This is a genomic window from Bacillus sp. FSL W8-0102 (assembly GCF_038007225.1).
GTDB lineage: Bacteria > Bacillota > Bacilli > Bacillales > DSM-4216 > Bacillus_O > Bacillus_O smithii.
The window spans coordinates 402,615-460,285 of sequence record NZ_JBBOWT010000001.1; the positions used below are offsets into that span (position 1 = coordinate 402,615).

60 protein-coding genes and 1 riboswitch (2 of these 61 cut by a window edge) are annotated in these 57,671 nt (G+C 41.8%); of the genes, 52 read left to right on the forward strand and 8 right to left on the reverse strand.

All coding sequences use genetic code 11. The features are described 5' to 3' along the window. Positions 1-206 carry the 5' portion of a hypothetical protein gene (locus tag N1I87_RS01970; protein WP_341100423.1) on the reverse strand. Its footprint begins 85 nt before the window's first position, so 206 of the gene's 291 nt are visible here — the first part of the coding sequence; the start codon lies at positions 204-206; its stop codon lies beyond the left edge, outside the window. A gap of 280 nt (positions 207-486) precedes the next feature. On the opposite strand from N1I87_RS01970, the gene flaG reads away from it, so the two are divergent. From flaG to N1I87_RS02100, 26 genes are all read left to right on the forward strand, one after another. Beyond that, on the forward strand, positions 487-840 hold the full coding sequence (gene flaG, locus N1I87_RS01975; RefSeq protein ID WP_004439705.1) for a flagellar protein FlaG: 354 nt from the start codon (positions 487-489) through the stop codon (positions 838-840). A gap of 13 nt (positions 841-853) precedes the next feature. Beyond that, positions 854-2,638, forward strand: a complete 1,785-nt coding sequence (gene fliD, locus N1I87_RS01980) for a flagellar filament capping protein FliD (protein ID WP_341100425.1) — start codon at positions 854-856, stop codon at positions 2,636-2,638. A gap of 118 nt (positions 2,639-2,756) precedes the next feature. After that, a complete protein-coding gene (gene fliS, locus N1I87_RS01985; RefSeq protein ID WP_004439709.1) occupies positions 2,757-3,158 on the forward strand; it encodes a flagellar export chaperone FliS in 402 nt (133 codons plus the stop codon). Continuing rightward, positions 3,158-3,508, forward strand: a complete 351-nt coding sequence (locus tag N1I87_RS01990) for a hypothetical protein (protein WP_341100427.1) — start codon at positions 3,158-3,160, stop codon at positions 3,506-3,508. Before fliS ends, N1I87_RS01990 begins: the two co-directional genes overlap by 1 nt. Before the next feature lie 9 nt (positions 3,509-3,517). Then, positions 3,518-3,814, forward strand: a complete 297-nt coding sequence (locus tag N1I87_RS01995; protein WP_341100429.1) for a hypothetical protein — start codon at positions 3,518-3,520, stop codon at positions 3,812-3,814. 52 nt (positions 3,815-3,866) lie between these two features. Next, positions 3,867-4,265: an IS200/IS605 family transposase gene (tnpA, locus tag N1I87_RS02000; protein ID WP_003352529.1), complete on the forward strand. Its 399-nt coding sequence runs from the start codon at positions 3,867-3,869 to the stop codon at positions 4,263-4,265. 11 nt (positions 4,266-4,276) lie between these two features. Further along, positions 4,277-5,389: an RNA-guided endonuclease InsQ/TnpB family protein gene (locus N1I87_RS02005; RefSeq protein WP_003353586.1), complete on the forward strand. Its 1,113-nt coding sequence runs from the start codon at positions 4,277-4,279 to the stop codon at positions 5,387-5,389. Between the two features lie 467 nt (positions 5,390-5,856). Continuing rightward, positions 5,857-6,408 carry a ribosome hibernation-promoting factor, HPF/YfiA family gene (gene hpf / locus N1I87_RS02010; RefSeq protein ID WP_040341426.1) on the forward strand — a complete coding sequence of 184 codons (552 nt, stop codon included), beginning with the start codon at positions 5,857-5,859 and terminating at the stop codon, positions 6,406-6,408. Between the two features lie 364 nt (positions 6,409-6,772). Next, entirely contained in the window at positions 6,773-9,286 is a 2,514-nt protein-coding gene (secA, locus tag N1I87_RS02015) for a preprotein translocase subunit SecA (protein WP_341100431.1), read from the forward strand. 137 nt (positions 9,287-9,423) lie between these two features. After that, positions 9,424-10,525, forward strand: a protein-coding gene (gene prfB / locus N1I87_RS02020; RefSeq protein WP_327823883.1) for a peptide chain release factor 2 whose coding sequence is annotated in 2 segments (ribosomal slippage) — positions 9,424-9,495 and positions 9,497-10,525 — 1,101 coding nt in all. Because the reading frame shifts where the segments join, the coding sequence is not laid out codon by codon here. 549 nt (positions 10,526-11,074) lie between these two features. After that, positions 11,075-11,842: a helix-turn-helix transcriptional regulator gene (locus N1I87_RS02025; protein ID WP_341100432.1), complete on the forward strand. Its 768-nt coding sequence runs from the start codon at positions 11,075-11,077 to the stop codon at positions 11,840-11,842. Beyond that, entirely contained in the window at positions 11,839-12,930 is a 1,092-nt protein-coding gene (locus N1I87_RS02030) for an XdhC family protein (RefSeq protein WP_341100435.1), read from the forward strand. The genes N1I87_RS02025 and N1I87_RS02030 overlap by 4 nt, the downstream gene beginning before the upstream one ends. A 51-nt stretch (positions 12,931-12,981) precedes the next feature. Beyond that, positions 12,982-13,557 (forward strand): nucleotidyltransferase family protein, encoded by a 576-nt coding sequence (locus N1I87_RS02035; RefSeq protein ID WP_341103259.1) that lies wholly within the window; start codon positions 12,982-12,984, stop codon positions 13,555-13,557. A gap of 1 nt (position 13,558) precedes the next feature. Next, on the forward strand, positions 13,559-14,374 hold the full coding sequence (locus N1I87_RS02040) for an enoyl-CoA hydratase/isomerase family protein (protein WP_341100437.1): 816 nt from the start codon (positions 13,559-13,561) through the stop codon (positions 14,372-14,374). Between the two features lie 470 nt (positions 14,375-14,844). Continuing rightward, a complete protein-coding gene (gene cccB, locus N1I87_RS02045) occupies positions 14,845-15,159 on the forward strand; it encodes a cytochrome c551 (RefSeq protein WP_048622574.1) in 315 nt (104 codons plus the stop codon). Between the two features lie 326 nt (positions 15,160-15,485). Continuing rightward, the gene (ftsE, locus tag N1I87_RS02050) at positions 15,486-16,172 is read left to right on the forward strand and encodes a cell division ATP-binding protein FtsE (RefSeq protein WP_003352363.1); all 687 of its coding nucleotides are present in this window, start codon (positions 15,486-15,488) and stop codon (positions 16,170-16,172) included. Further along, positions 16,162-17,046 (forward strand): permease-like cell division protein FtsX, encoded by an 885-nt coding sequence (ftsX, locus tag N1I87_RS02055; RefSeq protein ID WP_040340803.1) that lies wholly within the window; start codon positions 16,162-16,164, stop codon positions 17,044-17,046. The genes ftsE and ftsX overlap by 11 nt, the downstream gene beginning before the upstream one ends. 57 nt (positions 17,047-17,103) lie before the next feature. Then, complete coding sequence (locus tag N1I87_RS02060) at positions 17,104-18,372, forward strand: murein hydrolase activator EnvC family protein (protein WP_341100438.1); 1,269 nt, start codon at positions 17,104-17,106, stop codon at positions 18,370-18,372. Between the two features lie 130 nt (positions 18,373-18,502). Continuing rightward, positions 18,503-18,601 carry a YjcZ family sporulation protein gene (locus N1I87_RS02065; RefSeq protein ID WP_147542737.1) on the forward strand — a complete coding sequence of 33 codons (99 nt, stop codon included), beginning with the start codon at positions 18,503-18,505 and terminating at the stop codon, positions 18,599-18,601. A 628-nt stretch (positions 18,602-19,229) separates the two neighbouring features. Further along, on the forward strand, positions 19,230-19,709 hold the full coding sequence (locus N1I87_RS02070) for a GNAT family N-acetyltransferase (protein WP_341100440.1): 480 nt from the start codon (positions 19,230-19,232) through the stop codon (positions 19,707-19,709). Positions 19,710-19,811: 102 nt separating this feature from the next. Further along, positions 19,812-20,690, forward strand: coding sequence for an IS982 family transposase (locus tag N1I87_RS02075; protein WP_011230510.1), 879 nt, complete (start codon positions 19,812-19,814; stop codon positions 20,688-20,690). A gap of 233 nt (positions 20,691-20,923) precedes the next feature. Further along, a riboswitch (SAM riboswitch) is annotated at positions 20,924-21,040 on the forward strand. A gap of 131 nt (positions 21,041-21,171) precedes the next feature. Next, a complete protein-coding gene (locus N1I87_RS02080; protein WP_341100441.1) occupies positions 21,172-22,413 on the forward strand; it encodes a homoserine dehydrogenase in 1,242 nt (413 codons plus the stop codon). Between the two features lie 134 nt (positions 22,414-22,547). Continuing rightward, positions 22,548-24,014, forward strand: coding sequence for a S41 family peptidase (locus tag N1I87_RS02085; protein ID WP_341103262.1), 1,467 nt, complete (start codon positions 22,548-22,550; stop codon positions 24,012-24,014). A 255-nt stretch (positions 24,015-24,269) separates the two neighbouring features. Beyond that, positions 24,270-25,457 carry a PDZ domain-containing protein gene (locus N1I87_RS02090; RefSeq protein WP_341100443.1) on the forward strand — a complete coding sequence of 396 codons (1,188 nt, stop codon included), beginning with the start codon at positions 24,270-24,272 and terminating at the stop codon, positions 25,455-25,457. A gap of 239 nt (positions 25,458-25,696) precedes the next feature. Continuing rightward, complete coding sequence (locus tag N1I87_RS02095) at positions 25,697-26,347, forward strand: HD domain-containing protein (RefSeq protein WP_341100445.1); 651 nt, start codon at positions 25,697-25,699, stop codon at positions 26,345-26,347. 90 nt (positions 26,348-26,437) lie between these two features. Further along, entirely contained in the window at positions 26,438-26,671 is a 234-nt protein-coding gene (locus tag N1I87_RS02100) for a CsbA family protein (RefSeq protein ID WP_040340801.1), read from the forward strand. A gap of 228 nt (positions 26,672-26,899) precedes the next feature. On the opposite strand, the gene N1I87_RS02105 is transcribed toward N1I87_RS02100, so the two are convergent. Beyond that, the gene (locus N1I87_RS02105; RefSeq protein WP_341100447.1) at positions 26,900-27,151 is read right to left on the reverse strand and encodes a hypothetical protein; all 252 of its coding nucleotides are present in this window, start codon (positions 27,149-27,151) and stop codon (positions 26,900-26,902) included. Between the two features lie 157 nt (positions 27,152-27,308). On the opposite strand from N1I87_RS02105, the gene N1I87_RS02110 reads away from it, so the two are divergent. From N1I87_RS02110 to N1I87_RS02150, 9 genes are all read left to right on the forward strand, one after another. Next, entirely contained in the window at positions 27,309-28,943 is a 1,635-nt protein-coding gene (locus N1I87_RS02110) for a spore germination protein (RefSeq protein WP_341103264.1), read from the forward strand. After that, positions 28,933-30,162 (forward strand): Ger(x)C family spore germination protein, encoded by a 1,230-nt coding sequence (locus N1I87_RS02115; RefSeq protein ID WP_341100449.1) that lies wholly within the window; start codon positions 28,933-28,935, stop codon positions 30,160-30,162. Before N1I87_RS02110 ends, N1I87_RS02115 begins: the two co-directional genes overlap by 11 nt. Before the next feature lie 7 nt (positions 30,163-30,169). After that, positions 30,170-31,270 (forward strand): GerAB/ArcD/ProY family transporter, encoded by a 1,101-nt coding sequence (locus N1I87_RS02120; protein WP_341100450.1) that lies wholly within the window; start codon positions 30,170-30,172, stop codon positions 31,268-31,270. Positions 31,271-31,389: 119 nt separating this feature from the next. Next, entirely contained in the window at positions 31,390-32,559 is a 1,170-nt protein-coding gene (locus N1I87_RS02125; RefSeq protein ID WP_341100451.1) for an IS256 family transposase, read from the forward strand. A 500-nt stretch (positions 32,560-33,059) separates the two neighbouring features. Beyond that, positions 33,060-35,036: an excinuclease ABC subunit UvrB gene (gene uvrB, locus N1I87_RS02130; RefSeq protein WP_341100453.1), complete on the forward strand. Its 1,977-nt coding sequence runs from the start codon at positions 33,060-33,062 to the stop codon at positions 35,034-35,036. A 5-nt stretch (positions 35,037-35,041) separates the two neighbouring features. After that, positions 35,042-37,915: an excinuclease ABC subunit UvrA gene (uvrA, locus tag N1I87_RS02135; RefSeq protein WP_341100454.1), complete on the forward strand. Its 2,874-nt coding sequence runs from the start codon at positions 35,042-35,044 to the stop codon at positions 37,913-37,915. 128 nt (positions 37,916-38,043) lie between these two features. Then, positions 38,044-38,796 (forward strand): glucosamine-6-phosphate deaminase, encoded by a 753-nt coding sequence (nagB, locus tag N1I87_RS02140; RefSeq protein ID WP_341100455.1) that lies wholly within the window; start codon positions 38,044-38,046, stop codon positions 38,794-38,796. An 88-nt stretch (positions 38,797-38,884) separates the two neighbouring features. Beyond that, positions 38,885-39,535, forward strand: coding sequence for an IS607 family transposase (locus N1I87_RS02145; protein ID WP_270584269.1), 651 nt, complete (start codon positions 38,885-38,887; stop codon positions 39,533-39,535). Next, positions 39,498-40,211: an RNA-guided endonuclease InsQ/TnpB family protein gene (locus N1I87_RS02150; RefSeq protein WP_341100456.1), complete on the forward strand. Its 714-nt coding sequence runs from the start codon at positions 39,498-39,500 to the stop codon at positions 40,209-40,211. Before N1I87_RS02145 ends, N1I87_RS02150 begins: the two co-directional genes overlap by 38 nt. 55 nt (positions 40,212-40,266) lie before the next feature. Here the strand turns inward: N1I87_RS02150 and N1I87_RS02155 are convergent, their stop codons facing one another. Continuing rightward, entirely contained in the window at positions 40,267-41,448 is a 1,182-nt protein-coding gene (locus N1I87_RS02155; RefSeq protein ID WP_040037972.1) for an IS701 family transposase, read from the reverse strand. A gap of 64 nt (positions 41,449-41,512) precedes the next feature. Here N1I87_RS02155 and N1I87_RS02160 point away from each other — a divergent pair, with 64 nt between their 5' ends. Next, the gene (locus N1I87_RS02160) at positions 41,513-42,046 is read left to right on the forward strand and encodes an RNA-guided endonuclease InsQ/TnpB family protein (RefSeq protein WP_341100457.1); all 534 of its coding nucleotides are present in this window, start codon (positions 41,513-41,515) and stop codon (positions 42,044-42,046) included. Between the two features lie 425 nt (positions 42,047-42,471). Here the strand turns inward: N1I87_RS02160 and N1I87_RS02165 are convergent, their stop codons facing one another. Continuing rightward, on the reverse strand, positions 42,472-43,434 hold the full coding sequence (locus N1I87_RS02165) for a LacI family DNA-binding transcriptional regulator (RefSeq protein ID WP_341100459.1): 963 nt from the start codon (positions 43,432-43,434) through the stop codon (positions 42,472-42,474). A gap of 88 nt (positions 43,435-43,522) precedes the next feature. On the opposite strand from N1I87_RS02165, the gene N1I87_RS02170 reads away from it, so the two are divergent. The 3 genes from N1I87_RS02170 (at position 43,523) to N1I87_RS02180 (ending at position 44,452) form a co-directional block, all read left to right on the forward strand. Next, on the forward strand, positions 43,523-43,684 hold the full coding sequence (locus tag N1I87_RS02170; protein WP_270583611.1) for a hypothetical protein: 162 nt from the start codon (positions 43,523-43,525) through the stop codon (positions 43,682-43,684). A gap of 223 nt (positions 43,685-43,907) precedes the next feature. Further along, entirely contained in the window at positions 43,908-44,108 is a 201-nt protein-coding gene (locus N1I87_RS02175) for a PspC domain-containing protein (protein ID WP_003353560.1), read from the forward strand. Next, positions 44,105-44,452: a phage holin family protein gene (locus tag N1I87_RS02180; RefSeq protein WP_003353559.1), complete on the forward strand. Its 348-nt coding sequence runs from the start codon at positions 44,105-44,107 to the stop codon at positions 44,450-44,452. Before N1I87_RS02175 ends, N1I87_RS02180 begins: the two co-directional genes overlap by 4 nt. A gap of 95 nt (positions 44,453-44,547) precedes the next feature. Here N1I87_RS02180 and nagA read toward each other — a convergent pair whose 3' ends face one another. The 3 genes from nagA to N1I87_RS02195 all read right to left on the reverse strand — a co-directional run bounded on the left by nagA (position 44,548) and on the right by N1I87_RS02195 (position 47,232). Further along, a complete protein-coding gene (nagA, locus tag N1I87_RS02185; RefSeq protein WP_341100460.1) occupies positions 44,548-45,723 on the reverse strand; it encodes an N-acetylglucosamine-6-phosphate deacetylase in 1,176 nt (391 codons plus the stop codon). 260 nt (positions 45,724-45,983) lie between these two features. After that, positions 45,984-46,571, reverse strand: a complete 588-nt coding sequence (locus N1I87_RS02190) for an undecaprenyl-diphosphatase (protein ID WP_341100461.1) — start codon at positions 46,569-46,571, stop codon at positions 45,984-45,986. Between the two features lie 16 nt (positions 46,572-46,587). Beyond that, positions 46,588-47,232, reverse strand: a complete 645-nt coding sequence (locus tag N1I87_RS02195; protein WP_341100462.1) for a DedA family protein — start codon at positions 47,230-47,232, stop codon at positions 46,588-46,590. A 500-nt stretch (positions 47,233-47,732) separates the two neighbouring features. On the opposite strand from N1I87_RS02195, the gene N1I87_RS02200 reads away from it, so the two are divergent. The 7 genes from N1I87_RS02200 (at position 47,733) to N1I87_RS02230 (ending at position 52,481) form a co-directional block, all read left to right on the forward strand. After that, positions 47,733-48,071: a hypothetical protein gene (locus tag N1I87_RS02200; protein WP_341100464.1), complete on the forward strand. Its 339-nt coding sequence runs from the start codon at positions 47,733-47,735 to the stop codon at positions 48,069-48,071. Then, positions 48,061-48,345: a hypothetical protein gene (locus N1I87_RS02205; RefSeq protein ID WP_341100466.1), complete on the forward strand. Its 285-nt coding sequence runs from the start codon at positions 48,061-48,063 to the stop codon at positions 48,343-48,345. Before N1I87_RS02200 ends, N1I87_RS02205 begins: the two co-directional genes overlap by 11 nt. Before the next feature lie 98 nt (positions 48,346-48,443). Continuing rightward, positions 48,444-49,400 carry an HPr(Ser) kinase/phosphatase gene (hprK, locus tag N1I87_RS02210; RefSeq protein ID WP_048622593.1) on the forward strand — a complete coding sequence of 319 codons (957 nt, stop codon included), beginning with the start codon at positions 48,444-48,446 and terminating at the stop codon, positions 49,398-49,400. 30 nt (positions 49,401-49,430) lie between these two features. After that, positions 49,431-50,240 (forward strand): prolipoprotein diacylglyceryl transferase, encoded by an 810-nt coding sequence (lgt, locus tag N1I87_RS02215; RefSeq protein WP_341100468.1) that lies wholly within the window; start codon positions 49,431-49,433, stop codon positions 50,238-50,240. Positions 50,241-50,386: 146 nt separating this feature from the next. After that, a complete protein-coding gene (locus tag N1I87_RS02220) occupies positions 50,387-51,319 on the forward strand; it encodes a nucleoside recognition domain-containing protein (RefSeq protein ID WP_003353551.1) in 933 nt (310 codons plus the stop codon). Further along, positions 51,319-51,972, forward strand: coding sequence for a pyrophosphatase PpaX (ppaX, locus tag N1I87_RS02225; RefSeq protein WP_341097450.1), 654 nt, complete (start codon positions 51,319-51,321; stop codon positions 51,970-51,972). Before N1I87_RS02220 ends, ppaX begins: the two co-directional genes overlap by 1 nt. Then, entirely contained in the window at positions 51,969-52,481 is a 513-nt protein-coding gene (locus N1I87_RS02230) for an acyltransferase (RefSeq protein ID WP_003353549.1), read from the forward strand. The genes ppaX and N1I87_RS02230 overlap by 4 nt, the downstream gene beginning before the upstream one ends. Before the next feature lie 177 nt (positions 52,482-52,658). On the opposite strand, the gene N1I87_RS02235 is transcribed toward N1I87_RS02230, so the two are convergent. Beyond that, on the reverse strand, positions 52,659-52,874 hold the full coding sequence (locus N1I87_RS02235) for a hypothetical protein (protein ID WP_341100470.1): 216 nt from the start codon (positions 52,872-52,874) through the stop codon (positions 52,659-52,661). A gap of 342 nt (positions 52,875-53,216) precedes the next feature. On the opposite strand from N1I87_RS02235, the gene N1I87_RS02240 reads away from it, so the two are divergent. The 6 genes in view from N1I87_RS02240 to hisA are tightly spaced (at most 11 nt apart) and all read left to right on the forward strand, a layout consistent with a single transcriptional unit that may run on beyond the window. Next, the gene (locus tag N1I87_RS02240; protein ID WP_341100471.1) at positions 53,217-54,401 is read left to right on the forward strand and encodes an ATP phosphoribosyltransferase regulatory subunit; all 1,185 of its coding nucleotides are present in this window, start codon (positions 53,217-53,219) and stop codon (positions 54,399-54,401) included. After that, complete coding sequence (gene hisG / locus N1I87_RS02245) at positions 54,398-55,039, forward strand: ATP phosphoribosyltransferase (RefSeq protein ID WP_003353547.1); 642 nt, start codon at positions 54,398-54,400, stop codon at positions 55,037-55,039. The genes N1I87_RS02240 and hisG overlap by 4 nt, the downstream gene beginning before the upstream one ends. A gap of 5 nt (positions 55,040-55,044) precedes the next feature. Further along, positions 55,045-56,328: a histidinol dehydrogenase gene (gene hisD, locus N1I87_RS02250; RefSeq protein WP_341100473.1), complete on the forward strand. Its 1,284-nt coding sequence runs from the start codon at positions 55,045-55,047 to the stop codon at positions 56,326-56,328. An 11-nt stretch (positions 56,329-56,339) separates the two neighbouring features. Further along, a complete protein-coding gene (hisB, locus tag N1I87_RS02255) occupies positions 56,340-56,933 on the forward strand; it encodes an imidazoleglycerol-phosphate dehydratase HisB (RefSeq protein ID WP_156179207.1) in 594 nt (197 codons plus the stop codon). 3 nt (positions 56,934-56,936) lie between these two features. Further along, the gene (gene hisH, locus N1I87_RS02260; protein WP_040341081.1) at positions 56,937-57,572 is read left to right on the forward strand and encodes an imidazole glycerol phosphate synthase subunit HisH; all 636 of its coding nucleotides are present in this window, start codon (positions 56,937-56,939) and stop codon (positions 57,570-57,572) included. Next, on the forward strand, positions 57,569-57,671 hold the 5' end (the start) of the coding sequence (gene hisA, locus N1I87_RS02265; RefSeq protein WP_327797445.1) for a 1-(5-phosphoribosyl)-5-[(5-phosphoribosylamino)methylideneamino]imidazole-4-carboxamide isomerase. Its footprint extends 629 nt past the window's final position; the window shows 103 of its 732 coding nt (coding positions 1-103); its start codon is at positions 57,569-57,571; its stop codon lies off the right edge, out of view. Before hisH ends, hisA begins: the two co-directional genes overlap by 4 nt.

Genomic DNA, 57,671 nt, shown 5'->3' on the forward strand with positions numbered 1-57,671 from the left:
AAAGGAGAAAGTAAAGCTGCTGAAGTCAAACCTCCTAAAAATCCACCGAAAAATGGTCTTCCGAACCCAAACCCAAACGGTCTACCAAATCCAAACCCAAAAGGTCTTCCAAACCCGAATGGCCTCCCAAATCCGAAAGGTCTTCCGAACCCAAACCCAAATGGTCTTCCAATTATTCTTTCGTCACTTGTCACATCAGGGTGCATTTTCATTCCTCCTCATTTTACTTAGCTTAACAGCTCACTTTAAAATATGCGTTTGTTCTAATATTGTTTTAGGCAAACAACTTATTTTAGGTAAGAGTTTAATGAACAGAACATCATTTTCTCATTTTGGGAGTCTTAAATTAAAAAATATCAGACATGGTGATTCGTCCAAAATTATTTACCTTAAGCATGAATTATAAGAGAGAAAGATAAAAAAAAGCCAGCCGCTGACGATAAAAAGAATAGGATGTGGAGTTATCAGAGGGGAGTGGTTCGGAAAATGGTTGAGAAAGTAGCCAATTCGGAATTGATTTATCAGGCAGTGACGTTGCAGCAAGACGTACTGAAACGGACAGCTGAAGATCAAACAACGATGACTCAACAGCCAGCTTTCCCTCAACTAAGTCACTCAAAAGAGCAAGTTCATGAGATTGTCGAGAGCATGAATCATTTTTTAAAATCATCCAACACGCATTTGAAATTTGTGTTTCATGATCAATTGAAAGAATATTATGTGAAGATTGTGAACGATGAAACGAACGAAGTGGTGAAAGAAATCCCGCCAAAGAAATTGTTGGATATTTATGCAGCAATGGCCAATTATTTAGGTATATTAGTAGATAAGAAAATTTAGGGGAGTGAAAAATATGGTAACGAGAATCACAGGACTCGCCAGCGGCATGGACATTGATTCCATGGTGAAACAGTTGATGACAGCGGCAAAAGTGCCGTTAGATAAGTTAAAGCAGCAAAAACAAATTCTCGAATGGCAGAGAGATGATTACCGTGATATGAATTCTGCCCTTCTTGATTTCAGAAGTCTCCTCACACAAATGAAGCTGACGACGAATTATCGTGCCCGTCAAGTAGCATCATCGGACGATTCAAAAGTGACAGCGACCGCCTCCAGTGCTGCAGGACTCACTTCTTACAGCATTTCCAACGTGACACAATTGGCCAGTGCGGAAACGATTGCGGCGAAAAATAGTATTACAAATGATGCAGCTAATTTTGATCCGACTAAAAGTCTGCAAGATCAGCGGTTAAATCTAACTTGGAAAACGGGCGGAGTGGCGACAAAATCGATTACTGTAACAGCAGATGGGACCAATTTTGAACTAGGAGAAAGTAATTTTGATTTAAACAAAAGAGAGGATTGGAACGTTGTTGTCAATGGGCAGACATTTACCGTTGTAACAAACTCTAGTCATACTCTGAATTCGAATGAAGTTTATATCGATTCCAATGGGAATATGATTTTTGGAACAACAATAGCAAAAGACAGCACCATTAAAATTGATTATATTACAACGGACAGTACGCAACAATATAGCGTTTTTTCTATTGATTCTTGGACATCCAAAGGGGAAGTAAAGAAAAACTTCCTCGTTCAAGGGAGCGATTCACTGAATACTGTCATCAGTAAAGTGAATTCTTCCGGCGTCGGTGTCAACATGTTCTATGATTCTTTTTCGAGGAAAATGTCCGTTGTTCGAACTGAAACGGGAGATTTTAACAGCGCCGGATTGGATCTTCAAATCACCGGAGATTTTGCCAAAGCGATTAGTTTAGAAACAAATAAAAAAGACAGTGACGGTAATAGTTATGTAAACGTTCAAGAAGGAAAAAACGCGAAGTTCACTTTAAACGGCTTAGAAACAGAGCGCACGTCCAATACATTTACTGTCAATGGAGTCAACTTTACTCTTAAACAAACATTTGATAGTCCGGTCACCGTGTCCGTAACTAATGACAGTGATACCGTGTATCAGAATATAAAAAACTTTATAGATAAATATAATGACTTGATCGACAAGATTAGCAAGAAAACGTCGGAAGAACGTTATCGCGATTACCCGCCTTTGACGGATGACCAGCGCGAGCAATTAACGGACAAGCAGCAGGAACAATGGGAAGAAAAGGCAAAAAGCGGTCTTTTGCGCAATGATCCGATTTTAACGGGCCTTTTAAGCAAGATGCGCACCAATTTTTACAGTACGGTCCAAAATGATTCCGTTTCCGCAAACTATAACCAAATCGCCAAAATCGGCATTACCACTTCGAGCAACTTTTTAGACGGCGGAAAATTAATCATCGACGACGCGAAGTTAAAACAAGCGATCCAAGATGATCCGACATCGGTTGAAAATCTTTTCCGCGGGGATGGAGGCATTATTCAGCAGCTGTATGATACGGTCAATAATGCAATGAGTCAATTAAAGGATAAAGCCGGAAATTCGTATTCGACGAATCAGCAGTTTTCGATTGGCCGTCAATTGGATGATATTGATAAACGTGTAACAGATATGCAAAACAGCTTGGATGACTTAGAAAATCGCTATTATAATCAATTCACTGCAATGGAACAAGCGATTCAACAAGCTAATCAGCAATCTTTATATTTAACACAAATGCTTTCCGGCGGTAATTAATTAAGAAAAATGGCGAAAATATTTCCACGTTGATAAACAGGTTTTCCGGTCCCTTAACGGTCATTTCAGAACGGACTATGGATGGAAACTAACAGCTTACTAAAGGAGAGATACGGACATGGCAATCAATAATCCATACCAAGCATACGAAAAAAACGCTGTTTCTACTGCATCGCCTGGCGAGTTGACGTTAATGCTTTATAATGGCTGTCTGAAATTTTTGCTTCAGGCAAAGAAAGCTATCGAAGACAAAAATTTTGAGAAGAAAAATACTTATATTCAAAAAGCGCAAAATATCATTCGTGAATTGATGGTCACTTTAAATATGGATGTAGAGCTGTCCAAAAATTTAATGGCTGTATATGACTATATGAATCGCCGTCTCATTCAAGCAAATGTGAAAAATGATCTCGAGATTTTAGATGAGGTGATGGAATTCATTACGGAACTGCGTGATACGTGGAAGCAGGCGATTCAAGAACAACGGAAACAGCAGTATGGGACAGGCGGTCGAGTGTAATGGGAGACATGCGGACCTGTTTTCACATTACGCAGCAATTGTTTCACCACGTTCAAGCAAAGCCGGCAGTGGCAGATCGAGATGAATGGATTAAGAGATTGCTTGATTTGCTCGATGAGCGGGAGCAGGTCTTAAAAAGCCTTAAGCCGCCATTTACTGTAGAGGAAGAGAACCTTGGCCAAACCATCATGAAATGGAATGATGTGATTCAACAAGCATTAAAGGGAGTTCAAGCAGAGATCAAACAAAGCATTCGTGGGGTTCACAACAAGAAGCAAAACATGAGAAAGTACTTGAATCCGTATGCATCTTTGCCGATGGATGGCGTGTTTTATGATAGAAGAAAATAGGTGGAAAGATTGCCAAAAGTGAATTTGACAGAAAATCAATTTCAGTTGCTGCGAGACTATCTTCAGCTTTTGGAAACGATTGATGAGGGGTTGGTTTGGATTGTTTCCCATTTTCTTCAAGGACAAAACTCCAACTCCGTTCAAAAAATACTGAAAGACGTGATTCATGCTTTTCATGAAATTCATTTTGCCAATTTAACCGTTTCTGAGTTTTTAACGGATTTCCGAAAGAAGTCTCCCATCCTCAAGGAATGTGCAGGGCGTAGCCCAATGAGTAGGTGGGAGATGAATTTCGGTTGGCTTTAGCCAAAGGTTTTGATATAATCAGTCTTATATATAAAAAAGGATTGATATATCAATGAAATTGGATAGTAATAATCATTCAGTGTTCCTATTACATTATCATCTTGTATTAGTTGTAAAGTATCGCAGAGAAGTGTTCACCGATAAAATATCTGATTTTGCAAAAGATATGTTCATTGAGATCGGAAAAAAATACAACATTACTTTGACAGAGTGGAATCATGATAAGGATCATATCCACATCCTATTCAAAGCACATCCTAATTCTGAATTATCGAAGTTCATCAATACTTATAAGAGTGCAAGTTCTCGACTGATAAAGAAAAACTTTCCTCATATCCGAAAAAGACTATGGAAAGAGATGTTTTGGTCAAGAAGCTTTTGCCTGCTTACAACAGGCGGTGCACCAATAGAAGTCATAAAAAAATACATTGAAAATCAAGGTCAGAAGTGAGGTGATTTGATATGGCCAAACAAAACAAAGCCTTCAAATTTCGTTTGTATCCGAATAAAGAACAGAAAATCCAATTAGCCAAAACATTTGGTTGTGTTCGCTTTGTCTACAATAAGATGCTGGAAGAACGTAAGGAAACGTATGAGAAATTCAAAAACGATAAAGAAACGCTTAAACAACAAGCATTCCCGACACCAGCGAAATACAAAGATGAATTTCCATTCCTAAAAGAAGTGGATTCTTTAGCTTTAGCAAACGCACAGATCAATTTGCAAAATGCTTATAAGAACTTTTTTGAAGGTCGTGCGGAGTTTCCTAAATTCAAAAGCAAGAAAAATAAACAATCTTACACAACCAATATGGTCAACGGCAATATTAAGCTAGAAAATGGTCATATCAAACTACCAAAAATCAAAAAGCCAATGAAAATGAACCGACATAGAGAAATACCTGCTGATTATAAAATCAAATCTTGTACTATTTCTAAAACAAAGACAGGTAAATATTATATTTCGATTTTGACAGAATACGAGAAAGATATTCAGTCAGTAAAGATTCAAAAAGTAGTTGGCTTAGATTTTGCTATGGACGGTCTATATGTCGAGAGTGAACAGGGTGAGAAAGCCAATTACCCACGGTACTATCGACAAGCATTAGACAAACTGGCAAAAGCACAACGAATTCTTTCTCGCAGAAAAAAAGGTTCTGCACGTTGGGAAAAACAACGTTTGAAAGTAGCAAAGTTACAAGAGAAAATTGCCAATCAACGCAAGAATTTTCTTCACCATAAATCAAAAGAATTAGCATCAACCTATGACGCAGTTATCATTGAGGACTTAGACATGAAAGGAATGTCTCAAGCCCTCAATTTTGGAAAAAGTGTTCATGATAATGGCTGGGGTATGTTCACTACTTTCTTAGAATACAAGCTAAAAGAACAAGGGAAACAACTTGTAAAAATCGATAAGTGGTTCCCTTCTACTAAGAAATGTTCTTGTTGTGGCAAGGAAAAAGAAATGCCATTATCTAAACGTGTATATGAATGTTCTTGCGGTTTTGTATTAGATCGTGATCACAATTCAGCAATCAATATCAAAAATGAAGGATTACGCATATTAGCATAAAGAATAATAACTTTCGGAACGAGAGGGTAAGCTCGGTCAATTTCTTATCGTTAGATAGGATTACCCGAGAAGCCCCCACTTCAAGCGACCCGCAAGGGTGGTAAGTGGAGGGTAGTTCACAAAATGAGAACGTTTTGTCCGAACAAGAACGGATTTTGGAATATGTATTGTACCCTGCTTTTGTCCGTTGGCTTCGTGAAATTCAAAACACGTTCAAACCGTATATAGTCCATTAAAAGAAGCTTGCCTGCTGGTAGGCTTCTTCTTTCATGATCGAAAGTGAAGTTCTACTCCTTGTCGAAAAGAAAGAGAACTGCATAATCTGTAGAAGGAATTAGAACAATAAATGTGAATTATTCGACAAAAAATAGACACAGTTTTTTTCGAAGATTAGGCAGGAATGAAAGGGGAGAAAACGAAATATATACATATAGCTTTTAGCTTCTTGCATAAAAGGAGGAGTTTGCATGATGAACTACAACATTCGAGGCGAAAATATTGAAGTAACGCCGGCAATCCGTGAATATGCCGAAAAAAAAATCGGAAGATTAGAACGCTATTTTAATGAAACTCCTGATGCAAACGTCCATGTAAATTTGAAAGTTTATCCAGATAAAATGGCGAAGGTGGAGGTTACCATTCCTCTTCCAAATCTTGTGCTCAGGGCAGAAGAACGCAATCAAGATATGTATGCAGCAATCGATTTAATTGTCGACAAGCTTGAACGTCAGATTCGTAAACATAAGACGAAAGTTAATCGAAAACTGAGAGAACAAGGCAGTACAAAAGAGCTTTTCACTGTCAATGAAAGCGGACAGTCAAATGCTGAAGAAGAAAACGACATTACTATTGTCCGGACAAAACAATTTAGCTTAAAGCCGATGGACAGTGAGGAAGCGATTTTACAAATGAATCTGCTTGGTCATAACTTCTTTATTTATACAGATGCTGAAACAAATGCAACCAATATTGTATACCGTCGAAAAGACGGCAAATACGGTTTAATTGAAACGAATTAACAATTGATCATAAGAGGCTGATGATAGGGCCGGGCTGCTCCGATTTGTTAAAGTTAAAGTACATCGTCGATGGACATTGTGCTTTCGGAGGAAGTCCGGCTCTTTGTTTTTGGAAAAAACATCGGCAATGTTCTCATCATTCACACAAAGAAGGTTTATTTCCACCATATCGGACGCCGTTTACAAAAGTTGTCTCTGTATAGCGACAGTGGTATTATAAAATAGTGAAAAAGTGCAATGATCTGTGTTTATAAGTGGTCTATTACATGCTAAACAATTTTGTTCAATTTCTTCTTTTCCAAGTGTTGACCACATATTTTAGTCAGAAGAGAGTTTTGAAAGCTAATAAAGGAGAGTACAATGAATGGGATTACTAAATAAACTGTTTGATGCCAACAAGCGAGAGGTCAAACGTCTGAAAAAGATGGCTGACCAAATTGACGCACTTAGTTCTGAAATGGAAAAGCTCTCTGACGATCAACTTCGTGCCAAAACAGAAGAATTTAAACAGCGTCATCAAAACGGAGAATCGTTAGATGACTTATTAATAGAGGCTTTTGCCGTTGTACGGGAAGGAGCGCGCCGAGTTCTCGGCTTATATCCTTACAAAGTGCAGCTCATGGGTGGCATTGCCCTTCACGAAGGCAATATAGCGGAAATGAAAACAGGGGAAGGAAAAACGTTGACCGCCACTATGCCGGTTTATTTAAATGCTCTCGCCGGAAAAGGCGTTCACGTTGTGACGGTAAACGAATATTTGGCTTCCCGCGACGCCAAGGAAATGGGCAAGCTTTATGAATTTCTTGGACTGACCGTAGGGCTTAACTTAAACAGCATGTCAAAAGAGGAAAAAAAAGAAGCCTACCAAGCAGATATCACGTACGGAACGAACAACGAATTTGGATTTGATTATTTGCGAGATAACATGGTTTTGTATAAAGAAGATAAAGTTCAGCGCCCTCTTTACTACGCTGTCATCGACGAAGTAGACTCGATTTTGATCGATGAAGCCCGCACTCCGTTAATCATTTCTGGACAAGCGGAAAAATCCACTCAGCTTTATATCCAAGCTAATGCGTTTGTCAAAACTTTAAAACGCGATGAAGATTATACGTACGATGAAAAAACAAAAGCCGTGCTACTGACAGAAGAAGGCATCAACAAAGCGGAAAAATACTTTGGAATCGATAACTTGTTTGATTTAAAACACGTCACGCTAAACCACCATATCAGCCAAGCTTTGAAAGCTCATGTAAGCATGCATCGTGACGTCGATTACGTTGTTCAAGACGGCGAAATCGTCATTGTCGACCAATTTACAGGGCGTTTGATGAAAGGACGCCGCTACAGCGATGGGCTCCATCAAGCCATCGAGGCAAAAGAAGGATTAAAAATTCAAAACGAAAGCATGACGTTGGCTACGATCACATTCCAAAACTATTTCCGGATGTACGCGAAATTGGCAGGGATGACAGGAACAGCAAAAACGGAGGAAGAAGAATTCCGAAATATATACAATATGAGAGTCATTGTCATTCCTACGAATAAGCCTGTCATCCGTGAAGATCGCCCTGATTTGATTTACGCAACGATGGAAGGAAAATTTCGCGCAGTAGTGGAAGATATTTATCAGCGCCATATGACAGGGCAGCCTGTGCTTGTAGGGACAGTGGCCATTGAAACATCTGAATTGTTGTCGAAGATGCTGACAAAGAAAGGTGTCCGCCACAACGTATTGAACGCCAAAAACCATCAGCGTGAAGCGGAAATCATTGCCCATGCAGGTGAAAAAGGGGCTGTCACCATCGCAACGAACATGGCCGGACGCGGAACCGATATTAAGCTGGGCGAAGGGGTAAGCGAATTAGGCGGACTTGCCGTGATCGGGACAGAACGGCATGAGTCTCGCCGGATCGACAATCAGCTCCGCGGACGTTCAGGTCGTCAAGGCGATCCGGGGGTTACCCAGTTTTATTTATCGATGGAAGATGAGTTAATGAGGCGTTTCGGCTCAGATAATCTGAAAAATATGATGTCGCGTCTTGGTATGGACGATTCCCAGCCGATTCAAAGCAAAATGGTCACGAGAGCGGTCGAATCTGCGCAAAAACGTGTGGAAGGCAATAACTTCGATGCCAGAAAGCGGTTGTTGGAGTACGATGATGTCCTGCGTCAACAACGGGAAATCATTTATAAACAGCGCGATGAAGTATTGGAATCGGACAATTTACGTTCTATTATTGAGAATATGATTCGCTCCGTTCTTGAAAGAGTCGTTCAATCCCATGCTTCTACTGCAGAAGACGAGGAACAATGGAATTTGCAAGGAATCGTCGATTATGTCAATGCCAATCTTCTTCCGGAAGGAGACGTCACAGTAGAAGACTTGCTCGGAAAAGAGCCAGACGAGATGGTGGATCTGATTTTTTCGAAAGTGCAAAAACGCTATGATGAAAAAGAAGAAAGCCTGTCGAAAGAACAGATGCGCGAATTTGAAAAAGTCATTCTTCTGCGCGCAGTCGACTCCAAATGGATGGACCATATTGATGCTATGGAACAGCTCAGGGAAGGCATCCATTTGCGTGCTTACGGGCAAATTGATCCGCTTCGCGAGTATCAAAATGAAGGTTATCAGATGTTTGAGCTTATGATTGAAGCGATTGAGGAAGAAACGGCAAAATATATTATGAAAGCGGAAATCCACAGCAATTTGGAACGCCAAGAAGTGGCGAAAGGACAAGCGGTCAATCCGAAAGAAGACGGTGAAAAAGTAAAGCGGCAGCCATTCCGCAAAAAAGTCAATATCGGCCGCAACGACCCGTGTCCATGCGGAAGCGGCAAAAAATATAAAAACTGCCATGGTAAGACGGCAGGATAAAGGTTTGGCCGGCAGTGATTCTTTTGCCCCCTTTTCTTTTCTGATGAGATAAGAGAAGGGGTTCTCTCTTGCCCGGTAAATCAAGGCGAAGGTAAAATACAAAATAGCTACGAGATTAAACGATGAGGTGAGAAGGAATGGAACTTTTTGAAATTCGAAATGAATTGGATAAAACAGCTAAGAGATTAGCGGATTTTAGGGGGTCTCTTTGACTTAGAAAATAAAGAAGCGCGCATTGCGGAATTGGATGACATTATGATGCAGCCTGATTTTTGGAACGACCAGCAAAAAGCCCAGGCCATCATCAATGAAGCCAATGGATTAAAAGATCTTGTGAACGAGTATAAAGATCTTTTAGAGACGCAAGAAAATCTGGATTTAACCTATGAGCTTGTAAAAGAAGAAAACGATACGGAATTGAAAGCAGAATTAGAATCAGAGCTGGAAGACTTCACAAAACGGCTGAATCGTTATGAATTGGAGCTGTTGTTAAGCGAACCGTACGATAAAAATAATGCGATACTGGAACTGCATCCCGGTGCTGGAGGAACAGAGTCGCAAGACTGGGGTTCCATGCTTCTTCGCATGTATACAAGATGGGCGGAAAAGAAGGGATATAAAGTCGAGACTCTCGATTATCTGCCTGGAGATGAAGCGGGCATTAAAAGTGTCACCTTGTTAATTAAGGGGCATAATGCTTACGGCTACTTAAAGGCTGAAAAAGGAGTCCACCGCCTTGTACGCATTTCTCCATTTGATTCATCCGGACGGCGCCACACTTCTTTTGTTTCTTGCGATGTGATGCCGGAATTTAATGAGGAAGTTGAAATTGAAATTCGCAATGAAGATTTGAAAATCGACACTTATCGCTCAAGCGGTGCAGGCGGACAGCACGTCAACACAACCGATTCCGCGGTCAGAATTACCCACTTGCCGACTGGTATTGTTGTGACGTGCCAATCAGAACGTTCGCAAATTCAAAACCGCGAACGGGCGATGAACATGTTGAAAGCGAAATTATACCAAAAAAAATTGGAAGAGCAGGAAAAAGAATTGGCAGAAATCCGCGGCGAACAAAAGGAAATTGGCTGGGGAAGCCAAATACGTTCCTACGTATTTCATCCGTACTCCATGGTGAAAGACCATCGTACCAATACAGAAACCGGAAATGTACAAGCGGTAATGGACGGAGAAATTGATATGTTTATCGATGCCTATCTCCGTTCACGGCTGAAATAATGTTTTTCGTCAGGGATCCTTTATACTCAGACTTCAGCGGATGTCTGAGCTGACGGAGTAGATGAAAGGAAACAGAACACAGTTGGGGCTGACTCTAAACGAACGAATCGCGTTGGTTTAGAGTCAGCTTTTTTTGACTTTAAAAGAGAATGGTTTCTTAGTAAAATGGAAATATCCATACAAAATCTGCTAAACAAGCGCTCTCATTTTGATGGAAGTCGTCCCCTCCGCTAGAATTTGGAAATCTTCATTGATGAACAGCCCCGCTCACGAGCTAAACACGGAACGATTGAGTCGTTCGATGAACGTTTTTCCGTTATTTTAAAAGAAGGCCGCTGCAGTTCTTTCTTCGAATTTTTTGGAGTTTCTTAAATGGGATTGTATTTTGAAAGTGTTTATATGATTTTTATTGAAAGAATGGCAGGTTCCTAATTTTCCCGTATTATTATTCAGAAAATTCCAAAGTATAAAAATCCAAAAGCAAGAAAGTGAAATTTTAAAACCATTGAACGATCATTTTAATTATTATTTGAACAGGGAGGGTAATAATTGGCTGAAGTCTTAATTGTCGATAACGACAAACATTCGAGAAAAGAAATTAGAAAGTACATCGAGAAAAGTAAATTTCGTTTTCTGACCATTTTCGAGGCCAATACAGCTCAAAGAGGGTTAGTTCTTTTAAAACAAAGCCGTCCGAGCACGTTAATTTTAGATATTTCGCTGCCCGATATGGATGGATTAAAATTTGGAAGATCGGCATTACAATTATATTCAGATTTGCCCGTTATTATCGTGTCGCATTTAAAAATGTTTGAACTTGTACAAGAGGCTATTAATTCCGGATTTTCAGCCTATTTATTGAAACCGCTTTCCAAAAATGATTTGTATCAAGCGTTAGAACGGGTTTTGCCTCTGGGACTTAACCAAGAGCTTCATCAAACGATCAAAGGGAACAGTCATTTTTCTTCAGACTTAAAAAACCCGATTGAAAGCGCGATTCAATTTATTCAGATGAATTATGGCTATTCTCTTACACTAAAACAAGTAGCAGATCAAGTATATTTGAGCCCATCCTATTTCAGCCGATTGTTTAAAGAAGAAGTTGGCATGACATTTGTAGAGTATTTGTCATTTGTTAGAGTGCAGAAAGCCAAAAGTTTGCTCAGAATTTCCTGTTTACCGATTGAGGTGATAGCGAATAATACAGGGTTTTCGAATCCCAGCTATTTTGCTACCACTTTCAAAAAATTAGTGGGGAAAACGCCAAGTGAATATCGGGATCAATTTTATTTTCAAGAACAGGGGGTGAATCCATGATTGCGATCCAAAAAGAATTAGAACGCTGCAAAAAGAAAGGGCTCTCGGGTGTCATAGGAACCATTATTTCAACGGAGGGTTCGACTTATCAAAAGGCTGGCACCAAATGTTTCATTTCAGAAGATCGGCATTTAACGGGGATTTTAAGTGGGGGATGTGTTGAATCCGACATTATGGAACACGCCTTCAAAGTTCTTGAGAATGAGAAGCCGACTGTCCTTCATTATAATTTTTACGGAGATGAAGATATTGTCTGGGGGCTTGGCGTTGGATGCAATGGAAAAATCAATATTTTATTAGAGCCCTATCTTCCTGCAAAGCAGCCTGAAAAGGCAGCCTTGATCGAACGATATTTTTCAGATTCCTTAAAGAAACCGTTGCATGCCATTACCGTCGTAGAAGCGAATGATGAATCACTGCAAGGAAAAAGGTGGATAATCGATCCTGTTGACACCAAGAGAGGTTCAACGATTTCTGTTCAAGATATTGCAGATGATTATAAGAAAAGGAAAAAAAATTTAAAAAATGAATTGGTTCACCTAGTCGGCGAACAAGATTTATACGTGTACTATGAATCGGTAAGTCCACCTCCTCATCTAATCGTTTTCGGTGCAGGTCCTGATGCAATACCGCTCGTCAAGATGGCGAAAAATTTGAAATGGATGGTGACCGTACTCGATTATCGCCCATCCTATTGCAGCAAAGATCATTTTCCGGATGCGGATGATCTTTGCTTATATCCTTCCGGAAGCGTACCAAAAGTTTCTCTTCACCAAAACTCCTATGTCGTTATCATGACACATAACTTTTTGCACGATAAGGAAATTTTAGAAGAGATTTTAAATTCGGATGCTGCCTATATCGGACTGTTGGGACCGAGAAAAAGGACGGATCAATTGATTGCGGCCAGCGACATCCTTGTGAATAATGACAAAGTCCATCTCCTTCACAGCCCGATAGGATTGGACATCGGGGCCAAAACACCGGAAGAAATCGCATTGAGCATCTTAGCCGAAATTACGATGGTATATAGAGGTGGCTCGGGACAGAAGCTATCGCAATTAGCGGATATGAGGCAATTTGTGTGAAGGAGGCGTCTGCCGATTTTACAGAAGAAGAGAAAAAACATTTGGGGAATCATTTTAGCTTCAGGTTTTTCAAAACGGATGGGAAAACCTAAGCTGCTTCTTCCATACAAAGGGAAATCCATGATCCGGCATGTTTTGGATGCCAGCACCAATTCCTGCTTAAATGGCGTCATTGTTGTCGTGAATCCCGATATAGCCGGGCTTCAACAGGAAGTATGGAGTTCGTCTGTAAACAAACTAGTGTTGAATGATGAGGCGGGTAAAGGAATGTCTACATCGCTAAAAGCAGGGGTGACAAATCTGCCTTCTACGACGGATGCTGCCGTTGTGCTGCTCGGTGATCAGCCGCTTGTAACAGAGGATGATATTAATGAAGTCATTCGATGTTATGTATCGAATGAAGCCCCTATTGTTCAAGCGCAATATCAGTCCAAAAGAGGGCATCCCGTTCTGTTTGACCATTCGATGTTTCCGTATCTTTTCAATGTAACAGGGGATGAAGGGGCCAGATCCGTCTTAAAGAAGTTTGCCAACCAGATTCGTTTGGCTAGGTTGGATAAACCACATCCTGAGGATGTTGATACACCGGAAGATTATGAGGAACTTCTTCGGAAGGAGGTAAGGTAAAATGAGTCAATTGATTGGTAAAAAAGTAACTCGTATAGAAGATGCCAGATTGCTGACAGGGCAGGGAAAATACATCGATGATATCGGGACGCCGCCTAATACCGCTCATGTGGCGATATTAAGAAGTCCTTACCCTCATGCTAAAATCGTTTCTATCGATTATTCAGAAGCGCTGGAAATTCCGGGGGTAAAAGGAGTTGTGACTGGGAAGGATATTGAGCCTTTATTAAATCCATTCAGTGTCGGAGTGACAGCGCCAGTTCAATACTATCCAATGGCTATTGATAAAGTGCGGTATGTTGGCGAGCCGGTAGCGGTCGTTGCGGCCAAAAACCGCTATATCACGGAAGATGCTTTAGAAAAAAGTACGTTAGGCACAATGCCGCTTTATCATACGATGGGAATGAGATCTCTTTTATCCATCATGTTTTTAAATGGCAAGTATGTCGTATTACCTGACTTTGATGAAAAAGAAGCCCTTGAACTATTGGAACGCGAAGAAATTACGTCGCTTATGATCATGAGAGCTAGAAGAATACCGGCTGATGAGGCTTATCAATGGGGGCTTCTAACGAAAGTAGTATCCAAAGCAGATCTAGAAAAAGAAGTGGACGCACTGGTCGATGAACTTGTCAAGTTTTCGCCGCTTGCATTAAAAGTATGTAAGCAAGTACTGAATGCAGCGGATGAAACAGCTCTTAGCACAGGTATTGAATTGGAAGGAAAAGCATATGGTTTGTTTCGGACAACGGAAGACTTTAAAGAAGGAGTAGCGGCATTTGTAGAGAAGAGAAAACCAAATTTCGTTGGAAAATAAGATTTTCACTGCAGGAAATCATGACTCCCGATAACATAGTTTTCGGGAGCCTTTTTAATGTTTTTTTCTTAAATACGAATTGATTTGAAATGGTAAAGGAACGAAGAGCTCGCGGAAAGCGAGTGAATTTCGCGATCATCCATAATTACCCGAAATAAGGTTTTACATGAAGAAAGGGGTGCTCTTGGGCATTTTATTGACTTTAGAAACAGACCTTTTCTTTTTAAAATTTGCTTCCCTATATAGGAAGATTTTTTTCATTTATTACGCTCATAATAAATAATAGATAATCGGTTTGGATCAGATTCAAACGGAAATTCACGAAATGGAAACCATTTACGGAAAGGAATATCCTGGCAGCATGTTCGTGATGTCATTGGGAAATGGAAGAGATGTGAAGCAGTTCCAAAGTGAAATAAAATTGGTATAATTTTTTAGGAGTTCTATTCTGATCACAAGGGAGGATAAAAATGAAAAAGTTGATGGGGCTTATACTTGGAACATCGATTCTACTTGCCGCTTGTGGTGGAGGCAATGGCGATAATGCAAAAGAATCGGCTAGTAAAGGAGATGACCCGCAACAGATCTACAACAATAAGTGCATTAGCTGCCATGGGGAAAATTTAAAAGGCGGTGTCGGTCCTTCTTTGCAAAAAGTTGGTTCTAAATACAGCAAAGAGGAAATCTTAAATATTCTGAAAAATGGCCGTGGACAAATGCCTCCAAAAGTTGTACAAGGAAAGGACGCCGAAAAAATGGCTGAATGGCTGGCCAATAAAAAATAATAAAACGCTTAACAATGTTGTTTCTAGAAAATCAAATGGAAAAATGGATGAAAAGAATAAAGCTGAGTGCGATGGAAGCGCTCAGCTTTTTTTCTGTCGAAAAAAGGATTGTATTCTTTCGTATATGGTCATCAGCCGGATACGGACTTCTCTACTATTTTTACATTCTGAAATCAAAATGTAACATAAATTTTCAATGAGTGAAAGATATTCAATGCTATAATGAGTTTTGAGTTGAAAATTCGCTAGATTTTGCGATTTTTCCCTAAAAAAATGGGTTAGAGTCATAAATTCGACAAGAAATAAAAGACTTAGGTGGTTTTAAAATGATAGAAATGAAGGATGTTTTTAAGCAATATCCGAACGGCGTAGTGGCGGCCAATGGTTTTAATGTAAGGATTGGTAAAGGAGAATTCGTTTACATCGTTGGCCCGAGCGGTGCAGGCAAGTCCACTTTTATCAAGCTGATTTATAGGGAAGAAAAACCGACAAAAGGCACCGTAATTGTCAATGGGACCACCGTTTCTACCTTGAAAAACAGCAAAGTTCCGTTTTTGAGGAGAAATATTGGAGTTGTATTCCAAGATTTTAAACTGTTGCCGACGCTGACTGTTTATGAAAATGTCGCCTTTGCGTTGGAAGTGATTGAAGAAGAACCGGAAAAAATTAGAAAAAGAGTCATGGAAGTACTGCAATTGGTCGGCTTAAAGCATAAAGCGAGAATGTTTCCCGATGAGCTTTCAGGCGGGGAACAGCAGCGTGTTTCGATTGCGCGCTCGATTGTGAATCGTCCGAAAGTGGTGATCGCGGATGAACCAACCGGGAATTTAGACCCTGAGACATCTTGGGATATTATCAATCTTTTTGAAAAAATCAACCGAACAGGCACGACGATTGTCATGGCGACTCACAACAAAGAAATTGTCAATACAAACCGCCATCGGGTGATTGCTATTGATAACGGGCGGATTGTACGTGACGAGCAGCGAGGTGAGTACGGATATGAAAGCTAGAACAGTGCGTCGCCACTTTCGAGAAAGTTTTAAGAGCCTCGGCCGCAACGGCTGGATGACGTTCGCATCCGTTTCGGCAGTGACCGTCACTTTATTGATGGTCGGAGTGTTTCTGATCATTTTATTTAATATGAACAAAGCAGCCACGGATATGGAAAAAGACGTCGAAATCAGGGTGCATATTGCTCTTAACGCCAATAAGCAAGACGAACAAGAGCTCAAAGAACAAATTGAATCGATGCCCCAAGTGAAATCCGTCCAGTTTTCCTCAAAAGAACAAGAATTGCAAAATTTGATTAAAGACATGGGAGACGAATTTAAACTTTTTAAACAAGATAATCCTCTTTACGATGTGTTCATCGTCAAAACGAAAAATCCGAAAGATACGTCAAAAGTGGCTGAGAAAATCAGTCATTTCGATCATACGGAAAAAGTGGTCTACGGAGAAAAGAAAATCAAAAAATTGTTTCGGGTGCTTGAAACGGCAAGGAATGTCAGCCTTGTGCTTCTGATCGGATTATTGTTCACTGCCATGTTTTTAATTTCGAACACGATTAAAATGAACATCTTTTCAAGACGAAAAGAAATTGAAATTATGAGACTCGTTGGAGCCACCAATTCGTTTATTCGCTGGCCTTTTTTACTGGAAGGGCTTTGGATCGGAATTTTAGGTTCTGTCATTCCAATCGCATTTGTGGCGGTTGTCTATAAAGTAATCTATCAATATTTTCAAACGCATGTGCATGATCATTTTATCCAAATTCTTTCCTATACGCCTTTTGTGTTCCAAGTAAGCGCCATTATTTTATTGGTCGGCGTTTTTATCGGAATGTGGGGAAGCTTCTTGTCTGTTCGCCGCTTCTTGAAAATTTAAAGTTTTTTAGATCTACATACTTGTAACGTTAGAAAAAATGATAGGGAAAGGGGATTTATGGTGAAAAAGAGAGTCGTTCTTTCGGCCGCTTTGGCTGCTTCTTTAGGGCTTGGAAGCAATTTTGGCTTCACAAAAGCCGCTTTTGCTTCCAAAATTTCAGATTTGGAATCGAAAAATACACAAATCGAACAAAAAAAGGCGGACCTCAAGCATCATCTTCAAGAAAAAGACCAAAAACTAAACGAGCTAAAAGACCAGCAAAGCAAGTTGGCGAAAGAAATAAAAGCGATCGATATGGCTGCTCAAGATGCTGAATTAAAAATTGCTGAGAAACAAAAACAAATGAAAGAGACAAACGAAAAAATCGAAAATCTGAAAAAAGAAATTAAAGTAATTCAAAAGCGTATTCAGGAACGGAACGAAGTGCTTAAGGAACGGGCACGTGCACTTCAGCAAAGCGGGGGAAGCGCTAGCTACATAGACGTGCTGCTTGGTGCTGAAAGTTTTAGTGATTTTATCGACCGCGCCACAGCGGTGACTGCTCTTGTAAACGCCGATAAAACGATTTTGGATGAGCAAAAAAAAGATGAAGAAAAGCTAGAGAATAATCGCAAAGAAGTAGAAAAAGAGTTGGACCGTTTAACAGGAATGGTGCAGGATTTAAAAGATTTAACGGCACGTTTAAATGCCAAACGAACGGAAAAAGACTCGTTGATGAAGCAGTTGGCAAAAGAGCAGAAAGACGTTGAAAACGATAAATTAAGCCTTCAAGAAGAACAAGAATTGCTGGCATCTCAACAGTCGGCTATTCAACAAGCGATTCAAAGCGAGAAAAACCGAAAAAATGAGGCCGCACAAGCACCACAGCCAACTGGCAATGAACATTCCGTTCAGTCCGCCAGCCAAGGACCGATGCCTGAAGTTTCGTCTGGGGCCTTTACTCGGCCGGCAGCCGGGGTGATTTCTTCTGAGTTTGGCGCTAGAGGTTCTGAATTCCATGAAGGAATCGATATCGCGAACAGCGGCTCCAACGTTCCAATAGTGGCTGCCGCATCAGGAGAAGTGATTCGCTCCTATTATTCTACTTCTTATGGAAACTGTATTTTTATTTCACATTCCATTAATGGAAAAGTATTTACGACGGTTTATGCCCATATGTCCGCGCGTCTCGTCCAATCGGGACACGTTTCGAAAGGACAAGTGATCGGTTATATGGGAAGCACGGGACAATCAACCGGCCAGCATCTTCATTTTGAAATTCATGAAGGGCCATGGACTCCGGATAAAAGATATGCTGTTAATCCACGGAAATATATTAATTTTTAAGGTATGGAAGAGCTTGACACACGTCAGGCTCTCTTTTTCATTTTGAAAAAAATCGATGGACAGCTACACGAGCCCGGGCATCTGAGGGGCAATTGGAATATGTTATTCTGTACTCACAAATGGAGGTGTTATGATGGGCGGAGCTTATGCAGGTGGTTTTGCGTTGATTGTTGTGTTGTTTATTTTGTTGATTATTGTTGGTACGGCTTTCGTTGGTTTCGGTTACTAGTAAGGTGCTTATTGCGAAGAAGTATGTTTGACATTTGGAAAAAGTTTCGACAAAATCGGTTATCAAAATTAAATGTGTTCAAACATTGCCTTGCTTTCTTACTATCCCGGCAGTAGCGTTTTAACGCGAAGTCTGGAAAAAGGTTGAACATTGAATTTCATTATACGGGCTGATTTTTAGAGGCAATCTCTCTGAATCAGCCTGTTGTTTGTATGTCGGCCTTATCATGATCTCATTTTTAAACATATTTAAGGGCCTGCTTTTCTTTCTATCGGCCTGATAAATCCTCATCATCATGGCGAACATGATCGCCGAACGAATGGAATTCGAAATACTGATAATCTTCAAAATGAAGTGTGTATGCAACAAAAAAATCTTTTACAATGAAAGTGAAGGCGGTTCTTCTCCATTCAAATAGTAAAGATAACCCGTCACACTCCTTTTATTTAGTAAATTAGGTCTTCCCTTTTCCATTAAACACTTTTCAAACAAATAACCCAAACTGGACTTTTACACCAAGAAACTTGCATATAGGCTCGCTTTTTCCTCAATGGAAGAAATGAGTGGCACAATGCTTGACGATCAATGCATAGCCATTGAACCACTGCAAAGGAGAGGAGAATGATGAATGATAAAACCAATAAAAGATGTAAGGAAGGAGTTCATTTTAAAATTTTTTAAAGAGCAATGGGGGAGCACAGAAATGGTGACATCAAGCGGTACATACGATTGCTTGGAATTGGATGGATTTGTCTCTCTAAACTTAAAAGGAGAAATCAATGGATTCATTACTTTTTACATTTCAAAAGATGAATGCGAAATTATATCGTTGGATAGTATGGAAGAAAATAAAGGCATTGGAACTTCTTTGCTGAATCGTGTTGAATTTTTTGCTAAAGAACAAAATTGTAAGAAAATGAAACTGATTACGACTAATGATAATTTGAGGGCTATCCGATTTTATCAAAAAAGAGGATATCAATGTGTAAAGGTCATCCCGAATGCCGTGAATATCGCGAGAAAGAGAAAGCCTGAAATCCCCCTTATGAATCCCGAGAACCATATACCGATACGGGACGAATTTTTGTTCGTAAAAGAAATACAATAAACCCGTGGTGCTAGATAAACTTGAGCAAGCATAAAAATAGCCCTTGCTGGCGAATCTCCTGTAGAATGAAAGTGCGACCTACCATTCGAAAGGAGAATCCCCATGCAAGAGCACTTTCATTTTACTACAGATCGGGCCAAGATTCAAAAGCAATATGCCGCCATTTTCGTTTTTGTTTCTGCTCAACTTTCATGCATTCAGGTGCATCTTCATCGTCGAAATCGCCATTTGGTCAAGCAAGAGGACGCTGTCATCATCGCCATTCATCTTTTAGGAAAGCTGCTCGGTTTTACTTCTGAACGGGCGTGGCATCGTTTTGTCACGGGAAATTTGTTCACAAACGGCTCGTTTCTTGAACGCTCCCGATACAACCGCCGTTGCCGGGCGCTTGGTTTCGCCATCAAATGGATCCGTCATGAGCTGGCAAAACGCGGTCAACATCATGCCTATGCCGTCGTTGACAGCTTGCCGCTCCCGTTGTGCCATACGGCAAGAATGCATCGCGTCAAACGGTTTCAAGAGATCGCCGACATCGGGTATTGCGCTTCCAAAAAGCAATGGTACTACGGGTTGAAGCTGCACCTTCAAGTGACCGATCAAGGGCTGCCAATGGGGTATGTGGTGACGGAAGCATCTTGCCACGATCGAATCGCAGCCGAAAGCGTGATGACTCAAATTCCTCATCCCTATAACTTTGGGGACAAAGGATTCATTAGCCGTGACTTGCAAAAAAGGCTGTACGAAGAATACCAAATGGCGCTTTGGACTCCGTCTCGAAAAAACCAGAAACATCGTGCGTCTGAGACATGGGAGCAGTGGATCCAACAAAAACGCAAAGTGATCGAGACGGTGTTCTCGGTTCTGGTTGACCACTATCGCATCACGGGGATCCGAGCCAATTCGATTATCGGATTTGAAGTGGCACTAGACGGTATATTGTTAGCTTATTCCCTGGTTACACTTGGGCTAGTTGAGCGCTAAAGCTCAACTAGCACCACGGGTACAATAAATCAAAACTTTTGCAGTGCGAATGTGCGACCGTTCTAAGTTAGCAAGGTCGATGGTCCGGCACTGTTCCGTATCGAACATGGACAAGCACAACCATGTGGATCATTGAAAAGGGCATTGACTTTAGTCCATAGATTCACTATAATTTGTTCAAAAGTTTCTTTTTTTCATTTATTCACAACAAACTGAAAATAACGAATATTTCACTCTTATCAAGAGCGGCGGAGGGATTAGGCCCAATGAAGCCCGGCAACCTTCAAGCAGTACTGCTTGAAAAGGTGCTAAGTCCTACAGATCTTGTATATAGATCTGAAAGATAAGAGGAGGAGTCCATCAACGTCCTCTTCTTAAGAAGAGGACGTTTTTCATTTAGAGCCGTTTTGTTTGTATCGAGGAGTATCAACAAGGGGTTGCAATAAAAAGCATTCTAGATTGATGTGAAGGAGGAGCAAACATGACAGAGAAAATTAAAGCAGCCATTTTGGGTTTTGGTACAGTGGGACAAGGAGTTTATCAATCGATTCAATCCCATCAAAGTCGGCTGAAACAGCTGCTTGGGAAAGAAGTGGAAGTTGCGGGAATCTTGATTCAACATCCGGAAAAAGAACGGGATGTAGATGAGTCTGTGATCGTTACGACCCAATTTGAAGACATTTTGGCGATTCCGGGCTTGCAAGTGATATTTGAAGCTATAGTGGGAGAAGAGCCGGGCCATACTTATTTATCAATGGCAATAGAAAAAGGTATCCACGTCATCACTGCCAATAAAGTCATGTTTGCCCGCCACGGTCAGGAACTGTTAAAGAAAGCAAAAGAAAACGGCGTTCAAATAGGTTTTGAAGCGACGACGGCCGGTGGAACCCCGATTCTTCAAACGCTTGCGCTGTTAAGAGTCAATGAAGTGGAAGAAATACAAGGAATATTAAATGGAACTTCCAATTTTATTTTATCGGAAATGAGAGAAAAGAAAATCAGTTTTCATGAAGCGTTAAAAGACGCTCAAGCAAGAGGTTATGCAGAGGCTGATCCGGCCAATGACATCGAAGGGACCGATGCTTTTTATAAGCTCTTGATATTAAGCAACGTTGGCTGGGGAATCCAGCCTGACTGGGAAACGATTGAAAAGCAAGGAATTACTCATATCACAAGCGAAGTTATTGAAATTGCCGATCAACTGCGATGTCGCGTAAAGCATGTAGCGGATATAAAAAAAGAAGGAAGCCATTTGAAAGGTTTTGTCAAGCCTGTCTTTGTACCGTCGACGCATCCATTTTACGGTGTAGAAGGAGTGGAGAATGCTGTTTCCTTCCAAGGAAGCTTAATTGGCAGAGTGACCATTCAAGGCCCCGGTGCCGGAAAGTATCCAACTGCAAGCGCCATGGTAGAAGATTTAATCCATGTTCTCAAACAAACTTCAGTAGGGAAAAAACCTTGTTTTTCCCATGCCTCTTCCAATACTGCTGAAACGGAATGGGTTGTATTGACGGAACAACCTCTATCTGAGCCAAATGTCGAAATAAAACATACAGGCAAGACCGCTTCAGTCTATTATTATGATATCGCCGCCACAAGGGAAACGATAGAGCAATGGCATCAAAAGGAAACAATCTTGCAAAGCTTTGAAGTGTTAAATGAACTGGCGCTTGAACCAAGGAATGCCAGCTTAGGGGCTGTTATATCCGGAGTTTCCATATAAAAATGTTTTCTGGCAGCCGAACCTTTCTCTTCATAACTTGTCCTTTCCGTGAATATAGATAATGACACGAACGTTAGGCTTAGCTCGAACCTCAAAAAGAGGGGAAGGCTTTTGGACAGGAGGATGTATGAGTGATGAAGAGAAAATGGGCTGCTCTTCTTGTGTCGTGCTCTTTTTTAACGGGTGCAGGGAGCACATATGCAGGATTGAAAATTTGGGATCAGAGTGCCCCGCAAGAAAGCAGGGAGCCTGGCCAAACAGGCGAGGCATCTTACAAACTTCCGGATGAACTCCATAAAGTGGAAGTGGCGTATGAATTGATTTCGAAAAAATACGTGGAGAAGGTGAACAGCGGTCAGCTGGTGGAAGGAGCGATTTCCGGAATGCTGGCTGCTTTGAAAGACCCTTATTCCGTTTATATGGATACTGAAACCGCTCACCAGTTTAATGATTCTTTGGACTCTGCTTTTGAAGGGATCGGGGCTGAGATCACCGTTAGAAACGGAAAAGTATTCATCGTTTCGCCCTTGAAAGATTCACCGGCGGAAAAGGCAGGTTTAAAGCCGAACGATCAGATTATTAAAGTCAATGGCAAAAACGTAGAGGGGTTGGATTTATATAAGGCGACTGAAAAAATCCGCGGAAAAAAGGGAACATCCGTCACGTTGGAAGTGAGAAGAGATGGGGCGGCAAAACCGTTGACATTTAAAGTGAAAAGGGGCGAAATACCGATTCAAACGGTGAATGGAAAAATCAAGAAAGAACATGGAAAACGAATAGGATATATCGAAATTACCTCTTTTTCGGAAGAAACGGGAAAAGACTTTAAAAAGAAATTAAAGCAGTTAGAGAAAGAACACATCAAAGGACTTGTTCTCGATGTTCGGGGCAATCCAGGAGGATTATTGACAAGCGTTGAAGAAATTTTAAAAGAACTCGTTACGGATCATAAGCCGTACTTGCAAATCGAAGAACGATCCGGAAAGAAAGTGGAATATTATTCAACGACCAAAAAAGCTAAACCTTATCCGATTGTGGTCCTTACAGATGGCGGAAGCGCTTCTGCATCTGAGATCTTAGCCGCAGCACTGAAGGAGGCAGAAGGATATACTTTAATCGGACAAAAGACATTTGGCAAAGGAACGGTTCAGCAAGCGGTTCCCCTCAGTGACGGCAGCAATATTAAATTAACGACTTATAAATGGCTGACGCCAAACGGCAATTGGATTCATCATAAAGGGATTGAACCGAACATTGTGGTGAAGCAGCCTGACTATTTCTACGTTCATCCTCTTCAAATAGAAAAACCGCTAAAGAAAGATATGAATACCGATCAAGTCAAAAACGCCCAAGAAATGCTGGATGGACTGGGATACGCTCCCGGACGGACCGATGGCTATTTTAGCGCTCAAACGGAAAAAGCGGTTCGCGCCTTTCAAATGGAAAATCGAATAAAAGTGAACGGACAAATTGATAAACAGACTGCGCAAATGCTGGAGACTAAAATCATGGAAGAGATGAAAAAAGATAAAAATGATTTGCAGCTGAATGTGGCGCTAAAGGTTGTCAGCGATGATGAAAAAATTGTAAAAACTAAATGACATTTAAGGTTTTGTCTATTGATATCTGGTTTATGTAATATAGAAATAGTTTTGGCCGTTAACGGTTGTCCTTTTGCTGCCATTGTCCAGAACGTGTGACGGGTGAACTTCATGAAAAGAATTTGCGGCGAAAGAGAAGTCCGCTATGATTTCATTATGATCTTTGTGTAATTTTATATGTGTTTTCATCATTCATTTGATACAATGAGATTACAGTCAAAACGGTGAGACGGAAGAAAGGATGGTGGTTTCCTATTGATACAAGATATTCTGCTTGAATTGGCAAAAGGCTTTGGTAAACTTTTTCTCCATCCGCTTTTTTATTTTTCTTTCATCTTCTCTGTCTGTATTGGATTATGGCGGGTAAAAAGAGAACGGAAAGATTTTGATATCAGTGTATACGATATGTACCACGAATTGCGCATGTTGCTTCCGGCTGGATTGGTCGCCGGGGTCATTATTTCCGCCTGTACGCTGGCTCTTGGTGTTGAAGTGTCTTGGTTTTCATGCGCTCTGTTAGCCACGACCACTCTGCTGCTTAGCTTTTTCAGGGCCCGGTTTTTATCGCCGGCATGGATTTTTGGCGGTGCGGCCATTTTGTATTATGTGGCGAAAGCAGCTGGCATGGGTCTGCCTAATGCTGATTCCACCGTTTCAGAACCGCTCGTATTTGTATCGCTCTCTGTTCTTGTGGGGCTTCTTCTTATAGGAGAAGGGGCGCTCATTTATCGAAATGCTTGGCGGGACACTTCGCCAAGACTTGTCCAAAGTCCGCGGGGATTGACGGTGGGCGCTCACTATTCTCAACGTACGTGGCTCATTCCTGTGTTTTTATTGCTACCTGCTGATCATATTCGTTCTTCTTTTGATTGGTGGCCGTTCTTTTCCATTGGAGCACAATCATTCACGTTGTTTTTCTTTCCTTTTTTAATAGGGTTTGAACGGACGATGACGGCTTCTATTCCGGAGAGGGCGTTGAAGGAAACGGGCAGAAAGGTGATTTGGCTCGGTGTGTTTACCTTATTGCTTGCCTTCGTGTCTCATTGGGTCCCGGTCATAAGCTATGCAGCCTTGATCTTTGCTTTTGCCGGTCGGTTGGCGATTTCCTATTTTGACCACAATCGGCAAAAAAGTCAGCCCCATTTTTTTACGCCCAGTACGAAAGGTGTTTTGATTTTGGGGGTTCTCCCCTTTACACCCGCTCATAAAATGGGACTGAAAAGTGGGGAAATTATCCGTAAAACGAACGGAGTGGAAGTCAACAGCGAGAAAGAATTTTATGAAGCGCTTCAACGCAACCGTGCATTTTGCAAATTGGAAGTGTATGATGTGAACGGCCAAGTTCGCTTTGCCCAAAGTTCTTTATATGAAGGCGAACACCATGAACTTGGGTTAATTTTCATTGATGAAGAAAGACATATAAACGGGTCAGCTGTATCATAGCAGTTGTTTCCCGCGATAAAGAGAGGCCTCCCTTTTAGCGAAATGTTCTTCGTAACATGAAAAGGGCGGTCTTTTTTCATCCATAAGATTGGCGAATGGCGCCCACCGTAACCGAGATGAGACGGGTATTGGTGCGGTAACGATTTCCATGATGATTCGATAATTCATCCATTTTAGTGGAAACTTTCAACAAAAATTGATACAATCATTCGCAATATACTTTTTAAGGAGGATGGCTTATGGGAGTACACAACTACTTTAAAAGTTTATCAGACTTAGAAAATCTGTTTCGTTGTCCGGGAAAGTTTAAATATCAAGAGCACTCGGTTGCAGCCCATTCTTTTAAAGTGACGAAAATTGCCCAATTTTTAGGAACGGTAGAAGAAGCGCATGGCGAAAAAGTAGATTGGAAAGCGTTGTATGAAAAAGCGCTCAACCATGATTATGCGGAATTGTTTACCGGCGATATAAAAACGCCTGTGAAATACGCTTCTAATGAATTAAAAGAGCTATTTTCACAAGTGGAGGCGCAAATGACGAAGAAATTCGTGGAAAAAGAATTTCCTGAAGAATTTCAATCGATTTATCTGGAACGGTTTCAAGAAGGGAAAGATGATACATTAGAGGGGAGAATTTTATCAGTGGCGGATAAAATTGATTTACTCTATGAATCGTTCGGGGAAATCCAAAAAGGAAATCCAGAACCGCTATTCCGCGAAATTTATCAGGAAGCTTTGTCCACTATTATGGAGTTTAAAGATATGAATTGCGTTCAATACTTTTTGAAGGAAATCGTGCCTGATTTATTATCGGAGACATACATTCCGCAAAGTGAACTGGAACAAATGACAGAAGATATTATTTTCAAAAAACAAAATCTGTCTGAATAAACAGAAAGCAGTAATTTTTTGTAAATGACTTTTCAGTTTATTCTGTATGTTATATGATGTATAGCAGAATGGTGCCAAAGGGGTGTGGATATGGAAGGGAAAATATTGTTGGCAATGTTTGTTCCCGGATTACTGGTGCTGCTGTTTGCACGTATCACGTATAATGAAGTCATTGGACTGGTTTTAACTGTCGCCTTAATCGCTGCTTCCGCCTACAAAGGATATACTCATACGTGGCCTTTGGTGATCATTGATGCCGCTTCTTTAACGGCTGGATTTTGGTTATCGAACTATTGGAAAAGAAGTCAAAAGAAAAGCGCTTAGGAACTGTTGCTGATCATTCCTGGCGCTATTTTTTTTGCTGCTGAGGTTGCATGAATAGGCAGATTTTGAGCTTTAAACGAGACGCTACGTCCTTTTGATCCCGCGTGATCAGACAGCGAACTCCCACTGATAGAAGTTCACCAATGAAAGACAGTGTAATAACCTCTGATTGAAAACATTTCCATTGTTTTTGTTTTTTTGAATATGTTTATCGCATAAAAAAGCAGCTTATTTTTGGGGGCTGCTTTTTTGATTGTTTTTGTTCTTGCTCTTTTTTTTATATAGTCTTATGACTTGCTTGATGATGTACACAATAAAAAAGAGAGCAAGCGTTATAATTTCTTCTTTTTCCATTATTCGAAAGGGGTCGAGCGTTTTTAAAAACGCATTTTGATATCGGTACCCTAACAGTAAATCGAGTGAAAAAATTAAAGCGAAAAGAACCACGATGATTAAAAGAACGGAAAAAATGACCTTCATGATGACATCCTCACAACATATGTTTTCTTTATTTTTCTCTATTTTGTCCCAGATCATGTAAGAAAAAAAGTTCGTATAATCTCCACGGTATATGCGGGAAACTACAGATACATCCATTTTTTGAAAACGAGGGATTATGATGGGATTGTTTAAGAAAATGTTCTTTCATAAAGGCAAAAAGAACAAACAGAAAAAACAGGTGAGCAAAAAACAAGAGCAATTAGGACAATCCAAAAATGTGCCAAAAGGAGATATAGAGAAATCGCTTGCGACCAATATAGATGTCATCAAAGAAACAACGGGCAACAGCAGCGATATCATTGTTCGTGTCATCAAAATGGGTCAGGAAGCGGATGTCACAGCTGCCATTATTTATACGGAAGGGCTTGTAGACGATCGGACGGTAAAAGACTTTTTGATAGAATCGGCCATGAAAGATACGAACGAACAAAATTTGGAAAACCCGAAGTTAGCGCTTCAGGTATTGAAAGAAAAAATTTTACCGATCGGAGAAGTGAAGGAATTAGATTGTTGGGAAGATTTGTTTACCAATTTAATGACGGGACAAACGATCATCCTGGTAGATGGCGTTTCTAAAGCGTTAACGGCTAATACAAGAGGAGGGGAAAAGCGGCAAATATCGGAGCCGGTTACGGAAATTTCCATTCGCGGGCCGAAGGACAGTTTTACGGAAACGATCCGAACAAACAGTGCCTTAATCAGAAAAAGAATTAAAAATCCGAATCTATGGCTGGAATCCATGAAAATTGGCAAAGTGACGCAGACAGATGTGGCGATTATGTATATTAAAGGAATTGTCAATGAAAAAGTGGTAGAGGAAGTCAGGATAAGGTTAAAGCGGATCAATATCGATAGTATTCTGGAGACTGGCTACATAGAACAGCTGATTGAGGACAAAACGTTTACTACTTTTCCAACGTTGTTTCATACCGAAAGACCGGATGTGGCGGCGGCTAATTTATTGGAAGGAAGAGTAGCGATATTGGTGGATGGCACACCATATGTCCTCTTGGCGCCGGCCGTTTTTATCCAGTTTTTTCAGGCGGTGGATGATTATTATGGCAGGTTTGATCTTAGTTCTGCCCTCCGTTTTTTACGAGTGCTGATTTTTTTTATTTCTCTCGTAGGTCCGGCTATCTATATTGCAGCGACTACTTTTCATCAGGAAATGATACCGACCCTTCTTGTGATTGCGCTGGCAGCACAGCGTGAATCGGTTCCTTTTCCGGCGTTTGTGGAAGCAATGATTATGGAAGTAACGTTTGAAATTTTGCGTGAGGCCGGGGTAAGGCTTCCGCGGGCAATCGGACAAACGGTATCGATTGTGGGGGCGATTGTCCTTGGCCAGTCAGCGGTTCAAGCAGGATTTGTATCGCCGGCTATGCTCATTGTCGTTTCGATTACAGCGATTGCCAATTTTGCGACCCCTGCTTATTCTATTGCGATATCGGCGCGATTGATTCGTTTTATTATTATGGTGATGGCGGCGACATTCGGGTTTTACGGCTGCTTGATGGGAATATTGGTGATGGTGATTCATCTATGCAGCCTTCGCTCATTTGGGGTGCTGTATATGACTCCGCTTGCTCCTTTTATACCGGCTAATTTTGGCGACACAGTAGTTCGCAAGCCAATCTGGGAATTTAAAGAGAGACCATGGCTCATTAGCCAATCGAACATTACAAGAGCGGGTGAACATCAGCGGCCGCAGCCGCCGGATCATTCCTATTCTCAGAAAGAGAATGAAAAAGGTGAAAAAAATGATTCGTAAGCGGTCCTTATTGTTCATGATAGTATGTGTGCAACTTCTCCTTTCGGGGTGTTGGAGCAAGCGTGAACTGACCGATCTGGCGTTGGTGTTGGCACTCGGCATCGATATGACGAAGGATGGAAAATATGAGGTCAGCATGCAAATTGTCAATCCCGGAAATGTGGCCGGGGCTGTCCAGCAAGGTGGCGGAGGAGGACAAGGACTGCCGATAGTCGTGTATCATCAAAAAGGTGATAACATCGTTGAAGCTGCCAGAAAAGCTTCTACAATGATTTCAAGGCGTTTGTACTTTTCTCATACGAATATGCTCGTAATAGGAGAAAAAGTGGCTAAAAAAAATATACCTGTTATACTGGAAGCCATCGAAAGAGACCAACAATTTCGAAACACAACGACAATGGTGGTTGCAAAAGGAACAAAGGCGCAGACCATTTTAGAAACTTTGACGCCAATTGATAAAATTCCCGCTGATCAAATTCGCAAAACGCTGACGACTTCCGAGTCAATATGGAGTGAAACTTTCCCAACCAAAATTGCTGATGTCATTCAACAATTGATTTCCCCGGGAAAACAACCGGTCATTCCGGGGATCAGGCTGATCCTTAACAGTGAACAAAAGAGGACGATGGAAAACCTGCAAAGAACAAATCCGATGAGTAATATCGAAATAAGCGGATTCGCCATGATTAAAGATGGAAAACTAAAAAAATGGGTGTACGGCAAAACAGCGCGAGGAGTAACCTGGTCGCTGGGAAAGATGAGGGCCACGAGTGTAAGCGTCGATTGGGGTGGAAGAAAAAAGGCCCTTTCCTATGAAGTGATTCGGGACAAAACAAAGCTGACAGCCAAAGTGAAAAACGGAAAACCGGTAGGGTCCGTCTTGGTGAAAGTGGAAGGCGATATTGGAGAAATGTTCGTTCCGGTTGATATCACGAACTTACGAGTCATACAAAAAATTGAAAGACAAACCAATAGAGAAATTGAAAGAGAAATTGAGCGAGCGATCAAAATCGCTCAACGGAACCACACGGATATTTTTGGCTTTGGCGATGCGATCCATAGGCACGATCCGAAGTTTTGGAAAAGGGTACACACGAAGTGGAGCGATGATTATTTCCCAACTATGAACATAAAGGTTGAAGTGAGGACGCACATACGGCGTTCAGAATTGCGGACAAAATCATTCCTGTCCACTATTAAGGAAGAAAAAAGGCGGTGATCCATGAATGGAGAAGGCAAAAATAGACGGCCTTCAGTTATTCATTCTCATCTTTCTATTTGAAATGGGAAGTGCCATTGTCCTCACTTTAGGAGTCCAGGCTAAGCAAGATGCTTGGATGACGATATTAGGTGGGTTGTTGGGAGGATTGCTTTTATTTCTTGTCTACCATCGCCTTTATCTGTATTTTCCCGACAAGTCTCTGGCCACTTATGCACAAGACCTTTTAGGGACGTTTGTAGGGAAAGTGATCGGCTTTGTCTATTGCATTTATTTTCTTTATTTAGCAGCAAGAGTGCTGCGCGATTTCGGGGAATTAGTGGCAACATTTGCCTATCCCGAGACACCTGTGTTGATTATTAATGCCATTATGATGGCGACCATTTTATATGGCCTGAACAAAGGAATAGAAGTGATTGCGAGAACGAGCGAATTATCCTTTGTGGCTCTTTATTTGCTGGCGATTTCGGGCTTTGTATTGGTGGTCATTTCCGGTTTAATCAAACTGGAGAATTTACAGCCGATGCTGGAAAACGGGATTCGGCCTGTGTTGAAAACAATCGTTACGCAAACCATGTATGTACCATTTGGCGAAATCGTTGTTTTCACCATGTTGCTGCCGTATTTAAACAAGCCCGAAAAAGGAAAGATCATTGGATTAACGGCGATTACGCTCAGTGGAATTAATTTAACCATCGTAAGTGTCGTCAACATCGCCGTGCTGGGGGTGGATGGTTTTTCAACGGCGACTTTTCCTCTGTTAGAAACCATCCAGCAAATCGAAGTGGCTGAATTTTTGGAACGACTGGATATCTTTTTTTTGATCGCATTAGTGATTGGCGGTTTTATTAAAGTTAGTCTGTTTCTCTATGCCGCCTCCATCGGGATTGCGGAAATTTTTCGGATCTCTGATTATAAAAAGCTATTGTATTTGCTGGTTCCGATCTTGATCATTGCATCGCTATCCATTGCCGATAATTTTTTTGAGCACATGAAAGAGGGGCTGGATTTAGTTCCCCTCGTTTTACACTTGCCACTTCAAGTCGTCATTCCTATTTTTTTACTCATCATTGCCTTTCTTAAAAATAGAAAAAAAACAAAAAAATAAGCAAGCAACAGAACGATGATGTATAAAATTTTGTGTAAAGCATTTTACTAGATCAAAAGAAAAAAGGTAGGGTATTCTCTGATTGGACCAAAAATCTTAGAGAAAGGAGTACCCTACCTATGTCTAAAAGAAGTATACCGAATGTCGACTGGGCAAATCAACTGGAAAGTGTCATTCGTCAGTTTGTAAAGGAAAAATTAGAACTGATCATGCGGGAAGAAATCAAGAATTTCCTCGAAATAGAGCAGGCCGGAACATCGAATATGAGAAACGGCTACTATCAACGAAATCTAGATACGCAATATGGCCGGATTGAAGGTCTTTTGGTCCCTAGAGACCGAAACGGAGAATTTCAAACCCAATTGTTCGCTCCTTACCAACGCCATACGGGCTGGCTCGAGGAAGCCATCATCAAGATGTATCAAAGTGGTATGAGTACGCGTGAAATTGGCAAGTTTATTGAACGAATTTTAGGCAAGGCCTATTCTCCTTCAACGATCAGTCGTATGACCGATATCGTGAAAGAAGACATTGAGAAATGGCACAAACGTCCCCTGCACAAACGTTATTCTGTCTTATATTTAGACGGCTTGTATGTAAAACTTCGTCGCGATACCGTGGAGAAAGAAGTGGTTTATGTGGTGTTAGGGGTGAACGAAGAAGGATATCGCGAAATTCTTGATTTCTTTGTGGGAGGACAAGAAAGCGCCTATGTATGGCAGGAAATTCTTCAACACCTCTACCAAAGAGGCGTCAAGGAAGTGCTTCTTGGCGTCTTCGATGGCCTTCCGGGGCTGGAGGAAGCCTTTAAGGCGGTGTATCCGAAAGCCGATGTGCAGCGCTGTGTCGTGCACAAAGTCCGCAACACCCTAAATCGTGTTCGGAAAAAAGATCAATTTGAAGTGGCAGAGGATCTCAAACTGATTTATCGCGCACCGAATAAGGAGATGGCGTTACAGATGTTTCAACAGTTTGAGTCGAAATGGTCGAACAAGTATCCGAGAGAAGTTCAATCTTGGGCCAATGAGTTGGATGTCCTCCTTACATTTATGGATTATCCAAGCAGTATTCGAAGTGTGATTTACACGACCAATGCCATTGAACGAACGATCAAAGAGATTCGGAAACGTCTAAAGCCGATGAACAGTTTGAGTAGTTTAGAAGCCGCTGAAAAAATCGTGTATTTGACGATTCAAGATTTTAACGAGAAATGGGCAGGAAGAAAGTTACGAGGATTTGCCGAAGCGCATGAAGCTCTTCAACGAATGTTTGAAGAACGTTATTGTTAACCAAATATTGTAAATAAACAAAATAAGGGGATTCTCCCTTTCCACGCAAGAGACTGAATATTCAGTCTCTTGTGTGGAGAAAATCAGTCCCCTATCAATTCAAATCCATTTCAGAGAAACCCTACCCCATTTACATTACACAAAATTCTTGACGGTACCAACAGAACAAACGGGAAAGGATTCAGCGGAATCGTGAAGATTGGCTTCTTTGCGCTGAGTATTGAATTTCTTTATGGAAAAGAAAAATTTATGCTTAAAAGAGTGATCAATGCCATTGATTGCTTTTATTTTTTATCCATTTTCTTTGAATCGAAACGAAAATTTGTTCGCATATAATTGGTGAAGGGGAAGGGAATTGTGGTAGAATGAGTTATAACCAGATAAAGGATTGTCTATCACCGTTCACCTTATGTGATCGTTTATATACACGAAACAGCCATTAAGGAAGAAATTCTTCTTTTCGGCTGATAAATGCTGTCAATATAGGGGGGATCTTGCGAGTGGAAAATCGCTTCGAACTTGTTTCGAAATATCGTCCGCAAGGCGATCAGCCGAAAGCCATTCAACAGCTGGTAAAAGGAATACGGGAAGGAAAGAAGCATCAAACGCTTCTTGGTGCAACAGGAACAGGCAAAACGTTCACGATTTCGAATGTAATTAAAGAAGTGAATAAACCGACATTGGTCATCGCTCATAATAAAACGTTAGCCGGCCAATTATACAGTGAGTTTAAAGAATTTTTTCCGAATAATGCAGTGGAATATTTCGTCAGTTATTACGACTATTATCAACCGGAAGCGTATGTGCCGCAGACGGATACGTATATAGAAAAAGATTCCAGCATCAATGATGAAATTGACAAATTGCGGCACTCTGCCACTTCCGCTCTGTTTGAACGACGAGATGTCATTATCATTGCCAGCGTCTCCTGCATTTACGGTTTAGGTTCGCCGGAAGAATACCGGGATTTGGTCGTGTCTTTGCGTGTTGGTATGGAGATGGAGCGGGACCACCTTCTCCGTCGACTTGTGGATATCCAATACGAGCGCAATGACATTAACTTTCAGCGTGGGACCTTTCGTGTACGCGGCGATGTAGTCGAAATATTCCCCGCTTCCCGGGATGAGCACTGTATCCGAGTTGAGTTTTTTGGAGATGAAATCGACCGCATCCGCGAAGTCAATGCACTGACAGGAGAAATTCTTGGCGAACGGGAACATGTGGCTATCTTCCCTGCTTCTCACTTCGTCACAAGAGAAGAAAAAATGAAGATGGCCATTCGCAATATTGAAATCGAACTGGAAGAACGTTTAAAAGAGCTGAGAGATCAAGGAAAACTGCTGGAAGCGCAAAGACTGGAGCAGCGAACTCGATATGATTTGGAAATGATGAGAGAGATGGGATTTTGTTCCGGAATCGAAAACTATTCCCGTCATTTGGCGTTAAGACCGCCGGGCTCCACTCCATATACGCTTCTTGATTATTTTCCGGATGATTTTTTAATCGTGGTCGATGAATCGCATGTGACATTACCGCAAATTCGTGGAATGTTCAACGGGGATAGAGCAAGAAAGCAAGTCCTGGTGGATCACGGTTTCCGGCTGCCGTCTGCTTTGGACAACCGTCCTTTAACGTTTGAAGAGTTTGAGAAGCATATTAACCAAATTGTGTACGTATCAGCTACTCCGGGTCCTTACGAGATGGAACATTGCCCGGAAATGGTGGAACAAATCATCCGGCCGACCGGTTTGCTGGATCCGACCATCGATGTCCGCCCGATCGAAGGACAAATTGATGATTTGCTTGCCGAAATTCAAGAAAGAACGAAGAGAAATGAACGAGTGCTTGTGACCACTTTAACAAAGAAAATGGCAGAAGACTTGACGGATTATTTGAAAGAAGTCGGCATAAAAGTGCAATACTTGCATTCGGAAGTAAAGACGTTGGAACGGATTGAAATCGTCCGCGATTTACGACTCGGAAAATTTGATGTACTGGTCGGGATCAATTTATTAAGAGAAGGATTGGATATTCCGGAAGTTTCTCTTGTGGCGATTTTGGATGCCGACAAGGAAGGATTTTTGCGTTCGGAACGATCTTTAATTCAAACGATAGGCCGCGCCGCTCGAAATGCAAACGGCCACGTTATCATGTACGCCGACCATATTACCGATTCGATGGAAAAAGCCATTTCGGAAACCCAACGACGCCGTGCCATTCAGGAAGCGTACAATAAGGAGCATGGAATTACTCCCAAAACGATTCAAAAAGGCATTCGCGATGTCATTCGAGCTACTTATGCTGCGGAAGAACAAGAAACGTACGAAAAATCTCCCAAGAAAAAACTATCTGCGGAAGAAAAGAATCGTTTGATTGCCAGTCTCGAAACAGAAATGAAAGAAGCAGCCAAAGCACTAGACTTCGAACGTGCTGCCCAGCTGCGTGATGCGATTTTAGAGTTAAAAGCGGAAGGATGACCATCATGGGAAAAGATCAAATCATTGTTAAAGGAGCACGAGCCCATAATCTGAAAAATATTGATGTCACCATTCCAAGAGATCAATTGGTTGTCTTAACCGGGCTATCGGGTTCTGGAAAATCTTCTTTGGCGTTCGATACGATCTATGCGGAAGGCCAAAGAAGGTATGTTGAATCTTTGTCTGCTTATGCACGCCAGTTTCTCGGACAAATGGACAAGCCGGATGTAGACGCCATCGAGGGGCTGTCGCCGGCTATTTCCATTGATCAAAAAACGACCAGTCGAAATCCCCGCTCCACTGTGGGAACCGTAACCGAAATATACGACTATTTGCGGCTGTTATTTGCCCGTATCGGCCATCCGATTTGCCCTAACCATGGCATCGAAATTACTTCTCAAACGATTGAACAAATGGTGGACCGCATTATGGAATATCCTGAACGGACGAGGCTGCAAATCCTTGCTCCAGTGGTATCCGGGAAAAAAGGAACGCATGCCAAAACGCTGGAGAATATGAAGAAACAAGGGTATGTACGTCTTCGCGTCGATGGGGAAATGCGGGATGTGGAGGAAGACATCCAATTAGACAAGAATAAAAAGCATTCGATTGAAGTGGTGGTAGACCGCATTGTCGTAAAAGACGGAATTCATTCCCGCTTGGCCGATTCTTTAGAAGCTGCGCTGAAACTAGGGGAAGGAAAAGTCATTATCGACGTCATCGGACAAGAAGAACTGTTATTCAGTGAACATCATGCATGTCCGTATTGCGGTTTTTCGATCGGCGAATTGGAGCCGCGCATGTTTTCGTTTAACAGTCCATACGGTGCCTGTCCGACTTGCGACGGATTAGGGTCCAGGTTAAAAGTGGACGTTGATCTTGTCATTCCGGATTGGAATTTGAGTTTGCGCGAGAACGCGATTGCACCTTGGGAACCTACCAGCTCTCAATATTACCCGCAGCTTTTAAAGGCGGTGTGCGATCATTACGGCATTGATATGGATATACCCGTCAAGGATATACCGAAACCGCTTTTAGACAAAATTTTATATGGATCAGATGGTGAGAGCATTTATTTTCGCTACGTGACCGATTTCGGCCAAGTCAAGGAGAATTATATCGAGTTTGAAGGCGTGATCCCGAACGTTGAGCGCCGTTATCGAGAGACGACATCTGATTATATACGCGAGCAAATGGAAAAATACATGGCTCATCAAAAATGCCCGACTTGCAAAGGGCATCGTTTAAGGAAAGAGGCCTTGGCTGTCAAAATCGGCGGTCTTCATATCGGAGAAGTCACTCAATTTTCCATTAAGGAAGCGAAAAAGTTTTTTGAAAATCTCACATTGACGGAAAAGGAAAAGAAAATTGCCCATTTGATTTTGCGTGAGATCAGCCAGCGGCTTGGTTTTCTGGATAATGTCGGCCTCGATTATTTGACGTTAAGCCGTGCGGCCGGAACGCTTTCAGGCGGTGAGGCGCAGCGTATTCGTTTAGCCACTCAGATCGGTTCTCGACTGACGGGAGTTTTATATATATTGGATGAACCATCTATTGGTCTGCATCAGCGTGACAATGATCGATTAATCGAGACGCTGAAAGAAATGCGGGACATAGGCAACACATTAATCGTTGTAGAACATGACGAAGATACGATGTTAGCCGCCGATTATTTAATCGATGTCGGGCCGGGAGCAGGCGTCCATGGAGGAGAGATCGTATCAGCGGGCACGCCTGAGGAAGTGATGAAAGATCCTAACTCGCTTACGGGCCAATATTTATCCGGGAAAAAGTTTATTCCGCTGCCGCGGGAACGGCGAAAACCGGATGGTCGTTTTATTGAAATAATAGGAGCAAAAGAAAACAATTTAAAAAATGTGAAAGTGAAGTTTCCGTTAGGCGTATTTATCGCTGTCACCGGCGTGTCGGGATCCGGAAAAAGCACCCTTGTCAATGAGATTCTTTACAAGGCGCTTGCTCATAAGCTGTACCAAGCAAAACAAAAGCCGGGTCAGCATAAAGAAGTGAAAGGCATTGAACATTTGGATAAAGTGGTCGAAATTGACCAATCCCCTATTGGACGCACTCCGCGATCCAATCCGGCCACCTATACAGGCGTTTTTGATGATATCCGCGATGTGTTTGCCCGAACAACGGAAGCAAAGATGCGCGGATATAAGAAAGGACGTTTCAGCTTTAATGTGAAAGGCGGACGCTGTGAAGCTTGCCGCGGGGATGGCATTATCAAAATCGAAATGCATTTCCTTCCGGATGTCTATGTTCCTTGCGAAGTTTGCCATGGAAAGAGATACAACAGGGAAACGCTCGAAGTGAAATACAAAGGAAAAAACATTGCAGATGTATTGGATATGACGGTGGAAGATGCGCTTGAATTCTTTGAAAACATTCCGAAAATCAAGCGTAAACTGCAGACGATTGCTGATGTCGGTCTCGGCTATATCAAACTGGGGCAGCCAGCTACCACATTGTCGGGAGGGGAAGCACAGCGTGTCAAGCTTGCCTCCGAATTGCATCGCCGTTCTACCGGAAGAACGTTTTATATTTTGGACGAGCCGACGACAGGATTGCATGTGGATGATATTGCAAGGCTTCTAAAGGTCCTTCAGCGGCTTGTGGAAAACGGTGATACGGTGCTTGTAATTGAACATAACCTGGATGTGATCAAAACAGCCGATTATATTATTGACTTAGGACCTGAAGGCGGCGATAAAGGCGGTACGATCGTGGCTACCGGAACGCCTGAAGAAGTGGCTGAGGTGGAACAATCGTATACTGGAAAATATTTAAAGAAAATTTTAAAACGCGACCAGGAGCGTATAAAACAAAAAATAGCTGAACACGAACATGCGACTTCTTAATCAAAACAGCGGAAGGGTGCTCCCTTCCGCTGTTTTGATACTGGTATAGATAACTAGACGGATAAAAGGTAATATAAAGATGTAAACGCTTTAATTTCCTTCGGCTGATAAAAAAAGGGGGATGTTAGATGCGAGTCGTAAAAGTAGCCAACTATGAGGAAATGAGTCAAAAAGCTGCGGATTGTATCATCCGTCAAGTGAAAGAAAAACCTGATTCGGTTCTCGGGCTGGCCACGGGTGGAACAGTGACTGGAACGTATCAATTATTGGCAAAAGACCATCAGAAGAACGGAACGAGTTACCGACAGATTTTAACGGTTAATTTGGATGAATATATTGGAATAAGCCCTGAACACGAGCAAAGCTACCATTTTTATATGAAAAAAAGGCTGTTTGATCATGTCCAAATTCCGCCTGAAAACACCTATTTGCCTGATGGACAAGCGGAAGATCTTGAAGAAGAATGCAAAAGGTATGACAAGCGGATCGAAAGTCTTGGCGGCATTGATCTGCAGCTTCTTGGCATCGGTGTGAATGGCCATATCGGTTTTAACGAACCGGGTACGCCTTTTGATTCCAAAACCCATATTGTTGAACTGTCGGAATCGACCCGAAAGGCTAATGCGAGATTTTTCAACACCCTTGAGGAAGTTCCGAAGAAAGCTATTACGATGGGAATAGAAACGATCATGAAGAGTAAGAAGATTTTACTGTTAGCTTCCGGATTGAAAAAAGCGCCTATTATTCGCAAACTTTTTCATGAGGGAATAACGGAAGAGATTCCTGCTTCTGTTTTAAAAAAACATGAGAATGTGGTGCTGATTGCGGATGAAGAAGCGCTTTCTCTTGTTGATCCTGTATGGGTGGAGACGGAGGCTTAAACAGTTTTAAATAACTTATAAAAAGTTATAAAATTTTTATTGACTTTATAATTTTTCATGCTATATTTAATTTAAGGAGGAATATAGCATGAGATATTATAGCATTCATGAATTTTCCAAATTAATCAATCGAACGCCACAAACTTTAAGAAATTGGGACAAAAGTGGAAAATTAAAACCACATCATACTGGCTCAAACGGCTATAGATATTATTCTCACGATCAACTTAAAGAGGTACTTGGTATTAAAGAAACCAGTCAAAAAGTGGTTGGTTATTGCAGAGTTTCTTCTAATAAACAAAAAGATGATTTGCAAAGACAAGTTGAAAATATGAAAAAATATTTAGAATCGTTAAATGTTGAATATGAAATCATTCAAGACATTGGTAGTGGGATTAATTACAAGAAAAAAGGTTTGCGTCAACTAATCAAAATGATAAATAACAAAGAAGTAGATAAAATAGTAGTATTCCATAAAGATAGGCTTCTTAGATTTGGTTTTGAATTGGTTGAGTATATGGCAAACCTTAATGGGTGTGAGATTGAAGTTTTAGATAGCACTGAAAAAACAGATGAACAAGAACTTGTAGAAGATTTAATACAGATTGTTACAGTATTTAGTTGTAGATTACAAGGAAAACGTGCTAATAAAACTAGAAAGTTAGTAGATGAATTAATTGAGGAAAATGAGGAGTTGCTAAATGATAAAGTCAATAAAAGTGATGTTGAAACCAAATAATAAGCAAAAAACTAAATTATTTCTATATGCGAATACAGCTAGATTTGCTTATAATTGGACAATTGCAAAGCAACAAGAAAATTATCAAAATGGTGGTAAATTCATCAATGATTCAACTTTGAGAAAACAGTTTACTCAAATGAAAAATCTTGATGAATTTAATTGGCTGAATAATGTAAGTAATAATGTAACGAAACAAGCTATTAAAGATGCTTGTGATGCTTACAAACGATTTTTTAAAGGACTATCAAAATATCCAAAATTTAAGAGTAAAAAGAAATCTACACCCAGTTTTTATCAAGACAATGTGAAAATTAAATTCACAAAAACACATGTAAAAGTAGAAGGATTTGCTTCAAGTAAGAAGTCGAATAAACAAAAGATAAATTGGATTCGATTAGCAGAAAAAGGACGTATTCCATTTGGTGAAAATGTTAAGTATATGAATCCTCGATTTACATTTGATGGTTTGAATTGGTGGGTATCTGTTGGGATAGAAACAGATAGTGGTTATTCTCCTTCAAAAACAGAAGGAATAGGTATTGACTTAGGAATAAAAGATTTAGCTGTTTGTTCTGATGGTAAAGTTTATGGAAATATTAATAAAACAAAAAGAATTAGGCAATTAGAAAAGAAAAAGCGCAGGTTGCAACGTAAAATTTCAAGAAAACTGTAGTTGAGCAATTTTAATTACAATAATTACCATGTAAAAGAGACAAACAGGGTACCCCTTATGCCACGTGGAGCTGTTTTTTCACGGTATCAATGGGAATATTTTGTTTCGCTGCACGGTAAATGAACTCCACGAGGCTATGTCCTTTTCTCTTGCGCAGAAGATCGAGCCCATCAGAAAAATCGCTGTTCGACTCGAACATGCTGTACACGTAAGCAAGCTGCACCAAGATCCAGTAGCGTTTCACCGCCCGACGTCCGCGAACGCGGTATCCATCGAGTTTCAGCTGGTCTTTCGCTTGACGGAAAAAACATTCGATCGACCAACGCTGGGCATAGTAGCGCAAGATCTCTTCATCGCTTAGATCCCGGTCGGTGCTCAAGACGCAGTGAAGATGTTCCGATGTCATCGGCTGATCGGCTTTCCAAGCGAGCAGCACCACGGCATCATCGAGACCTTTGAGAGAGCCTTCGTAGCGATAAACCCGATAACGCTCTTCTCCCACCGTGACGAGGTGAGTGTCTTTCGGTTCGATGTAGCGGGCAAACTCCCTCACCTGAACCGCAATGCCTTTTGGATAAAGAAGCCGATTGGCCTTGAGCATTGCGATTACGTGGAATCCCTTTTTCAGACAAGCTTCCACGAGCGTTTGCGATGGATACCAAGAGTCCATCAGCACATAAACAGGACGGTGTACATCCAAAGAAGAAAGCATCTCGATCGCGAGTTCCCCCTTGCTTTTCCCAGCCGCCTTGTCGTAGAGGCGGAACGCAAAGGGAAAAGCCTGGGTCATCGTATGAACCATGAGCCAAACGAGAGAATGTCCCCAGATCGACTTTTTCTCTGTGTGAGAATAGTGCCAATCACACCCTTGAATGGCGTGCGTTGCCTGTGACGAAGGCTTGGTTTTTTGGCAAATCGTATCATCGATCGAAACAAAAAGGGGTTGATTCTCCTGTTTGGCGATGCGTTCGACACGACGAAGCATCCACTGTTGAAGTTTGCGAAGCAGCGTCTCTTCATCCCAAGGGCTTTTCGTGAAAAAATGGCTGAGTGTCGTGCGGTGGTTCGGATGAAAGCTCCAATGATGAAGATCGGTCAATGTTCCCGCAAATCCTTTGGTGGTCAGCGCATCCACGATATGAACGAGATGCTTCATGACAGGTTTTGAAAAATAAAGTGCCAACCCCAACATCGTGAAAAACTTGTGGATTCCTTGATGATGTGCTAATCTATTCATGAGACATGAACCTCCTTGTGAATAGTTTTGGTGACACATCTATTCTAATCAAGGAATCGGGTTCATGTCTCTTTTTTTGTTTGGTTGTAAATTTATGTTAGCGAATTTGCTCATCTATAGAAGAAAATATGAAAAAGGAAGGGAGGGAAACCGTTACAGGAAAACCAACAACATTATAAAAAGTGAAAAGCAACTTTTAAAAGTTTCACGAAGACTAACGAATATTCGTCATAACTACATACATCAAATCACTTCTGAAATCGTAAACAGAAAACCAATGTTTATTGTTTTAGAAGATTTGAATGTAAAAGGTATGATGAAAAATAAACATTTAGCTGAATCTGTTCAACAACAATGTTTCCATGAATTTAGAAGACAAATTGAATACAAGTCGAATTGGAATAATATTCGCTTCATTTTGGCTGATAGATGGTTTCCAAGTTCTAAGTTGTGTTCTTGTTGCGGAAAAGTTAAAAAAGACTTGAAGTTATCTGATAGAATTTTTGAGTGCGAATGTGGAAATATTATTGATCGAGATTATCAAGCGTCTATTAATCTTAAAATATATGGTGAAAATGTTTTAGAATCTGCATCTTAACAATGCAAGTTAATACAGATATGTACCGATTCGTTAGTCGGGAATTTACGACTTTGGAGTGTTACACCAAATGCAAGTAGCGATCTGTTTAATAGATAGACGTGAAAGCAGACACGATGAAGAAGTAATGAAACATAAAAGTTGTAGGAAATTATAACTTTTTATAAGTTTTCTGTAACGGACAAAAAGTCGTACTGCGGAAACAAGGACCAATTCAGCGGGGAGATGCTCTTTTCTTAGAAATTCAATAGCATTCGCCAAGAATCGAAACCCCTATGGGACGATGAAAAATCGTTCCGTAGGGGTTTTCTTTTTCCTTGAGTACATATGGGAAAGATGACCGCTTTGCAAAACTCATATTGACTTGAGATTGAGTGTTGAATACGGCGCAGCACGAAAGTTAGTTGATCCATTTTTTGAAAAATTTAAACGGTTGAGCGTTCAACGAGTGTATAAGACATTTCCTTTTGAGAAATACGGGTGCCATCGCATGCCTGGCGAAACAAACTTCTTCCCATTTCTGAAAGCGGGATGTCGATCGTAGTCATATTCATCAAATAGGAAATGGGTTGATTATTAAAACCGATGATCGCTAATTGTTCAGGAACAGAAATGCCTTTTTGTTGGCATTGAAGAAGCGCACCTGCAGCTACTTCGTCGCTGGTGATCACTAAAGCAGACGGAGGCTCCGACATTTTTGAAATGCGTTCTATGATATCCACTCCGTCCTCAAGAACGAGGCAGTGGTCAAAGACATAATCCTTTTTATATGGTTCGTTGATGTTTTTTAAAAAATCACGGTAAGCGCGAAGTCTTTGGTGACTGTTCGTTCCGGAAGTTCTCCCGATGCTGATGCCAATTTTTCGGTGGCCTTTTTGGTGCAGAAAATCGAGTGCTGCTTGAAAACATTGATAATGATGAATAAAAGTGCAAGAAATAGGTTTTTTTCGAGCGTCTTCGCATAAAACGATTGTCCCGTATTGTTGATATTCTTCAATCCATTCCCAGCTTCCCGCCCGCGAACAAATAATCAAGGCGTCAATTTGCTTATATTTCAACATTTTGAGCGCTTCCAGTTCCCGTGGGGGTTCATAATTGGTTTGGAACAAGACTAGCTGATGATTTTGAGTGATTGCCTCATCTGCAATCCCCTCCATCAACTGTCCGAAGTAAGGGTGATTCAAAAACGGAACAGCCACTCCAATCAAATTCGTCTTGCCTTTGCTTAAATGCACGGCATTGATATTCCGATGATAATGGGATTTTTTAATGGCTTCGAGCACGGCAGCCCTTTTTGCTTCGCTTACATAGGGATGGTGGTTCAGAACACGGGAAACCGTTGTGACGGAAACACCCGCCATTTTGGCTATATCTCTGATATTGGTCATGAATCAATGCTCCTCCCTCCGTAAAATCGCTCTTGCTTTGAAACGCGTTTCATCCATTAACGTTATAGATGAAAGGGGAGATGTAGAAATGGGTTTGTTATCATTGATCATGATGTGTGGTTCTATTCTTATTTTAACATCCATTGCAGTCAAGGTAGGCGAGAATAACGGATACAGAGAAGAGAAAAATGAAAAAGATCCATTTAGTTATTTGTTTCGTGTGTATGAGAAAGAAAAAAACGATGATTGAAAAGAATATTTTCGATTAAAGCCGTTTAGTTTCGTTTTGACGCCATTTTTCCCAAACGCTCTTATTCCATATGAAACTTGTTTTGTTCTTTTTTCGTATGCATAATGAAAGATGTGGGGACTGTGATCATTGTGGAATCCAATCATCGAAAGTCGGATAAAAACGCTTTTTCGTTGAATAATAATAGTAATGAGCAAATTAATGAGGAAAGAAGGGTTTACGAGTGAAAAGATTATTTCGTTCCCGCATAGACCGCAAGTTGGCGGGAGTGCTTGGCGGAATTGCCCAAATGTTGGGAGTCGACTCCACCATTATTCGGGTTTTGTTTATTATCTTGTTGTTTCCAACAGGCTTTTTTCCATTAGCGATTACTTATTTGCTATTGATGTTTGTCATGCCTAATGAAGAGGATGTTTATAGATGAGATGGCTGTTAGGCATTGTCATCAATGCGGTTTTATTTGTGGCTTTGGCTGGTTGGTTTCAGGGGTTTCACGTTTCCGGCTTTGGAGCGGCATTTGTGGCCAGCCTCATTCTTTCCATATTGAATATGTTAGTCCGACCGATCTTGATTATTTTGACATTACCGATTACGATCTTGACACTTGGTCTTTTTTTAATTGTGATCAACGCCATGACGCTGTTATTAACCGATGCGATTATGGGAGATGCTTTTGATGTATCCGGTTTTGGTTTGGCGCTCCTTGTTGTCATCATTATGTCCATTTTCAATTTAGTGGTTCAACGGGTACTGTTTGAGAAAGACTAAAAAAGCGTGCTGAAAAAGCCGTTTTGCTTTTCCAGCACGCTTTTTGGGATTCGATTAATTAAATGTCCGTTTTACGGGACAAGAAAAAGCGATATTTACTGTTCGTAGGCGATTTCCCCTCGACATAAAGTCATTTGTACTTCGTATTGTGGATTGAATACGACGATATCGGCATCTTTCCCAACGGCAAGACTGCCTTTGCGATCAAATACTTTCAGTTCTTTTGCCGGATTCGTCGAAGCTAATCGAACGGCTTGGAAAAGCGAAAGCTTCGTAAAGCGAATGATATTTTGAATGGAGTCTTTCATTTTTAAAATGCTTCCGGCTAACGTGCCGTCTTCCAAAACGGCTTTTCCGTCTCGAACAATCACATCTTGCCCGCCTAAATCGTAGCGTCCGTTTTTAAGACATTTGGCTCGCATCGAATCCGTAATTAAGACGATTTTTTCTTCTCCTTTCATACGGACCGCTAAGTCGATCATTTCTGGACGGACGTGGACTCCATCTGCGATAAGCTCCGCTGTTAGCTGATCCAGAAGAAGGGCAGCGCCGGCAGTCCCCGGTTCACGATGGTGCATTCCTTTCATAGTGTTAAATAGATGGGTGACATGGCTTGCTCCAGCTTCTGCTGCCTTCACAACCTCTTCGTATGAAGCATCCGTATGGCCGATGGAAGCAATCACATCATGATCGACCAAGTAGGAAATGAGTTCAGAAGCATTTTCGATTTCGGGAGCCAGTGTCACTAGCTTGATGGCGTTGTCCGCAAGATCTTGCCATTTTTGAAATTGGTCAATACTTGGTTTTAAAATGTATTTTTTGGGTTGAGCGCCGTTATGCTTTTCATTGATAAAGGGGCCTTCTAGGTGGATGCCGAGTACTTCTGCTTTTCCGGGAATGTTATGTTTTTTTCTGTATTCGGCGACATTCCGGATGGCTTTTTCAATGTTTTCCGGGCTTTGTGTGATCGTGGTAGCCAGAAAGCTGGTCGTTCCTTCTTTTGGAAGGGCAGAAGCCATCGTCGTTATAGCCTCCGGAGTGGCATCCATTGTATCAGCACCGTTGGCACCGTGAATATGGACATCAATAAACCCTGGCGAAAGAAAGGACTCATGATGCAAATCGATCACTTTTTCTCCGGGAGAGGATATATATTCCGTCATCTTTCCGATACACGTAATTTTTCCGTTTTCAATGGTTAAAAATCCGTCTTGGAGAATGTCGTGTTCCAATAAGATGTTTGCTTGAATAAAGGTAAGTTTGTTTTCCATAGCAATCGCCTTTCTATTACTTAAAGTAATATTGAGATGGACTTGATGGATTCTCTTTATTTTTATTTTAGCTGCTTTTTAAATGGGATGTTTTTTATGATCGTAATGAGATTCAATCCTTTATCTTTAAGGTCATTAAGACAACAGAAATTTTTTATTAAAATGGTCAATTCTTATGGATGTAAAGAGAATTCATGTATCCGTATTTAATCATAACACGAAGAAAGCTTATTTTCACACCGTCCTCAGTGTCTCTTCATTTATGAATGTAAAGTATGCCCCGATAGACGTTTCTTCACTTTTTCTAAAATGAATTGGTAAACGGAAATCATTCTGTTGACGATGGGTTCAAAAAATCCGGAGCATTTTGAAACCACAGCGGCGACTATCACGGATACGATCATACTTCCCACTACATCAAATGGATAATGGTGACCTACCCAAACACGCGAAAGTCCTGTTAAAAAGGCAAATATGATCATAGGTATGCCCAATCGACGATGTCGAATCCACATGGCAATGGAGATGGCAAATGCCCCCGTTGCATGATCGCTCGGAAAAGAAGCGTCCGCTGCATGAGGAACAAGAAGATGAACATGATGGGTCACAAACGGACGCGGTTCATAATAAACCAATGTAATCAGATAATTTCCAAGCAAGGCTAAGATTCCCGTTCCTCCGGCGTAGAGCACACTTTTTTTATACGTGGTGTTCCCTATCATCCAAATGGCTAATAATACGATGGCATATACAAAAAGGGCATCGTTCGTGAAGAATATCATCACATCATCTAGTATCCGATTATGTCCTGAAAGACCATGGATTTTTTGAAATAATTCGTAGTTCATAAAAAATCCCTCTCCTCTATTCTAAAGTTGGTGGATCTTGTTTACATATATCTTTTTTCCATATGTTTTTATATAAGAAGCGTACGATCAAAGCCAGCGCTATGAACAAAGCAGCATATCCTACAGGTCGAATATAAGCTTGAGCCATTTCCCAATGTTTCCCCAGCTTGAATCCAATAAGAGTCAACCCAATGTTCCAAGGTACGCAGCCAAGGAAAGTAAAGAAAATAAATTTTTGAACGTCCATTTTCGTGATGCCGGCGGGTAAGGAGATAAACGTACGAATAAACGGCATCATTCTTCCAAACAACGTTGCCCAACTCCCGTATTTTTGGAACCAATAATCCGCTTGTTCTAAGTGTTTATATTGAAAGAGAATATATTTTCCATATTGGATAATAAATCGACGTCCTCCGTATTTCCCTGCCCAATACGCGAAAATAGACCCCGCCAAGTTTCCTAAAACCCCTGCTATTATGACTAGCCAGAAGTGTAAAGTGCCTTTAGCGGCCAGGAATCCTCCAAATAGCATAATGACTTCGCTTGGCAGAGGAATGCACATGCTTTCGATCATCATAGCGATAAAAATTCCCCAATGTCCCAGCGTGGAAATCAGCTCAGTCGCTGTATTTTCTAAAATCAGAGTCAGCTGATGCAGCATGATAAGCCTCCTTTAAAGAATCATTCACAGAACAAATGACCGTATGCTGCCGTAAAAAGTTCGATTTTGATCGTTTTGGATAAACATCATGAGGTGATTGTGGTCATTAACGATGTTTTTGAAAAATTTTTGCAGTTTTTTTCAATCGGTGGAAAAGGATGCGGAGGGGAATAGACCAAAATGTCAGAAGGCTAATCATTTGTGTTCAAAAGGAGTGGTCTATACCATTGAAGGTAGTAGAGCATCTAAGCTGTTTGAGCAGTTTAGTTCCGAAAGAAAACGTGCTACAATAAAGTGAAACTTCCATCCGTGGTAGACGGATGGTTAGTTGAACCAATCGGGCATATAGGGGCAGTTATACCCGACTGAGATTCCATCTCATCATCCAATCCCAGAAAAGGGGATTTACTGCCCCTTCATGCGGGATAAAGTGAAACTTCCATCCGTGGTAGACGGATGGTTAGTTGAACTAATCGGGCATATAGGGGCAGTTGTCCCCAATGAAAATTCCATCTTACCATCCAATCCCAGAAAAGGGGATTTACTGCCCCTTCATGCGGGATAAAGTGAAACTTCCATCCGTGGCACACGGATGGTTAGTTGAACTAATCGGGCATATAGGGGCAGTTATACCCGACCGAGATTCCATCTCATCATCCAAACTCGAAATTTTAGGGATGTACTGCCCCTTCATGCGGGATAAAGTGAAACTTCCATCCGTGGTACACGGATGGTTAGTAGAACCAATCGGGCATATAGGGGCAGTTGTCCCCAATCGAGATTTTATCTTACCATTCAATCTTGGGGAGGGTGACTTACTGCCCCTTCATGCGGGATAAAGTGAAACTTCCATCCGTGGTACACGGATGGTTAGTAGAACCAATCGGGCATATAGGGGCAGTTATACCCGACCGAGATTCCATCTCATCATCCAAACTCGAAATTTTAGGGATGTACTGCCCCTTCATGCGGGATAAAGTGAAACTTCCATCCGTGGCACACGGATGGTTAGTAGAACCAATCGGGCATTTAGGGGCAGTTGTCCCCAATGAAAATTCCATCTTACCATCCAATCCCAGAAAAGGGGATTTACTGCCCCTTCATGCGGGATAAAGTGAAACTTCCATCCGTGGTAGACGGATGGCTAGTAGAATCGGGCATTCTACGATGATCCGTTGACTGGTCGAAATCGGCTGTAAGGAGGATGCAATATGGCAAAAGTTCGGGCTAAAGACATTTTGGATGAATTTCATCTTGAATTAATCAGCGGTGAAGAAGGAATCCACCGGCCGATTACTACAAGCGATATTTCACGGCCGGGATTAGAGATGGCCGGGTACTTCAACTATTATCCAGCTGAACGCGTTCAATTGCTGGGCATGACAGAATTGTCTTTTTTCCAAAGATTAGACGATGATGCAAGACGAATTCGAATGGAAAAACTGTGTGCGGATGTCACACCGGCGATTATCATCTCCCGCAATCTTGATGTTCCTCCGGAATTGATTGAAGCTTCTGAACGATATGCTGTTCCGGTGATGCGCTCAAAAATGAAAACGACGCGCCTGTCCAGCAGATTAACCAACTTTTTGGAAAGCAGGCTGGCGCCTACGACGGCTGTACATGGAGTGCTGGTGGACGTTTATGGTGTGGGAGTGTTAATTACAGGACAGAGCGGTGTAGGGAAAAGTGAAACGGCATTAGAATTGGTGAAGCGGGGACATCGTCTCGTGGCAGATGACTGCGTGGAAATTCGCCAGGAAGATATGGATACTCTTGTCGGAAGTTCCCCGGAATTAATTGAACATTTGCTGGAAATCCGCGGTTTAGGGATTATCAATGTGATGACTTTATTTGGGGCCGGAGCGGTCCGCAGCTTCAAACGGATCTCTTTAAATATTCATTTGGAAACGTGGGATGCGGCGAAAGATTATGACCGTTTAGGGCTTGAAGAAGATAAATTAAAAATTATTGATACGGAAATTACCAAGATCACGCTGCCGGTTCGGCCGGGAAGAAACCTTGCTGTTATTATCGAAGTCGCAGCGATGAATTTCCGGCTCAAACGGATGGGAGTTAATGCCGCCAAAGATTTTACGGAAAAACTTGCCAGCGTGATCAGTGAACATGAAAACTTGCCGGAAGACGGAAATTTTGGAGGCTATTAATGGAGAAAATAGCGGCAAAGGAGTGAGTATATGCATTACCCTTTAAATCCGATTGCATTCCATTTGGGGCCTATTGGGGTGCACTGGTATGGGATCATTATCGGAACGGGCATTATTCTTGGATTAAATTTGGCCATGAGAGAATCGAAAAGGCTTGGCATGAATAAAGATTTATTTGCTGATTTGCTGATTTGGGCGATCCCGATCGCCATTCTTTGTGCCCGCATTTACTATGTTCTTTTTGAATGGAGCTATTATTCGGCTCATCCCGATGAGATCATCCAAATTTGGAATGGCGGGATCGCCATTCATGGAGCGTTAATCGGAGCGATTCTGACGGCCGTTGTTTTTGCACGCAAACGAAATGTATCCTTTTGGAAACTGGCTGATATCGCCGCACCCAGCATTATTCTGGGCCAGGCAATCGGACGCTGGGGAAACTTTATGAATCAGGAAGCGCATGGGGGAGAAGTGACAAGATCGTTTTTGGAGAGCCTTCATCTGCCCGATTTTATTATTAACCAGATGTACATTGATGGAGCCTATTATCATCCGACGTTTTTATATGAATCGATTTGGGATATCCTCGGATTTGTCGTGTTATTGCTGCTCCGCAAGCTGAATCCGCGGAGAGGGGAAATCTTTCTGTCTTATTTAATCTGGTATTCAATTGGCCGCTTGTTTATCGAAGGGCTCCGGACAGACAGTTTAATGTTGACGCAACATCTGCGTATGGCTCAAGTGGTATCGTTTGTACTAATCGTCCTCGGCATCGTCCTGATTTTCGTTAGAAGAAAGCTTGGATATGCGAAGAGCCGATATAATGAGAAGGAGTCATGATGCAGGCACAATGATGATCCGGTCTAAAACATGGGGGGAATGATGGCTTTAGAGTCATCAGGGAGAAAAAATTGAATAGATTCCAAATATCTCTTTTACATATAAGCCACAAGAGTGATAGGAACGAACAAAGGGGAGATGAAAGGATGCTTCTTACACTTAAAACGGGGTTATGGACGGGATTGAAAACAGCGTGGACGCTTGGGAAAATTATTTTTCCGGTCACGCTGATTGTGACGATGCTTCAATATACCCCGATTTTGCCGTGGGTGATTCATATCGTGAGCCCTGTCATGAAAATGTTCGGTTTATCCGGAGATGCCGCGATTCCGATCGTGATTGGGAATTTTTTGGGATTGTATGCCGGGATCGGAGGAATTCTGTCGCTGGATTTAACCGTGAAAGAAGTGTTTATTATTGCCATTATGCTTTCTTTTGCCCACAATTTGATTGTAGAGTCCAGCGTGGCGGTTAAAGTGGGCGTGAAAATTTGGGTGATGATAACGGCCCGACTCGGCCTTGCGTTCATTTCAGGAGTGGTCGTCAATTTGTTGTGGCAAGGTGGAAGCGAAAAGGCGCACTATGGCATGATGCCTCATCAAGAAGAAGTTCATGGTGCAATGGCGATTTTGATGCAAGGCTTGGAAAAAGCGGGTTATGGCATTGTTCAATTGGTTGTCATTGTCATTCCCCTTATGATCGTGATTCAAATTTTAAAGGACTTAAAGTGGATAGATGTTTTCTCCAATTGGGTGTCGCCAATTACGAAAGCGCTTGGCATGAACGCGAATACTTCTATGACTTTGGCAGCTGGTCTCGTTTTTGGGCTGGCCTATGGGTCGGGAGTGATGATCCAGGCTGTCAAAGAAGATGGCGTAAGCAAAAAAGATGCGACGTTGGCGTTCCTTTTTCTTGTTGCTTGCCATGCAGTCATTGAGGATACATTGGTCTTTTTGCCGCTGGGCATTCCTGTGCAATATTTGCTTTTCATCCGTTTAATCACAGCGGTGCTGCTGACGCTTTTCGTTTCGTTTGTGTGGAAACGAGTTGAAACTGCCGGAAGAAAGGAAGCTGCTTAATGACGAAAAACATTACTACTCTATTATTTGATTTGGACGGAACACTCATTAACACGAATGAGCTCATTGTTTCCTCCTTTCTTCATACGCTCAATTATTATTATCCAAACCAATATGAACGTGAAGATGTATATCCTTTTCTTGGCCCGCCCCTTGCCGAAACGTTTGAAAAAATTAATCCTGAAAAGGCGCAGGAAATGATTCTTCGCTATCGGAAGTTTAACGTTGAAAACCATGATTTGCTGGTTACCGAATTTGAAGGTGTTTATGAGACCATTCGAACGTTAAAAGAACATGGGTTCAAATTAGCGATTGTTTCCACCAAAATGAGAGACCTCATTATAAGAGGATTAAAGCTGGCAAGGCTTGAGTCTTTTTTTGATACGATCGTTTCTTTGGATGACGTGAATCACGCCAAACCTCATCCGGAACCTCTGTTAAAAGCGCTGGAAACGCTCCGTTCCAAACCGGAGGAAGCCATTATGATCGGCGACAATTACCATGATATCGAGGGCGGAAAAAATGCCGGTACGCTTACTGCAGGGGTGTCCTGGTCCATTAAAGGAAAAGAACATCTGTTGTCTTATCATCCGGATTATATGCTGGATTCCATATACGATATTCTTGCCATTGTCGGAGTGGACCCATCATGAGGAGAACGAAGCGGTACGAAATAAAAGGCCCGAATTCTCTTTGGAATGTGTATCAAACGGTTTCGTTTTGGAAGGTATTCAAAAATACGGCCGTTATCGAAATCGGGCGCTTCGTTCCGTTTTTGCCGTTTAAAAATTGGCTGTACCGCACGTTCTTGGGCATGAAAATTGGGAAAAACGCTGCTCTTGCTTATAAAGTCATGCCCGATATTATGTTTCCCGAGTTCATCTCTGTGGGGGATTCCACGATTATCGGATATAATACCACCATTTTAGCTCACGAATATTTAATTGAGGAATACCGTCTCGGCGAGGTCCGGATTGGAAACCGCGTAATGATTGGCGCGAATTCGACGATCCTGCCGGGAGTGACGATTGGCGATGGGGCCGTCGTTTCCGCCGGTACTCTTGTCCACCGCGATGTCCCGGCCGGCGCTTTTGTCGGCGGAAACCCAATGAGGATTATTTACACAAAAGAAGAAATGCAGCTTAGACAGAAAAATGAATGATGATCAAGATGCAAGGCATGACCGGATTTCCCTCTGCCCTGCACTTTGCGGGGCGATATTTTCTTTGCTTGTTGAGAAAGAGGAGAACTCTCTCCCTTTTTATATATGTCTGAATTTTTGGTCAATAAAGTCAAATCATCGTGAAAGAAACCGATATAGCAACGATGGACTGAGCTACTACTGTTCCATCAAAAAGTTTCTTTTGCCATCCGTTAAAAAGGAAGGAGAGTGAAGCGAAATGGCTAATATTTTAGGATTGGCGGCTATTTTATTTTCAACAGTTGCCGCTGTTTTTTGGTTCCGTTCAAAGAAGACAGAAAAATAATCATCATCTTGATCAATAGATTCGAAAAGACCTATTCTCCCGCTGCTTCTAGAACAATTAGCCAGCATATTGAGTGTTCTGAAAGCCGCACCGCGGAATCTGCGTTATTTTCTTCTAACGAAGTGAAGCCATAAGAAAGATTGACACATAGTCGATCAAACTTATTCCGCTCTTTCTTATCCGCATCCTGTTTTCGTGATCGGTTTCCACTTCCGCATCTTTCCTGCTGTCATTGAACCATTCGCTTTGAGAAAATGGCATGATTTTTTGTTCTTATATGATTTCCGGAAGAATTTGCGAAAAGTCTTGACTCAAATACAAGAGGGGAGTAAACTACATATAACTTCACTTTGTTAGCATATTAGCGAACTAAAGGATTTCGGAAATTTTAATCACAGGTGATCTTGTTTATGTCCAAACTTTTTATGTTTGAAAAACCGATTGGAATGAGGGATACGCTTCCTCATATATACGAAACAAAGAAAAAAATAAAAGATCAAATTGGCCGAGAATTTAAACAGGCCGGCTATCAATTTATTGAAACTCCTGCTTTGGAATATTATGAAACGGTCGGTACGGCTTCGGCCATTTTGGATCAACAGCTTTTTAAATTGCTGGATCAACAAGGACACACGCTTGTTCTGAGGCCGGATATGACCACGCCGATCGCACGGATGGCGGCATCGAAACTTTTAAAAGAACAGATTCCGATTCGCCTTGCTTATTGTGCCAATGTTTACAGGGCACAGCAGCGCGAAGGGGGGAGGGCGGCCGAATTCGAACAGATCGGCATTGAAAACATTGGCGATCCGACCATCAGCGCAGATGGGGAAATCATTGCTCTGCTTGTTTCTTCTTTGAAAAAAACAGGTTTGAAGCATTTTCAAATTTCGATCGGCCATATCGGTTTTGTACGGAATTTGTTTCAGCAAATTCTCGGAACAGAAGAAAGAGCAAGCGTTTTGCAAAGCTATTTATATGAAAAAAATTATGTTGGCTATAAAGAACACGTAAAGCAACTCTCGCTTTCGTCTATTGACAAACAGCGTTTGCTAAACATTTTAAATATGAGAGGAACTGAAAATGTCCTTCAAGAGGCCATTTCCCTCACGGAAGACGGGAAAGGACAGGGAGCAATTGATGAGCTTAAACAGCTTTGGCTTGTATTGAAGGATCATGGAGTGGAATCGTTTGTCAAATTTGATCTTTCGCTTGTGAGCCATATGAGCTATTACACGGGAATTCTGTTTGAAATATATGCGGAAGGTGTAGGATATCCTATCGGAAATGGCGGGCGGTACAACAATCTATTAGAAAAATTCGGATTCCCGACAAGCGCTACTGGTTTTGGAATCCGGCTCGATTTCCTTTTGGAAGCTATTGGAGAGCTGTCCGAGGAAGAGCCGATGCAATGCGTTTTGTTCAGCAAAGAACGGCGCAAGGAAGCGATTGATTTTGCTAAATCCCTTCAAGAGAAAGGGGAAAGAACGGTGCTTCAAGACATTTCCGGCGTTCAAGATGTGGATCGTTTTACCGTCAAATTCAGTAAAGTTCATTTTTATATCGGGACGCCGAAAACGGAGGTGGAAGAATGAACGATACGCCATTAATCATTGCCATGCCGAAGGGGCGGATTTTTCATGAAGCAGCGGAGCTTTTGAGAAAGGCAGGCTATCAGCTTCCTCCGGAATTTGATGAATCGAGGAAGTTAATTGTCGATGTCTCGGAGGAGAATCTGCAGTTTATTTTGGCTAAGCCGATGGACGTCCCTACCTATGTGGAGCATGGTGTGGCTGACTTGGGGATTGCCGGCAAAGACGTCATGTTGGAAGAAGAACGAGATGTCTATGAGTTGTTGGATTTAAAAATCAGCCCTTGCTATCTTGCCGTTGCCGGTCTTCCCGATACGAAAATGAACGAGGTTGCTCCCAAAATTGCCACGAAATATCCGAACGTGGCATCCAGCTACTTCCGCGAACAAGGAGAGCAAGTGGAAATCATCAAACTAAATGGTTCGATCGAACTGGCACCGATTGTCGGGTTAGCCGATCGAATTGTTGATATCGTCTCGACAGGACGAACGTTAAAAGAAAACGGTTTGGTAGAGTATGAGCATATCGTGGATGTTACTTCACGGCTGATCGTGAATCCAGTCAGCTATCGTATAAAAGACGCGGCGATTGAACAAATAGTCGACCGCTTGAATCGGGTGATTTCAGAGAAAGTGGTGTGATCGATATGAGAATACAAAAGGTGACAGATGATATATCTATTCAGCGATCTGTAGACAACGGAACCGAAGAACAACGAAAGATCGTTTTAGAGATTTTGGAATCCGTCCGCCGAGAAGGGGATCGGGCTCTTCTTGCTTATACGGAAACATTCGACGGAATCAAACTCGATCGGATGCGAGTGTCCGAAGAAGAGATCCATGAAGCGATCCAAAGTTTTGATCCAAAATTGCTGAAAGTATTGGAGGAAGCGGCAAAGAACATCCGCCGTTTTCACGAAAAACAACGAAGAGAAACTTGGATTACTCAAGATGAGAACGGGACCATTCTTGGTCAGAAGTTTACACCGCTCGATTCCGTTGGTGTATACGTCCCGGGGGGAACAGCGGCCTATCCGTCGTCTGTTCTCATGAACGTGCTGCCAGCTAAAGTAGCCGGCGTAAAAAGAATTGTGATGGTGTCTCCTCCCGATCAAAACGGCAAGCTTCCTGCGGGCGTTCTGGCTGCTGCCCATATAGCCGGCGTGGAGGAAATATGGAAGGTAGGGGGAGCCCAAGCGATCGCAGCTCTTGCTTATGGAACTGAATCGATCCAACCTGTTGATAAAATTGTCGGACCGGGAAATATTTATGTCGCTCTCGCCAAAAGAGAAGTGTTTGGCAAGGTGGATATTGATATGATTGCTGGGCCGAGTGAAATTGCCGTGCTGGCAGATGACACAGCCTTGCCTCATGAAGTGGCCGCTGATCTTTTATCGCAAGCCGAACATGATCCGAGAGCAACCAGTGTTCTGGTAACGACATCCCGGACGCTTGCGGAAGAAACCGCACATGAAGTGGAAAAACAGCTGGAACAGCTCCCGAGAAAAGAAATTGCAAAACAATCGATTGATGAATATGGAGTCATTTATCTTGCTCCCACCATGGAAAAAGCGATTGAAGTGGTGAATCAAATTGCGCCAGAGCATTTGGAAATTGTCGCTAGGAATGCGCTCGAATTGGTTCCGATGATCCGCCATGCCGGAGCTATTTTTGTCGGAAGATTCAGTTCAGAGCCTGTTGGCGACTATTTTGCAGGTCCGAATCATGTCTTGCCGACTAATGGGACGGCTCGTTTTTCCAGTCCTTTAAATGTGGATGAGTTTATAAAGAAGTCGAGCATTATTTATTACAGTGAAACGTCCTTCCGGCAAAATGCAGAAAAAATTGCTGCTTTTGCTCGCCTTGAAGGATTGGAGGCTCATGCCCGCGCAATAGAATCCAGGCTGAAAAAACCGGTTAGACCTGAGTGAGGGGGAGACAAATGGAAATCAGACGATATGCAGAAATCAGCCGCAAGACGAACGAAACCGATATCCAATTAGCCTTTGACATTGACGGAGAGGGAAGGGCCGATCTTGATACAAATGTTCCGTTTTTGACTCACATGCTTGATTTATTCACAAAACACGGCCAATTCAATTTAACCGTCAAAGCAAAGGGCGATATTGAAATAGATGACCACCATACAACAGAAGACATCGGCATTTGTCTTGGCAGCGCCTTGAGAGAAGCGCTTGGCGACAAGAAAGGGATCAAACGCTACGGAAACGCTTTTGTTCCAATGGACGAAGCGCTTGCTCAAGTGGTGGTCGATTTAAGCAATCGCCCTCATTTTGAAATGCGCGGAGAACTTCCGAGCAGTCGGGTTGGAACATTTGATACGGAGCTGGTGCATGAATTTTTATGGAAATTCGCATTGGAAGCACGGATGAATTTGCATGTGATCCTCCATTATGGGGCGAATACCCATCATATGATCGAAGCCGTTTTTAAAGCGCTGGGAAGAGCGCTTGATGAAGCGACCATGTTGGATCCCCGTGTAAAAGGAATTCCTTCAACGAAAGGGGTTTTGTAGAGCATGATCGGAGTGATTGATTATGGAATGGGGAATCTTTTCAGTGTTTCAAAAGCGTTGGAGCGTTTAGAGGCCCCTTACATACTTTCTTCTAAAGAAAGTGAACTGGAAAAAACGGATGGACTTATTTTGCCCGGGGTGGGGGCGTTTAAAGATGCGATGAAACGTCTGCGAGAAACAGGGCTCGCTTCCTTTTTGCAAGATTATACGAAAACCGGCCGGCCGCTGCTTGGCATTTGCCTTGGCATGCAGCTGCTTTTTGAAGAAAGCGAGGAAAACGGTCTGGAAGAGGGGCTTGGCTTGTTAAAAGGAAGGGTGACACGCATTCCTTCCGACAATGGAAAAGAAACTTTTAAAATTCCGCATATGGGCTGGAACAGGCTCAGCTTTCATCAAGCGTCTCCGATTACAAACGGCGTGGAGGAAGGGTTCGTTTATTTTGTCCATTCTTACTATGCCAGCAGCATAGAGGAAGATGCGCTGATCGCTAGTGCGGATTATAATGTTCAAATTCCGGCCATTGTGGCAAAAGAAAATATTTATGGCATGCAGTTTCATCCGGAAAAGAGCGGCAAGACGGGCATGGGACTTTTAAAAAACTTTACGGAAATGATGGAAAGGTCGGGTGCTGAGCAATGAGTTTCACCATCTATCCAGCCATTGATATGAGAGGGGGCAAATGCGTTCGCCTTCTTCAAGGAGATTATGACAAAGAAACCGTTTATGGTGATTCTCCTT

What these genes read in the sequence shown, in the direction of transcription:
- flaG (WP_004439705.1), top strand. Translation starts at nt 487, where the DNA reads ATGGTTGAGAAAGTAGCCAATTCGGAATTGATTTATCAGGCAGTGACG.
- fliD (WP_341100425.1), top strand. Translation starts at nt 854, where the DNA reads ATGGTAACGAGAATCACAGGACTCGCCAGCGGCATGGACATTGATTCC.
- fliS (WP_004439709.1), top strand. Translation starts at nt 2,757, where the DNA reads ATGGCAATCAATAATCCATACCAAGCATACGAAAAAAACGCTGTTTCT.
- N1I87_RS01990 (WP_341100427.1), top strand. Translation starts at nt 3,158, where the DNA reads ATGGGAGACATGCGGACCTGTTTTCACATTACGCAGCAATTGTTTCAC.
- tnpA (WP_003352529.1), top strand. Translation starts at nt 3,867, where the DNA reads ATGAAATTGGATAGTAATAATCATTCAGTGTTCCTATTACATTATCAT.
- N1I87_RS02005 (WP_003353586.1), top strand. Translation starts at nt 4,277, where the DNA reads ATGGCCAAACAAAACAAAGCCTTCAAATTTCGTTTGTATCCGAATAAA.
- hpf (WP_040341426.1), top strand. Translation starts at nt 5,857, where the DNA reads ATGATGAACTACAACATTCGAGGCGAAAATATTGAAGTAACGCCGGCA.
- secA (WP_341100431.1), top strand. Translation starts at nt 6,773, where the DNA reads ATGGGATTACTAAATAAACTGTTTGATGCCAACAAGCGAGAGGTCAAA.
- N1I87_RS02030 (WP_341100435.1), top strand. Translation starts at nt 11,839, where the DNA reads ATGATTGCGATCCAAAAAGAATTAGAACGCTGCAAAAAGAAAGGGCTC.
- N1I87_RS02040 (WP_341100437.1), top strand. Translation starts at nt 13,559, where the DNA reads ATGAGTCAATTGATTGGTAAAAAAGTAACTCGTATAGAAGATGCCAGA.
- cccB (WP_048622574.1), top strand. Translation starts at nt 14,845, where the DNA reads ATGAAAAAGTTGATGGGGCTTATACTTGGAACATCGATTCTACTTGCC.
- ftsE (WP_003352363.1), top strand. Translation starts at nt 15,486, where the DNA reads ATGATAGAAATGAAGGATGTTTTTAAGCAATATCCGAACGGCGTAGTG.
- ftsX (WP_040340803.1), top strand. Translation starts at nt 16,162, where the DNA reads ATGAAAGCTAGAACAGTGCGTCGCCACTTTCGAGAAAGTTTTAAGAGC.
- N1I87_RS02060 (WP_341100438.1), top strand. Translation starts at nt 17,104, where the DNA reads ATGGTGAAAAAGAGAGTCGTTCTTTCGGCCGCTTTGGCTGCTTCTTTA.
- N1I87_RS02065 (WP_147542737.1), top strand. Translation starts at nt 18,503, where the DNA reads ATGATGGGCGGAGCTTATGCAGGTGGTTTTGCGTTGATTGTTGTGTTG.
- N1I87_RS02070 (WP_341100440.1), top strand. Translation starts at nt 19,230, where the DNA reads ATGATAAAACCAATAAAAGATGTAAGGAAGGAGTTCATTTTAAAATTT.
- N1I87_RS02075 (WP_011230510.1), top strand. Translation starts at nt 19,812, where the DNA reads ATGCAAGAGCACTTTCATTTTACTACAGATCGGGCCAAGATTCAAAAG.
- N1I87_RS02080 (WP_341100441.1), top strand. Translation starts at nt 21,172, where the DNA reads ATGACAGAGAAAATTAAAGCAGCCATTTTGGGTTTTGGTACAGTGGGA.
- N1I87_RS02085 (WP_341103262.1), top strand. Translation starts at nt 22,548, where the DNA reads ATGAAGAGAAAATGGGCTGCTCTTCTTGTGTCGTGCTCTTTTTTAACG.
- N1I87_RS02095 (WP_341100445.1), top strand. Translation starts at nt 25,697, where the DNA reads ATGGGAGTACACAACTACTTTAAAAGTTTATCAGACTTAGAAAATCTG.
- N1I87_RS02100 (WP_040340801.1), top strand. Translation starts at nt 26,438, where the DNA reads ATGGAAGGGAAAATATTGTTGGCAATGTTTGTTCCCGGATTACTGGTG.
- N1I87_RS02105 (WP_341100447.1), bottom strand. Translation starts at nt 27,151, where the DNA reads ATGAAGGTCATTTTTTCCGTTCTTTTAATCATCGTGGTTCTTTTCGCT.
- N1I87_RS02110 (WP_341103264.1), top strand. Translation starts at nt 27,309, where the DNA reads ATGTTCTTTCATAAAGGCAAAAAGAACAAACAGAAAAAACAGGTGAGC.
- N1I87_RS02115 (WP_341100449.1), top strand. Translation starts at nt 28,933, where the DNA reads ATGATTCGTAAGCGGTCCTTATTGTTCATGATAGTATGTGTGCAACTT.
- N1I87_RS02120 (WP_341100450.1), top strand. Translation starts at nt 30,170, where the DNA reads ATGGAGAAGGCAAAAATAGACGGCCTTCAGTTATTCATTCTCATCTTT.
- N1I87_RS02125 (WP_341100451.1), top strand. Translation starts at nt 31,390, where the DNA reads ATGTCTAAAAGAAGTATACCGAATGTCGACTGGGCAAATCAACTGGAA.
- uvrA (WP_341100454.1), top strand. Translation starts at nt 35,042, where the DNA reads ATGGGAAAAGATCAAATCATTGTTAAAGGAGCACGAGCCCATAATCTG.
- nagB (WP_341100455.1), top strand. Translation starts at nt 38,044, where the DNA reads ATGCGAGTCGTAAAAGTAGCCAACTATGAGGAAATGAGTCAAAAAGCT.
- N1I87_RS02145 (WP_270584269.1), top strand. Translation starts at nt 38,885, where the DNA reads ATGAGATATTATAGCATTCATGAATTTTCCAAATTAATCAATCGAACG.
- N1I87_RS02150 (WP_341100456.1), top strand. Translation starts at nt 39,498, where the DNA reads ATGATAAAGTCAATAAAAGTGATGTTGAAACCAAATAATAAGCAAAAA.
- N1I87_RS02155 (WP_040037972.1), bottom strand. Translation starts at nt 41,448, where the DNA reads ATGAATAGATTAGCACATCATCAAGGAATCCACAAGTTTTTCACGATG.
- N1I87_RS02160 (WP_341100457.1), top strand. Translation starts at nt 41,513, where the DNA reads ATGTCTCTTTTTTTGTTTGGTTGTAAATTTATGTTAGCGAATTTGCTC.
- N1I87_RS02165 (WP_341100459.1), bottom strand. Translation starts at nt 43,434, where the DNA reads ATGACCAATATCAGAGATATAGCCAAAATGGCGGGTGTTTCCGTCACA.
- N1I87_RS02170 (WP_270583611.1), top strand. Translation starts at nt 43,523, where the DNA reads ATGGGTTTGTTATCATTGATCATGATGTGTGGTTCTATTCTTATTTTA.
- N1I87_RS02180 (WP_003353559.1), top strand. Translation starts at nt 44,105, where the DNA reads ATGAGATGGCTGTTAGGCATTGTCATCAATGCGGTTTTATTTGTGGCT.
- nagA (WP_341100460.1), bottom strand. Translation starts at nt 45,723, where the DNA reads ATGGAAAACAAACTTACCTTTATTCAAGCAAACATCTTATTGGAACAC.
- N1I87_RS02190 (WP_341100461.1), bottom strand. Translation starts at nt 46,571, where the DNA reads ATGAACTACGAATTATTTCAAAAAATCCATGGTCTTTCAGGACATAAT.
- N1I87_RS02195 (WP_341100462.1), bottom strand. Translation starts at nt 47,232, where the DNA reads ATGCTGCATCAGCTGACTCTGATTTTAGAAAATACAGCGACTGAGCTG.
- N1I87_RS02200 (WP_341100464.1), top strand. Translation starts at nt 47,733, where the DNA reads ATGAAAATTCCATCTTACCATCCAATCCCAGAAAAGGGGATTTACTGC.
- N1I87_RS02205 (WP_341100466.1), top strand. Translation starts at nt 48,061, where the DNA reads ATGCGGGATAAAGTGAAACTTCCATCCGTGGTACACGGATGGTTAGTA.
- hprK (WP_048622593.1), top strand. Translation starts at nt 48,444, where the DNA reads ATGGCAAAAGTTCGGGCTAAAGACATTTTGGATGAATTTCATCTTGAA.
- lgt (WP_341100468.1), top strand. Translation starts at nt 49,431, where the DNA reads ATGCATTACCCTTTAAATCCGATTGCATTCCATTTGGGGCCTATTGGG.
- N1I87_RS02220 (WP_003353551.1), top strand. Translation starts at nt 50,387, where the DNA reads ATGCTTCTTACACTTAAAACGGGGTTATGGACGGGATTGAAAACAGCG.
- ppaX (WP_341097450.1), top strand. Translation starts at nt 51,319, where the DNA reads ATGACGAAAAACATTACTACTCTATTATTTGATTTGGACGGAACACTC.
- N1I87_RS02230 (WP_003353549.1), top strand. Translation starts at nt 51,969, where the DNA reads ATGAGGAGAACGAAGCGGTACGAAATAAAAGGCCCGAATTCTCTTTGG.
- N1I87_RS02235 (WP_341100470.1), bottom strand. Translation starts at nt 52,874, where the DNA reads ATGCTGGCTAATTGTTCTAGAAGCAGCGGGAGAATAGGTCTTTTCGAA.
- N1I87_RS02240 (WP_341100471.1), top strand. Translation starts at nt 53,217, where the DNA reads ATGTCCAAACTTTTTATGTTTGAAAAACCGATTGGAATGAGGGATACG.
- hisG (WP_003353547.1), top strand. Translation starts at nt 54,398, where the DNA reads ATGAACGATACGCCATTAATCATTGCCATGCCGAAGGGGCGGATTTTT.
- hisD (WP_341100473.1), top strand. Translation starts at nt 55,045, where the DNA reads ATGAGAATACAAAAGGTGACAGATGATATATCTATTCAGCGATCTGTA.
- hisB (WP_156179207.1), top strand. Translation starts at nt 56,340, where the DNA reads ATGGAAATCAGACGATATGCAGAAATCAGCCGCAAGACGAACGAAACC.
- hisH (WP_040341081.1), top strand. Translation starts at nt 56,937, where the DNA reads ATGATCGGAGTGATTGATTATGGAATGGGGAATCTTTTCAGTGTTTCA.